Genomic DNA, 57671 nt, shown 5'->3' on the forward strand with positions numbered 1-57671 from the left:
CGCCGTCGGCGACAGGGCGGTCCACTCCGGTCAGGGTGCCGAATCGGGCACGCAGCGACTGCAGTTCGGCGTCCACGTCCTCGTCGCTGACCTCGATCGGGTCCACCGAGACCTTCAGCGCGCCCGGGTCCGGCAGGGTCAGCTTGGGGCGGACGTCGACCTCGGCGGTGAAGGCCAGCTCCTCGCCGTACTCCTTCTTGGTGACCTCGATCTCGGGCTGGCCCAGCGGATGCACCTCGGATTCGGCGACGGCCTGCCCGTACCGCGCGGGCAGCGCCTCGGTGACGACCTGATCGAGCATCGCCTCACGGCCGAAGCGCGCCTCCAGCAACTTCGCCGGCGCCTTGCCCGGCCGGAACCCGGGCAGGCGCACCTGGCGGGCCAGCTCCTTGTAGGCGCGCTGGAAGTCGGGTTCGAGTTCCGAGAAAGGGACCTCCACGTTGATGCGCACCCGGGTGGGGCTCAACTGCTCGACGGTGCTCTTCACGGGTGTGCTCCTCAGTGCTCGTTCTTTGCTCGTTGTTGCGGTCGGTGGGTCGTGCGCACGGCACGGGGGCCGGTCGTGCTGGTCGGGGTGACAGGATTTGAACCTGCGGCCTTCCGCTCCCAAAGCGGATGCGCTACCAAGCTGCGCTACACCCCGCGCTGACCTCGATGATCCTAAGGCCCCTCAACACCGGGTTGGCCGCGGGCTTCGCAGCGACGTGGCAGACCTCACGGAGCGATCACAAAACCGAGTCGATTAGATTTGATCTTCGTCGCCAGCTACAGTCACGCTCGACTAAATACATGCGGGCGTAGCTCAATGGTAGAGCCCTAGTCTTCCAAACTAGCTACGCGGGTTCGATTCCCGTCGCCCGCTCGGGCTAACTATCTGCTCGACGGAAAGGCGCCATGAGCGACCTGAAGACCGACGCGACAATCCACGGATCATGCGCGTCGGACTTTGCCGGAGTTCGGGACGCGTTCGAGCGCAATTTCACGCTGGGTGACGATGTCGGCGCCGCCGTCGCGGTGTGGGTGGACGGGTCCCTGGTGGTCAACCTGTGGGGTGGCTGGGCCGACGGGGCCCGCACCCGGCCGTGGCGGCAGAACACCCTCACCACCGTGTTGTCCGGCACCAAAGGCCTGTCGGCCACCTGCGTGCACCAGCTCGCCGACCGCGGCGAGCTGGATCTGCAGGCCCCGGTCGCCCACTACTGGCCCGAGTTCGCCCAGGCGGGCAAACAAGACATCACGCTGGCGATGGTGATGAGCCACCGCTCCGGGGTGATCGGCCCGCGTACCCGGATGCGCTGGGAGCAGGTTGCCGACTGGGACTACGTCTGCGAGCAGCTGGCCGCCGCCGAGCCGTGGTGGGAGCCGGGCACCGCACAGGGCTACCACATGACGACCTTCGGCTTCATCATGGGCGAGGTGTTCCGCCGGGTGACGGGCCGCACCATCGGCCAATACCTGCGCACCGAGATCGCCGAACCGTTGGGCGCCGACGTGCACATCGGGCTGCCGCTGAACGAGCAGCACCGCTGCGCCGAGCGGGTCAACAAGCCGCACGCCCGTGACCTGCTGGCCGACGCGAAGGCCCCCGGCTACCCGACCAGCCTGGCCGAACACCCCAAGGCGGGGCTGTCCATCTCGATGGGGTTCGCGCCCGACGACGAGCTCGGCTCGCACGACCTGAACCTGTGGCGCGAACTCGAGTTCCCCGGCACCAACGGGCAGGTCTCGGCGCTGGGATTGGCGACGTTCTACAACGCGCTTGCCCAGGAGAAGGTGCTCAGCCGCGAGCACATGGACCTGGTGCGGGTCTGCCAGGGCGGGCTGGACACCGACCTGGTGCTGGGCCCGCGGGTCGCCGATCACGGCTGGGGCCTGGGCTACATGCTCAACCAGCGCTGCGTCAACGGACCCAACCCCCGGATCTTCGGTCACGGCGGGCTGGGCGGCTCGTTCGGGTTCGTCGACCTGGAGCACCGCATCGGCTATGCGTATGTGGCCAATCACTTCGACCCGACCAAGGCGAACGCGGACCCGCGCAGCCTGGTCCTGTCCAACGAGGTCTACTCCGTGCTGGGAGTCATCTAGCGCTGCAACGCGAACGCGCCCTGCCGGATACCGGCAGGGCGCGTTCGTCGCGTGGTTTATCGGATCAGGGGTGCCAGCCGGGGGGCGGCGGGCCGCCCGGACCCCACGGGCCACCCGGGTGAGGCGGCGGTCCACCCGGCCGCCGGGACCCCACGGGCCACCCGGGCCCCGGGCCCGCCGGGGCCCCAGCCTTCGCGGTGCCAGTCATGGCAGTTGTTCCAGTCCCAGTTGTTGCCCCAGCCCGGGTCCCACCACTCACCCGGGCACCATTGCGGGAAGGGGCCGGGGTGGGCCTGCGCCTCGGTTGCGACGCCCAAGCCCGCCAAACCCAGCCCGCCGATTGCGAGAGCCGTTGCGGCCAAACGTGGAAGAGTTTTCACGGAACGCTTTATACCCGAATTGATGCTTTGGCTAAACAATTGCCGTCGGTGCCGTGGGCCGGCCGGTTCACTTCTGGCAGGTCGGGCACCAGAAGACGTTTCTGCCCTCCAGCACCGCGGTGCGGATCGGGTCGCCGGACACCCGGCAGGGCTCGCCGGTGCGCCGGTAGACGTAGGTGCGGGGCCGGTCCGGCCGGTAGGACGGCGCGCCGTGGTCGTGTTCGGGCCGCACCACGATGATCTTGCCGCGGCGCAACCCGACCTTCATCAGGGCGACCAGATCGGTCCAGGCGGCGTCGAACTCGTCCTCGCCGACGTCGCGTCCAGGCCGGAACGGGTCGATCCCGTGCCGGAACAGCAACTCGCTGCGGTACACGTTGCCCACGCCGGCCATCACCGTCTGATCCATCAGGAGTGCACCAATTGTCCTGCGTGACTTGGCAATCCGCTTCCACGCCCAGGACGGATCGGCATCGCCGCGCAACGGGTCGGGGCCCAGCCTGGCCAGAACGTCGCTGACCTGACCCTCGTCGATGACCTCGCAGACCGTCGGGCCGCGCAGGTCGGTGCCGTAGCCAGCGCCGATCATGCGCATCCGTACCTGCCCGATCGCCTCCGGAAACAGCCCGTCGCCGGGACGCTCCCATTCGGTGAAGGCGCCGTAGAGCCCCAGGTGCACGTGCACGATCGGGCCGCCGGCGTAGTGGTGGAACAGGTGTTTGCCCCAGGCGCTGGTGCGCTGCAGCACCCGGCCGTCGACCACCGCGGCCGAATCAGCGAAGCGGCCCTGCGGGCTGGACACCGCGACGGGGGCGCCGGCGTACCGGCGCTGGTGCAGCCGGGCCAGCCGGTGCAGGGTATGCCCTTCGGGCACGCGCAGACCTTTCCGGCGTCAACCCGCGGCGCCGGGCACCGGCGGGGCTTGGTGGGTGCGTTCGTATTCGGCGAGTATGTCGATACGCCGTTGGTGGCGTTCGGCTTTCGACCACGGCGTGGTCAAGAACGCGTCAACGATGGCCAGCGCCTCGGCCACCGTGTGCATGCGACCGCCGATGCCGATCAGTTGGGCGTTGTTGTGCTCGCGGGCCAGCGACGCCGTTTCGACGCTCCAGGCCAGCGCGCAGCGGGCGCCGGGCACCTTGTTGGCGGCGATCTGCTCGCCGTTGCCCGACCCGCCGAGCACGATGCCCAGGCTGTCCGGGTCGGCCACCGTGCGGGTCGCGGCGGCGATGCAGAAGGCGGGGTAATCGTCTTCGGCGTCGTAGCTGAAGGCGCCGCAATCGATCGGCTCGTGCCCGGATTTCGTAAGGTGGTCGATGATCTGCTGCTTGAGCTCGAATCCGGCGTGGTCAGAGCCGAGGTAGACGCGCATGACCGCAATCCTTACACAGCCACCCGCCGAGCCGGCGGCGGCGATCGCCGTGCATCGCCGCCGAACCGGCCCAGGCGATCGCAGCGGGTCGCCGGCCGATCGCTCTAGTCGAATTCGGGCTTCTCGGTGCGGCTGCGCTTGAGCTCGAAGAAGTGCGGGTAGGACGCGAACGTGACGGAGGCGTCCCACAGCTTGCCCGCTTCCTCACCACGCGGAATCTTGGAGAGCACCGGCCCGAAGAACGCCACGTTGTTGACGTGGATGGTCGGCGTGCCGACGTCGTCGCCCACCGCGTCCATCCCGGCGTGGTGGCTCTTGCGCAGCGCCTCGTCGTACTCCTCGCTGGTCGCGGCCTCCGCCAACTCGGCCGGCAGGCCGACGTCGTCGAGCGCCAGTTTGATCACGTCATCCAGATCCTTGTTGCCCTCGTTGTGAATCCGGGTGCCCATCGCGGTGTACAGCGGCGCGAGCACCTCGGCGCCGTGGGCTTGCTCGGCGGCGATCGCCACGCGCACCGGCCCGAAGGCCTTCGACAACCGTTCCCGGTACTCGTCGGGCAGGCCCTCGCGGTTTTCGTTGAGCACCGCCAGGCTCATCACGTGGAAGTTCACCTCGATGTCGCGCACCTTTTCCACCTCGAGGATCCAGCGCGAGGTGATCCACGCCCACGGGCACAGCGGATCGAACCAGAAATCGGCCTTGTTCTTCGCGGCGGCGGTGTCAGGCATGACGGATCCTCTCGTGAAGTGAAAAGTCTGATCTGCACAACCGTAGGCGTCTGCATCCTGTTCCCGGTTTGCCCGACCCGTAAGTTGGACACGTGGCTCTCCCGAATCTCACCCGCGAACAAGCCGTCGAGCGCGCCGCGCTGATCACGGTCGCCGGCTATCAGATCGACCTCGACGTCACCGACGGCTCCGGCGGTCCCGGCGAACGGACCTTCCGCTCCATCACCACCGTGGTATTCGACTCGCTGGCCGGCGCCGACTCGGTCATCGACATCGCCGCCGACACCATCCGCGGCGCCACGCTCAACGGGCGCGATCTGGACGTCTCCGGGTACGACGAGTCGACGGGCATCCCCCTGCGCGGGCTGGCCGACCGCAACGTCGTCGTCATCGACGCGGACTGCCTCTACTCCAACACCGGTGAGGGTCTGCATCGGTTCGTCGACCCGGTCGACAACGAGACCTACCTGTACTCGCAGTTCGAAACCGCCGACGCCAAGCGCATGTTCGCCTGCTTCGACCAGCCCGACATGAAGGCGACCTTCGACGTGCGGGTGACCGCGCCCGCACACTGGAAGGTGGTCTCCAACGGCGCGACGGTGTCGGTGAACGACGGACTGCACACCTTCGCCACCACGCCGCGGATGAGCACCTATCTGGTCGCCTTGATCGCCGGCCCCTACGCCGAGTGGAACGACTCCTACACCGACGAGCACGGCGAGATCCCGCTGGGCATCTTCTGCCGGTCCTCGCTGGCCCAACACATGGACGCCGAGCGGCTGTTCACCCAGACCAAGCAGGGATTCGGCTTCTACCACAAGAACTTCGGCATGCCCTACGCGTTCGGGAAATACGACCAGCTGTTCGTCCCCGAATTCAACGCCGGCGCAATGGAAAACGCGGGCGCGGTGACGTTCCTCGAGGACTACGTGTTTCGCAGCAAGGTCACCCGGGCTTCCTATGAGCGGCGCGCCGAGACCGTGCTGCACGAGATGGCGCACATGTGGTTCGGCGACCTGGTCACCATGACCTGGTGGGACGACCTGTGGCTCAACGAGTCGTTCGCGACCTTCGCTTCGGTGTTATGCCAAAGCGAGGCAACGGAATTCACCGAGGCCTGGACGACATTCGCGACGGTCGAGAAATCGTGGGCATACCGCCAGGACCAGCTGCCGTCGACGCATCCGATCGCCGCCGACATCCCCGACCTCGAAGCGGTCGAGGTGAACTTCGACGGCATCACCTACGCCAAGGGCGCCTCGGTGCTCAAGCAGCTCGTCGCCTACGTCGGGTTGGAACACTTCCTGGCCGGGCTGCGGGATTACTTCCGCGCCCACGCCTTCGGCAACGCCACGTTCGACGATCTGGTCGCCGCGCTGGAGAAGGCGTCGGGACGTGACTTGTCCGACTGGGGTCAGCAGTGGCTGAAAACGACCGGGCTGAACACGCTTCGGCCGGAGTTCGACGTCGACGGCCCGGGCGCCGGGGGCAAGTTCACCCGGTTCGCGGTGACCCAGAGTGGCGCCGCACCGGGGGGCGGCGAGACCCGGGTGCACCGGCTGGCGGTCGGGATCTACGACGATGACGGAAACGGAAAGCTGGTGCGGGTGCACCGCGAGGAACTCGACGTCGAAGGTCCGGTCACGGAAGTCCCTGCGCTGGTTGGTGTTTCCCGGGGACAGCTGGTCCTGGTCAACGACGACGACCTGACGTATTGCTCGTTGCGGCTGGACGCCGAGTCGTTGCGCACCGCGCTGGAGCGCATCGCCGACATCGCCGAGCCGCTGCCACGGTCGCTGGTCTGGTCGGCCGCCTGGGAGATGACGCGCGAGGCCGAGTTGCGGGCCCGCGACTTCGTGGCCCTGGTGGCCGGCGGCGTGCACGCGGAATCCGAGGTCGGGGTGGCGCAGCGGCTGCTGCTGCAGGCGCAGACGGCGCTGACATCGTACGCCGAGCAGGGCTGGGCACGCGAGCACGGCTGGCCGCAGTTCGCCGACCGGCTGCTGGAGTTGGCGCGCGGCGCGCAGCCCGGCTCGGATCACCAGCTCGCCTTCGTCAACACGCTGTGCTCGTCGGTGCTGTCGACCGGCCATATCGAAACGCTGGCGGACCTGCTGGACCGCGACCCCGCCGAGCTGGGGCTGCCTGGCCTCGAGGTCGACACGGACCTGCGCTGGCGGATCGTCACGGCGCTGGCGACCGCGGGCAGCGTGGACGCCGACGGGCCCGCGACGCCGTTCATCGACGCCGAGATCGCGCGCGACCCGACCGCGGCCGGCAAGCGCCACGGCGCCCAGGCCGCGACGGCCCGACCCCAGCTGGCGGTCAAGGAGGCGGCCTGGACGACGGTGGTCGAGGACGACACCCTGGCCAACATCACCGCCCGCTCGATCATCGCGGGCATCGCCCCGCCCGGGCAGGCCGAGTTGCTCAAGCCGTTCACCGCGCGCTATTTCGAGGCGATCGCCGGGGTCTGGGCGCGCCGGTCGAGCGAGGTGGCCCAGACGGTGGTGATCGGCCTCTACCCGCACTGGGACATCAGCGACGACGGCGTCGCCGCGGCGGACAGGTTCCTGTCCGACCCGGAGGTGCCGGCCGCGCTGCGCCGCCTGGTGCTCGAGGGCCAGGCGGGAGTGAAGCGGTCGTTGCGCGCGCGCCGATTCGACGCCGAGGGCTGAGCCCCCGCGACAAGCGAGCCCCGATGGTCAGGCGGGCGAAATCCCCGCGCTCAGCACGCGAATCGCGCTGACCAGTCCGTCGACCAGGTCGCCGCGCTCGAATGCCGAGGACGCGGCCGCCACACCCAGCGGAGCGGCCGACTCGGCGCCGCGGCCGCGAACCTGCGTGCCGTAGACCACCTCGATGACCTTCTGGTCGGGTGAGACGGCCAGCAGCACCGCGTTGTCCGGCGTCGGCACGTCGGCCAGGATCTCGCGGGCCCGCGCGGCGGTGTCGCTGCCCAAATCGCCCAGGTAGATCGCGAAGCGCGTCTTGGACGCCCGGGAGCCGAACTTCAGCGCGTCGTCGATGGCGACCAGGTCCTTGGTCGAGAAGGGGAAATGCACGGACAGCTCGCCGGGCTCGGTGACGCCCGAGATCCGCCCGCTGGTGGTGATGACCGTTCCGGGCGGCAGCTCGGTGGGTTCCTTCGTCGCTACCTCACCACGTGCCACTGGCGCCACCTCCGACTGAGAATTCCGACGTGCCGTGCCCACCGTGGGCGTGCCCCACCTCTTCACCGGTGGCGGCCCACAGGATCGGCGGATGCGTCCACTTCTCGCCCAGCTTGTAGGCCGCGGGGTGCGGCCCCTTGTGCGACCAGATCAGCACCGACAGCACAGCTACCAGCAACAGCGGTATTCCGACGATGAACAGATGGACATGCATAGGACTCACGACGCAAACCGTATCCCACGAAGCGATCGAGCGGCGCGACCGGACACCGGATTGGTGGTCAGGCCGCGCCCTCGCCGAGGTAGCGGGCCCAGGCCGGATCGAGTTCTTTGACCGTCGACAGCAGCCGCCAGTGCTGCCCGGTCGGCGGCAGCGGCGGCCGGCGCAGCGCCCAGCCGAGCTCGCTGAGCAGCTTGTCGCCCTTGCGGTGGTTGCAGGTCGAGCAGCACGCGACGCAGTTCTCCCAGGAGTGGTCGCCGCCGCGGCTGCGGGGCAGCACGTGGTCTACGGTGTCCGCCTTCGCCCCGCAGTAGGCGCAGCAGAACCGGTCGCGGTGCATCAGCGCGGCGCGGGTCATCGGGACGCGCGCCCGGTACGGGACGCGGACGTAGGACCGCAGCTGGATCACCGAGGGCACCACGATCGAGCTGGTCGCCGAGTGGATCACGGGGCCGGCCGGGTCGTGGTGGACCACGTCGGCCTTCCCGCAGATCACCATGACGATCGCGCGGCGCATCGGCAGCGCGGTCAGCGGTTCGTAGGTGGAATTCAGCAGCAGGACCCGCCGGCGACTCCAGATCGACGCGCCCTCGGGGCGTGCGGGCGGATGGATCTCAACACTATGCAGCGACGACGCGGTTGTGGGTCCGGTTAACCCTGCCGCGGCCACCTGACTGCGGTGGCTGCGGCGCTTCTTGCCCTGCGCCATAGATCCTCCGCGAACAGTCCACCATGATTCGCCGCCAATCGCACCCCTATTGCAGGTGAACGCCGTGTCGATCCGATGAACACCGGGCATGGGGTCGGGCCGCCTCCGCTTGGCATCGCCGGGATGCACCACAATGGACGGCGATGGATCAGGTAGCAGAGTCCTTCTACGACGCGGTCGGCGGCGCCGAGACTTTCCACGCGATCGTCGCGCGCTTTTACGCCCAGGTTCCCGAGGACGAGATCCTGCGCGAGCTGTATCCGCTGGACGACCTCGAGGGCGCCGAAGAGCGCCTGCGGATGTTCCTCGAGCAGTACTGGGGCGGCCCGCGCACCTACTCCGACCGGCGCGGACACCCGCGGCTGCGGATGCGTCACGTGCCGTTCCGGATCACTCCCCTGGCGCGTGACGCGTGGCTGCGATGCATGCACACGGCCGTCGCATCCATCGATTCGCAGACGCTCGACGACGAGCACCGTCGCGAGTTGCTCAACTACCTGGAAATGGCTGCCGACTCATTGGTCAACTCGCCCTTCTAGATACCCCGCAACCGAACGGAGCACTATGAGCCCCGCAGCATGGTGGTCGAACGCGGTCTTTTATCAGGTCTATCCACGATCGTTCGCCGACAGCAACGGCGACGGTGTCGGTGACATCGACGGGATCGTGGCGCATCTGGATCACCTGGAGCGGCTGGGCGTGGACGCGATCTGGCTCAGCCCGGTCACCGTCTCGCCGATGGCCGACCACGGCTACGACGTCGCCGATCCGCGCGACATCGACCCGCTGTTCGGCGGAATGCCCGCGATCGACCGGCTGATCGCGGCGGCACACCAGCGGGACATCAAGCTCACCATGGACGTGGTGCCCAACCACACCAGCTCCGCGCACCCGTGGTTTCAGGCCGCGCTGGCCGCCGGCCCGGGCACCGACGCCCGGGAGCGTTACCACTTCCGCGACGGCAAGGGCCCCGGCGGGGCGCTGCCGCCGAACAATTGGACGTCGGTCTTCGGCGGCTCGGCCTGGACGCGGGTGGTCGAGCCCGACGGCAACCCCGGCCAGTACTACCTGCATCTCTTCGACACCGAGCAGCCGGACCTGAACTGGGAGAACCCCGAGGTCTTCGAGGACTTCGCGACCTCGCTGCGGTTTTGGCTGGATCGTGGGGTGGACGGCTTCCGCATCGACGTCGCGCACGGGATGGCCAAGCCGCCCGGCCTGCCCGACGCCAAGGACGACGCCAAGGTGCTGAGCCACAGCGACGACGACCCGCGTTTCAACAACGCCGGCGTGCACGACATCCACCGCAAGATCCGCAAGATCGTCGACGAGTATCCCGGGGCGGTGACCATCGGCGAGGTGTGGGTGATGGACAACCTGCTGTGGGCCGAGTACCTGCGGCCCGACCAATTGCATCTCGGCTTCAATTTCCGGCTGACCAAGATCGACTTCGACGCCGGCCAGATCCGTGACGCCATCGAGAACTCGCTGGCGGCCACCGCGATCTATGACGCCGTCCCGACCTGGACGCTGTCCAACCACGACGTGGACCGCGAGGTCACCCGCTACGGCGGCGGCGAGATCGGACTGCGCAGGGCCCGGGCCATGGCGATGGTCATGCTCGCCCTGCCGGGCACGGTGTTCGTCTACAACGGCGAGGAGCTCGGGCTGCCCGACGTGCTGGACCTGCCCGAGGAGGTGCTGGCTGACCCGACGTGGGAACGGTCGGGGCACACGGAACGGGGCCGGGACAAGTGCCGGGTGCCGATCCCGTGGTCGGGCGAGCAGCCCCCGTTCGGGTTCTCGTCCACGCCGGATACCTGGTTACCGATGCCGAGGGACTGGGCGGCCCTGACCGTCGAGAAGCAGAGCGGCGATCCCGACTCCACCTTGGCGTTCTTCCAGCGGGCGCTCGAATTGCGTAAGCGCCGTGTGGAATTCGATGGCGACAGCATCGAGTGGCTGGATGCGCCCCGCGACGCGGTGCTCTTCCGGCGCCCCGGTGGGCTGACCTGCGCGCTCAACGGCGGCGAGTCGCCGGTGCCGCTGCCGGCGGGCGAGCTGATCCTGGCCAGCGCGCCGCTGCTGGACGGCAAACTGCCACCGGATGCGGCGGCCTGGCTGGCGTAGCGGATCCGGGCCGCGCCGCCCGAGTCTCGTGAGCGTTTCGCGGCGGACTGCTCTATATGTGGTGCATGGCTTCCTACGAGTGGACAGTGATCGGTGCCGGACCGGCGGGCATCGCCGCGGTGGGAAGGCTGCTTGACCACGGAATCGCTGCCGAGCGGATCGCCTGGGTCGATCCGGCCTTCGCCGGCGGCGACATCGGCCAGAAATGGCGGTCGGTGCCGAGCAACACCCATGTCGGGCTGTTCCTCGAATACTTCAACGGTTCCAAGGCCTTTCGCTTCTCCGAAGCACCTCCCATGGCGCTCAGGGAGATCGATCCGCAAGAGACCTGTGCGCTCGGCCTGGTGGCCGAACCCCTGGTGTGGGTCACCGGGCAGCTCCGTGAACGCGTCGACGCCCTTGCCACCACCGCCACCGCGCTGTTCTTGGCGAACAGGCGGTGGCGGATCCAGACCGACCACGGCGACGTCTTCTCCACGAACGTGGTCCTGGCGGTCGGCGCAGATCCCAAAAAGCTTTGCCATCCCGGCCTCGACGAGATCGAAGTCCAGGTCGCCCTGGATCCCGAGAAGCTGGCCGCAGAACCACTCGAAGGCGCGACGGTCGCGGTGTTCGGCTCGTCGCACTCGTCGATGATCGTGCTGCCGAATCTGCTGCGCCACCCCGTCGAACGCATCGTCAATTTCTATCGGAGTCCACTGAAATACGCTGTGTATCTCGATGATTGGATCCTGTTTGACGACACCGGCTTGAAGGGCCGGGCGGCCGCCTGGGCGCGGGAGAACATCGACGGGGTGCTTCCCGACCGCCTGGAGAGGTGCCGGGCGTCGAGCCCGGAGTTCGCCGACAAACTGGCGCAGTGCGACCGCGTCGTCTACACCGTCGGCTTCGAGCGCAGGACGTTGCCCGAGACACCGCAGTGGGGGCAGCTGGACTACAACCGCACCAACGGGATCCTGGCCCCCGGGCTTTTCGGGGTGGGCATCGCGTTCCCCCAATACGCCGAAGACCCATACGGCTACGGGCAGTTTCGGGTGGGCCTGAAGAAGTTCATGGACCATCTGGACGCCGTGCTGCCCCTGTGGCTGCTCTACGGCCCCTGAGCCGCGCGGCCGAACCCGGCCGGGCGATCGCTTTAAACTCAGCCTGATCCGTTTGGCAGATCGTCGGCGGCCGTCCGCGTCAGCCCAGCAGCAGCGCGGGGTCACCCCGGCGGCGATACACCGAACCGAACCGCGCATCCAGGCGCAACCACGTCGGCAGTATCCGGACCCGGATCAATTCGTCGGCGTCGACCGCATCGGGTGACTGCGGCAGAAAACCCATCGCTGTCAGCGCGAACACGCAGCGCATCGGCAGCCCGACCTGCACGTCGGGCGCGCTGACCCGAATGACCTCCTGGTCGAGCAGCGACACCGGCGGGCCGTGAGAACTGCTGTGCTCCTTGGCAAGTTGCGCGCCGCGTTGCGCGAGTTCGAGGATCACCCGGGCCGGGATGTCCTCGAGGTGGGTGAACCCGGATTCTGGCGGCAACGCGCCCCGCCACGCCGAATCCATCGCGAAGCCCGGATCGACGTAACCCGAGGCGTCCATCGCGGACAGGCCGCGCGCCAGCGCGTCGGCGCCCACCGACAGGTCACCGGGCCGCACCTCGCCGACCACCACCCTGCTGGCCAGCACATCGAAACCCGTTGCTACCCAGGCCGTCAGCAGCCCTGGGGAGCGAGTCCGGAATCGGATGATCGCGGCGTCGTCGAGCCGCAACGCGCGATCGACGAACGCGGCCAGATCCGCGCGGTGGGCGTCTCTGGAGTCGGCGCCCAGCCATAGTCCTCGGTCCGCTACCTGATCCACCGCTGCAGATACTCCCGATGCTGTGGCGAGAGGCGCACCAGCCGCTCCTCCTCGATGTGGACGGCCGCCAGTTGCGACTCGGCGATGACGGCGGGCTTCGACTCCGGGTCCGCGGCAACCGAGCGCACCTCGTAGCCCAGCGTGAAGTCGACCGCCCGCAGCCGCTTGGTCCACATGGTGACCTGCAGCGGCGAATCCACCAGCCGCAGCTGCCCTTTGTACGTCACCTTGACCTCGGCGATGAGTAACCCGATGGTCAAGATGTCGACCTCGAAGGCCTCACGCAGGAACTGGACGCGGGCCTCCTCGAGGATCGTGACCATGGTCGCGTGGTTGACGTGCTGGTACATGTCGATGTCCGACCAGCGCACTGGCACGGGGGCGATGAAGCCGACGCTCAACTTGACGATCCTCTTCCACTGGTGCGGGTCATGCGACGGATTTGTCGCGCGGCGACGGACAGCGTAGCGAGATCCTTGTCCCCGCTTTCCTGAATCTCGATCAGTGTGCGGCGGGCCCGCTCCACCCTGGACGCGCTCAGGTGTTCCCACTCGGCGATCTTCTCTTCACCGCTTTCGTCGGGCTCCCCCACGGCGAGCACGTCGAAGCACAGCGACCGCAGCGAAGCATAGATATCGTCACGAATCGCCAAGCGCGCCAGAGAATGCCAGCGATCCCGGCGGGGCAGTTCGGACACCGCCGTCAAGAGCCCGTCGGTGCCGAGCCGGTCCATCAGCGCGAAGTAGGTGTCGGCGACCTCGGCGGCGTCGATGTCGTTGATGTCACCGATGTCGATGATGTCGAGCAGGCTGAAGCGGTAGAGGCCGGCGGCCACCGAATAGGCGAGGTCTTCGGGTGCGCCCTGGGAGGTGAATTCGGCGGCCTCCTTTTCCACGATGGCCTTGTCGTCGCCGCGCAGCCATTCCGACATGCGTGGCGTCAGGGCCTGGACCTTGGCGGCGAACCGGTTGATCTCGGCGCCGACCGCCAGCGGCTGCGGACGATAGTTGAGCAGCCAGCGTCCGGCGCGGTCGATCAGCCGCCGGGTGTCCAGCGTGAGCCGATCCGACAGTGCGACGGGCAGTTTGGCCGCACGGATGCGCCGCCACGTCTCTCCCACCCCGAAGATGGCGTCGGTGGCAACGTAGGTGCGCACCGCGTCGACGGATCCGACGCCGACGTCTTCGACGATGCGGAAGGCGTAGCTGATACCGGCGGTGTCCACCAGGTCGTTGATCAGCATGGTGGTGACGATCTCGCGGCGCAGCTGATGCGTGCGGATCTCCGGAGTGAACCGTTCCCGCAACGGTTTCGGGAAGTACATCGGCAGCCGGGAGGCGAACACATCCTGCTCGGTCAGCTCGGTCTCGAGCATCTCCTCCTTGAGGCCGAGCTTCATGTGCGCCATCAGGGTGCACATCTCCGGCGAGGTAAGCCCGATGCCTGCCTCGGCGCGGCGCGCGATCTCCTTCTCCGAGGGCAGCGCCTCGAGTTCGCGGTGGATGCCGCGCTCGTCCACCAGGTACTGAATCAGCCTGGCGTGCACCGGCAGCAGGCTCGCCGCGTTCGCGCGGCTGGTGCCGATCAGGTCGTTCTGGTCGTCGTTGTCGGTGAGCACCAGCTGCGCGACCTCGTCGGTCATCGACTCCAGCAGCGGTTTGCGCTCCTCCGGTTTGACCTTGCCGGCGGTCACCAGCGAGTCGATCAAGATCTTGATGTTGACCTCGTGGTCCGAGCAGTCCACGCCGGCCGAGTTGTCCATCGCGTCGGTGTTGATCCGCCCGCCCGCCAGATCGAACTCGACGCGCCCCAGCGCGGTCACGCCGAGGTTGCCGCCCTCACCGATCACCTTGGCGCGCACCTGGCTTCCGTTGACCCGGACCGGATCGTTGGCGCGGTCGCCGACGTCGGCGTCGGACTCGGACTCGGCCTTGATGTAGGTGCCGATGCCGCCGTTGAACAGCAGGTCCACCGGCGCCTGCAGGATCGCCTTGATCAGGTTGGGCGGCGTCATCTCGGCGATGTCGCCCTCGATGCCCAGCGCGTCGCGGACCTGGGGGCTGACCGGAATCGCCTTGTGCTCACGGCTGTACACGCCGCCGCCCTCGCTGATCAGCGACGTGTCGTAGTCCTCCCAGCTGGACCGCGGCAGGTCGAACATCCGCCGGCGTTCCTCCCACGAGCGCGCGGCGTCGGGATCGGGATCCAAGAAGATGTGCCGGTGGTCGAAGGCGGCGAGCAGCCGGATGTGCTTGCTCAGCAGCATGCCGTTGCCGAAGACGTCGCCGCTCATGTCGCCGATTCCGACGACGGTGAAGTCCTCGGTCTGGGTGTCGATGTCCATCTCCCGGAAGTGCCGTTTGACGGCCTCCCACGCGCCCTTGGCGGTGATGCCCATGGCCTTGTGGTCGTAGCCGACCGACCCGCCGGAGGCGAACGCGTCGCCCAGCCAGAATCCGTAGGACTTCGCGACGTCGTTGGCGATGTCGGAGAAGGTGGCGGTGCCCTTGTCCGCCGCCACCACCAGGTAGGCGTCGTCGCCGTCGCGCCGGATGACTTCGGTTGGCGGGCTGACCTTTCCGGTTGCATGGTCGACGTTGTCGGTGACGTCGAGCAGGCCGGAGATGAACAGCTGATAGCAGGCGACGCCCTCGGCGCGGCTGGCATCGCGGTCGGCGGCGGCATCGCCGGTGGGCAGCGGCGGCCGCTTGAGGACGAACCCGCCCTTGGCGCCGACCGGCACGATGACGGCGTTCTTCACCGCCTGCGCCTTGACCAGGCCCAGGATCTCGGTGCGGAAGTCGTCGCGACGGTCCGACCAGCGCAGGCCGCCACGGGCCACCGGGCCGAACCGCAGGTGCACGCCCTCGACCCGCGGCGAGTAGACGAAGATCTCGTATTTGGGGCGCGGCAGCGGCAGCTCGTCGACCAGCTGGGCGTCCAGCTTGATCGCCAGCACGTTGCGGGCGCGGGCCGAACCCTCGCTCGTCACAAAGTAATTGGTTCGCAGCGTGGCCTGCACCAGCGACGCGAAGGCACGCAGAATGCGGTCGGTGTCCAGGCTCACCAGCGCGTCGATGTCGGCGGCGACCGCCGCCGCGGCGGCCTGTGCATCGCGGCCCGCCGACGAATCGGGGTCGGGGTCGAACAGCGCCTCGAACAGCGCGACGAGTGATCGCGCGGTCGAGGGATGCTCGTTGAGCACCGACTCGATGTAGGACTGGCTGTAGGGAAAGTTGGCCTGCCGCAGGTACTTTGCGTAGGCACGCAACAGCACGACCTGCTGCCAGCGCAGGCCCGCGCGCATCACCAGCTCGTTGAACCGGTCGATCTCCAGCCGGCCGTGCCAGATCGCGGTGACCGCGTCGGCGAACCGCTCGGCCATCGCGTCGCGCTCGTCCTGCGTCGAGGCCAGCCGGATGGTCGGATGCGGCGAGATCTTGAACTGGTAGATCCACACCGGCAGCCCGTCGGACCGGTTGACGGTGAAGGGGCGCTCCTCGAGCACCACCACGCCCATGCTCTGCAGCATCGGCAGCAGCTGGCTCAGCGAGGCCGTGCGTCCGCCCAGGAACCAGGTCAGCTGGGCCGTGCCGTCGTCGGCCTCGGTGAACACCAGCTTGACCGAATTGTCTTGCAGCTCACCGATGATGGCAATGTGGTCGATCGCGTCGGCCGGCGAGACGGCCTGCTTGTAGACCTCGGGGAACGCGGCCGCGTAGTACTCGGCGTCGGCATGCCCCACGGCGCCCTCCGCGGCGGCGGCGACCAGCCGGTCGCTCCAGGTGCGCGCGGCTTCGCTCAGCAGCGCCTGAATGCGGATGCGGTTGTCTTCGGAGACGTCGACCGGCGCGGCGCCGGGGCCGTCGGACGGCAGCCGGACCATGAAATGCATGAGGGCCCAAGGCGATTCGCTGACCCGGGCGGTGAATTCCAGCCGGGTGCCGCCGAATTCGTGGACCAGGATGTCTTCGATCTGCAGCCGCACCGCCGTGGTGTAGCGGTCGCGGGGCAGGTACACCAGGCAGGAAACGAAGTACTGCAGCCGGTCGGCGCGCAGGAACAGCAACGCGTTGCGCTGCGGTCCCAGATCCACCACCGCTTTGGCCATCGCGAGGAGCCGTTCGGCGCTGAGCGTGAACAACTCCGAGCGGGGAACGGTCTGGATGACGTCGAGCAGCAGCTGGCCCGGGTGGATCGGGTCGCTGTCTGCCATCGCCAGCGCCTCCCGGACCCGGCGCGAAATCGTCGGGATTTCCAGGACATCGGCGTTCATGGCGGCCACCGTGAACAGCCCGACGAACCGGTGCTCGATCACGGCGCCGTCGACGTATTCGCGGACGGCGATGGCGTACGGGTAGGCGCCGTAGCGCAGGTAGCTGCCCACCACCGATTGCGCGAGCACCAGCAACCTGTCGTCGTCGGTCAGCCGCGGGCGCGAGCCGGTGCGGGTGCGCAGCACGCCGAGGCCGGGCGAGCCGTCACCGGACACCTGGCCGTCGTGCACGTGGCAGCGCTGGTAGCCGAGCAGGAGGAAGTTTCCGTTGCCCAGCCAACGCAGCAGCGCGGCGACGTCGTCGCGGTCCGGCGCGGAGAAGTGGTTGTCGGCGTTGGCGTCGACCTGCGCGGCCAGATCGCTCAGCGCGGCGATCAGATCTGCCGCGTCGCTGGCGACCTGTTGCACGTCGGCCAGCACCTTGGGCAGCAGGCGTTCTACCTCGGCGAGTCCCTTGCTGTCGACCGACGGCAGCAGCTGCACGTGGATCCACGCCTCGCCGGCGTATTGCGATGCGCCTTCGGCTTTCGGCTCGACGCGCAGCAGGTCGCCCTCGGGGCTGCGCTGCACTTCGAACACCGGCGTCATGATCGCCGTGTACGGGACGCCGAGCCGGTGCAGCAGCACCGTGACGGAATCCATCAGCATGCCGCCGTGATCGGTGACGACCTGCAGGGCCGGCCCGAACCCGGCGGGGTCTTCGGCCGGGTAGACCGCGACGCGGCTCTGGCCGGCGGGCCGGTGCAGGCCGAGGCGATAGTGCGCGCTCAGCATGGCCGGGGTCACGATCGCCGCCGGCACGGTCAGGTCGATGGGCCTGGTCTCCGCGCCCCCCGACTCGTCGCTGTGCGGACCGCGATAGCTCTCGACGTAGGCCCTCGAGATCCACTCGGGGATGTCCTGCTGCCGGGTGAAGGTCGTCCACGGCTCGAGATCGTGTCTGGCTCCGGGATCGATCGTCATGCCGATAGCTCCCAACTGGCGACGGTTGTCAGTGCGCTCGGTCGCCCCGTTCCGTGGCGGTGCGGGGCGAAGCTGACACTAGTCGCGCGTCAGCTTGCGGTGGGTCACTCTGTGCGGCCGTGCCGCTTCGGCGCCGAGGCGTTCGATCTTGTTCTCCTCGTAGGCACCGAAGTTGCCCTCGAACCAGAACCACTTGGCCTCGTTGTCGTCGTCACCCTCCCAGGCCAGGATGTGCGTGCAGGTGCGGTCCAGGAACCAGCGATCGTGCGAAATCACCACCGCGCAGCCGGGGAATTGTTCGAGCGCGTTCTCCAGCGAACTGAGCGTCTCGACGTCGAGGTCGTTGGTGGGCTCGTCGAGCAGGATCAGGTTGCCGCCCTGCTTGAGCGTCAGCGCGAGGTTGAGCCTGTTGCGCTCGCCACCGGAGAGCACCCCGGCCGGCTTCTGCTGATCCGGTCCCTTGAACCCGAACGCCGACACGTACGCCCGCGACGGCACCTCGGTCTGGCCGACGACGATGTGGTCCAGCCCGTCGGAGACGACTTCCCACACGTTCTTCTTGGGATCGATGCCGGCGCGGGTCTGATCGACATAGCTGAGCTTGACGGTCTCGCCGACCTTGACGATGCCGCTGTCCGGCTCCTCGAGCCCGACGATGGTTTTGAACAGCGTGGTCTTGCCGACCCCGTTGGGACCGATGACGCCGACGATGCCGTTGCGCGGCAGGGTGAACGACAGGTCCTTGATCAGGGTGCGGCCGTCGAAGCCCTTGTCGAGATGCTCGACCTCGACCACCACGTTGCCCAGCCGCGGGCCGACCGGGATCTGGATCTCCTCGAAGTCGAGCTTGCGCGTCTTCTCGGCCTCGGCGGCCATCTCCTCGTAGCGCTGCAGCCGCGCCTTGCCCTTGGCCTGACGCGCCTTGGCCCCGGAGCGCACCCAGGCCAGCTCCTCGGCCAACCGCTTCTGCAGCTTGGCGTCTTTGCGGCCCTGCACCGCGATCCGCTCAGCCTTCTTCTCCAGGTAGGTCGAGTAGTTGCCCTCGTACGGGTAGGCGCGGCCGCGGTCCAGTTCCAGGATCCATTCGGCGACGTTGTCCAGGAAGTACCGGTCGTGGGTGACCGCCAGGATCGCGCCCGCGTAGGAAGCGAGGTGCTGCTCGAGCCACTGCACGCTCTCGGCATCCAGGTGGTTGGTGGGCTCGTCGAGCAGCAGCAGGTCGGGCTTGGACAGCAGCAGCTTGCACAGCGCGACGCGGCGGCGTTCACCGCCGGACAGGTTGGTCACCGGCTCGTCGGGCGGCGGGCAGCGCAGCGCGTCCATGGCCTGCTCCAGCTGCGAATCGAGGTCCCACGCGTCGGCGTGGTCCAGTTCCTCCTGCAGCCGCCCCATTTCCTCCATCAACTCATCGGAGTAGTCGGTGGCCATCAACTCGGCGACCTCGTTGAAACGGTCGAGCTTGACCTTGATGTCACCCAGGCCTTCTTCGACGTTGCCGCGAACGGTCTTCTCCTCGTTCAGCGGGGGCTCCTGCAGCAGGATGCCCACGGACGCGTCGTTGGCCAAGAAGGCATCACCGTTGTTCGGCTTGTCCAGGCCCGCCATGATCCGCAAGACGCTCGACTTGCCGGCGCCGTTGGGGCCGACGACACCGATCTTGGCACCTGGATAGAAGCTCAACGTGACGTCGTCCAGGATCACCTTGTCGCCGTGCGCCTTGCGGACCTTTTTCATCGTGTAGATGAACTCAGCCATGCCGCGGTTATGCCTTTCTGATTTACAGAGTGATCTCGCGGACCATCCTAGGCATCGCCCGGCAGCGACGGCCCCGCCGCTAAGCGGTCAGCGGCAGCGGCCCGTCATCGGCGGACTCCACGTCGTCGGCGTCAGCGTCCTCACCAGCGGCGTCGGACGCGACCGCCGGCGGTGTGGCGGCCTCGGTGGCGGCCGGACCGGTATAGCCCGGCCGCTCGATGCGCACAATCGCACGGGACACATCGGGCCCGACCGAGGTGGCGCGCATCTCCAGCGACGACCGCCGGTTGCCGTCGCGGTCCTCGTACTCGCTGGTGTACACGTGGCCCACCACGATCACCGGCGCGCCCTTGCCGAGCGCGGCACCCACGCCAGTGACCAACTTGCCCCAGCAGTTGACGTTGATGAACAGCGAGTTACCGGGCTCCCAGCCGCCGTCGGCGGTGCGCCGCCGGGAATTGCTGGCGACGCGAAACTTGATGACCTCCTGGGTGCCGACCTGTCGGCGTTCGGGGTTGTTGACGATGTGGCCGACCACGGTGAGCGCGGTTTCGAACATTGCAGTGATCCCTTCTCGATTGCATTGGCTATGGCCGCCAGTAGGCGCGGCGCCACCGACGAACGCCGTGGGAACAACCCGGAAATCGGCCGCCGCTGTTGAAGAAACCGGGACTGTGGATCAGTCGGGATCGGCCGGGGTCCGCCCGGGCCGCTTGGGCGTCTCGCCCTGGGCCAGCTGCGCCAGCATCGCGTTGTAGGCGACCAGCTCGGCGTCGTCGTCGCGGTCGGCGGCCCGGTCCAGCCGCTTGGCCGTGCGGCGATCGCTGCGCGCCCACTGGATCAGCAGCGCGAGCATCACGATCACCAGCGGGAACTCCCCCGCCGACCACGCGATGCCCCCACCCAGGTGCTGGTCGCCGAGCAGGTCGGTGTGCCAGCTGAGGCCGAGGGAGCGGTAATAGTCCGCGCCGAGCACCTTCTTGGTCCCCATCAGGACCACCCCGAAGAAGGCGTGCAGCGGCAGCGACGCGAACACCACGGCCACCTTGGCCAGCGGCGGGATCGGTCGCGGCGTCGGGTCGACCCCGATCACCACCCAATAGAACAGGTAGCCGCTCACCAGAAAGTGGACGTTCATCGCCAGATGGCCGGCGTGGCTGCTCGCGGTGGTGTCGAAGAGGTTCGACAGGTACAGCCCGTAGAACCCGGCGACGAACAGCACGGTGGCCACCACCGGGTTGGTGAGGAATCGGGAGAAGCGGCTGTGCAGCGCGGTCAACAGCCACTCCCGCATGCCCGGCGGATCGTCGCGGCCGGCCGCGGGCAGGGCCCGCAGCGCCAGGGTGACCGGGGCGCCGAGCACCAGCAGGATCGGGATCAGCATCGACAGGCACATGTGGACCACCATGTGCATGCTGAACATCGCCGGCATGTAGCGTCCGACACCCGACGACGTCACGAACAGCAGCACCAGGCAGCCGAGCAGCCAGGAGACGGTCCGACCGGGCGGCCACGTGTCGCCGCGCCGGCGCAGCCGCACCAGCGCCGCCGCGTACAGCGCGGCGAAGACGAGGGCGGCGGTGCCGAAGATCAGGTCGAAGCGCCAGTCGAACAGTATGCGCGCCACGGTCGGCGGCCCGTCGAAGTCGTAGCCGATCTCGGCTTCCGGAATCGACGGCAGCCGCGCCGGCGGTGGCGGCGGCGGGGTGCGGCCCAGCCCGACGGCGATGCCGAAGGTGAGGCCGAAGGTGGCGGCCTCGATCAGCGTCAGCCGCAGCAGCGCGCGACGCGCTGGTGCCGGAGTCGGATCCGCTTGCAGCGCAGCAACACTCACGCGACGCTGGCGCCAGCCAAGCCCACCCAGCAGGCACAGCGCGACGAACTTGGCGGTGACCAGCCGCCCGTAGTCGGTGCTGAACAGGTCGGACGGCTGCATCCGCACCAGGGCGTTGACCACTCCGCTCAACGCCATCGCGACCCAACACCACAGCGCGATCATCGAGAACCGCCGCGCGGCCAGCCCGAGGTGGCCACCACCGCGCAGGGCGTGGGCCAACAGGGCGAGCAGGCCACCTGCCCACAGGCTGGCGGCGACCAGGTGGATCAGCAGGCCGTTGGTGGCCAGGTCGTGCGAACCGCCGGCCGACGAATGACCGGTCAATCCCAGCGGAATCAGCGTCATCACCGAGGCGGCGAACAGCACCGGCGTCCACGACCAGCGCAGCACCGACAGGCTCGCCAGCGTGATCACCGCGGCCACGATCGCGGTCCAGCGCCAGGCCGACGCCGTGGTGATCAGGCCCGCCAACGACCACATCCGCATCGCGGGAATGTCGGCGACGGGATGGCCGGACACGTCGGAGATGGTCAGCGGGACCAGCAGAGCGGCGCACACCGCCCACACCCCCGACGCCACCGTCCCGAGCCGAAGGGCCCGGTAGCCGTCGGCGTCGAGGACGCCGTTGCGCTGCGGCGGCACCAGGAACGCGGCGAACAGGAACGAGCCGACCGCCAGCACGGCGGCGATCTCACCCGCGGCGCGCACGAACGGCAGCCCCAGCGTGGTCACCTGGCCCGGATCGGGCAGGCCCGTCACCGTCAGCGCGCTGGCCAGCGAGAGGGTCCCGATGCCGGCGGCCGTGCAGCCCGCCAGCGCCCCGACGCCGGCCAGCACCGGCCACACCAACGCACGGCGCTCGGCCGAGGCCTTGGTCGGGGCCTTGCCGGCAGGCGGGGCGACGGTCATATGTCCAGGGTATGGCCGGGCGCGGCGGCTACAGAGCCTGGCTCTCCAGAAGGGCCTGACGCGCCTTGGCCTCGCGGGCCACGAACTGATCACGCGCGATCTGGCCGACGTAGTTGAAGTCCTGCAGGATGTCGCGGAGCTCTTGCAGGAAAGCGGCGCGCCTGTCGGCGAGGTCCGGCGCCGGCGCGATCAGGTTTTGATCGTCGACGACCTGTCGCGCGGTGGCGAACAGCAGCGTCGACACCGATTCGCTGCTGCGGATCCGGGTCTGGGCCACATACTGCCGGCCGACCCCCAACGCCAGGTCGGTCAGTTCCTTGTGCCCGATGTCGGCGGGCGCGTCACGCAACACGTCGGCGACGATCTCGTAGGCCTCGAAGAACACCCGCAGCATCGCATCCGCCATCAGCGGACGCTTGGCGAACAACAGCGCGTGGATCTCGTCGCCGCCGGCGGACACGTGGGCTTCCCAATTGTTGTGCCACGCCATCTCTTCGGCGATGTGGTCCCGGAAGGTCGCCGAGTCGGCGAAGTAGAAGTCGAACTTCAGCAGATCGCGCAGCCGCATCGCCTGGGTCCAGAAAGCCTCCATGCGGTCCCCGTCGGCGTGCCGGGCGTGCGCCAGCGCGAGTTCCACGATCGAGGTCTCTAGGAAGGCGTGGATCACCGAGTTGCGGTAGAAGGCCGCGGCGTGCTGCTCGTCGGGCGCGATGCGCCACACCGGTTCCCGGCCGCCGTCGACGCGGGTGATCGGGTGCCCATTGGACAGCGCGTCGACCGCCGCGCGCACCCCGTCGTGGGTGCGCAGCCGCAGCGCGCTGGTGGACATCGGGTTTTGTTTGCGTTCCAGGTAATCCAGCGAGTCCTGCAGGGTGTGGTGCAGCTGGCCGAGCGTCAACGCCGCGCCGCGGGTGGTCAGCAACAGCGCGCACACCAGGCCCGTCGCCGTGACCGGGGTCGACTGCAGGATCCGCCAGGCGACCTCGAACGACATCTTCTGCAGCGCAAGCCTTTTGGCGTCTGGATCGTGCGCCAGCGGGCCGTGCGGGGCGCCCAGGTACTGGCGCATCGACACGGCTTCGGGGAACCGGACGTAGATCTTGCCGTAGTTGCGTTCGCCCTGCGCGCGGATGAAGTTGTACAGCCAGCCCACGCCTTCGGGCGTCTTCTCGCCGCCGCGGGCGTAGGCGGCGTATTCGGCGGTCTCGTGCAGCTGGTCGAAGCTGATCGAGACCGGTTGCAGCAGAATGTCTTCGCTGCGGCCGTCCAGGTAGGCGTCGGCGACGTAGGCCAGCAGGCCCAGCTTGGGCGGCAGCATTTTTCCGGTACGCGAGCGGGTACCCTCGATCGACCAGCTCAGGTTGAACCGCTTTTCGACGATGTAGCCGACGTATTCGCGCAGCACGTACTTGTAGAGCTGGTCGTTGCCGATGTTGCGACGGATGAAGATGACACCGGAACGGCGCAGCAGCGGGCCCATCGCACCGAACGACAGGTTGATGCCGGCGAACACGTGCACCGGCGGTAACCGGTTCTCCTGCATGGCGACCGGCACCACCGCGCCGTCGATGTAGGACCGGTGCGAGAACAACAGCACGGCCGGGTGGGCGTCCAGGCCGGCCCGCATCGCCGCGACCTGATACTCGTCGTAGTCGATCTCAGGATCGAACCCGCGGCTGAGCATCCTGCCCAGCACTCCGACGAGATCGACCGAGGCCCGGCTCCATCCGGTGGCGAGTTCGTCGAGCATCTTTCCGGCCTCGTCGACGGTGGCGCCGGGAATCTTGGCCAGGCCGGCGCGAAACCGATTGGAAGCCAATATCTCCGGCTTCACCAGCCGCGGTGACTTGTATTGCGGTCCGAGGATCCGGTACTCGACGCGCTCCATCGCCAAGATGGCGCGGCGGATCACGAACTGGGCGAAGTCGTTCTTGTCCTCCCCGACGGTGGTATCGCGCCACTGCCGGCGCAGCTCGGAGACGGTGGCGGCTTCACCGGCCACCACCCGGGCGCGCTGGGGGGCCGTCCGCACGATCTGTTCTTGCCGACGGTCGTTGGGGTGATAGGGATCCCGGCCGGGGAGCAGCCCGGCCAGCTTGGCCACCCTGCCGCGATCCGGCTCCGGCAGCCAGAACACCCGCACCGGGACGATCGAACGGTCCTCCCCTGATTCGAGCTGTTCGGCCAGAGCGGTCATGACTTCCGGCGGCGCGTCGAGCGCCGGCAGTTCCACCAGGTCGAAGTTCGCCCCCGGATGGCCGGCGCGCTGTCGCTCCATCCACGCCGTCACCAGTTGCATCTCGACCGGTGAGGCCATCGACGCCAATACCAGCGAGTCTCGTCCGCCGAGGACCGCGCTGCTATCTGCGGCCGGTTCGGTCACTGATGCCCTCGGGGCGGCGATTCGGGCGGCTCGGCGTTGACGGCCGACGCCTCGGCGGCGGGTCGTTGCGCCTCACCGTCTCTGAGGGCGGCCTGGGATTCGTGGGGGTTTGCCTTGGGCGGCTTGGCTTTCGGAACCGCCTTCTTCGCCGCCGCCTTCTTCGCCGGGGCCTTCTTGGCCGCCGCCTTTTTCGCCGGTGCCTTCTTGGCTGGCGCCTTCTTGGCCGCCGCCTTCTTCGCCGGAGCCTTCTTCGCCTTGGCCGCCGCCTTCTTCTCGGCGTAGAGGTCGACCTCGGGCAGTTCGTCGACGGGCCAGTTGGCGAGCGTGTCCAGGTACAGCTGACGCACCTCGGCGATGCGCTCCGGCAGCGTGTCCAGCGTCCAGTCCTGCACCGAAATCGGCGGAAACACCGCGACGTCGACGGTGCCCGGGTTGATGACGGTCGAGTTCCGCGCGGCGACGAGCTCGGCGTTGCGGATCACGATCGGGACGATCGGGATGCCTGCGGCCATCGCGAGACGAAATGGTCCCTTCTTGAAGGGACCGACCTCGGTGGTGTCCAGCCGGGTGCCTTCCGGCGCCATCACGATGGAAAGTCCGTTCTTGGCTCGTTCTTCGACCGTGCGCATCGTCTCGAGCGCCGAGGCCGAATCGTCTCGGTCGATGAAGACACCGTCCAGCGCCTTACCGAGCAGGGCCATGACCGGATTCTTTTGCAGCTCCTTCTTGGCTACGGCAACCCAGTTGTCGTTCACGAGCGCACCAGCGATTACGGGGTCGACCTGGTTGCGGTGGTTGTAGATGAAGACGGCCGGGCGTTGGGCCCTCAGGTTCTCTTTTCCAATAACGTTGAGGTGTACTCCGGTGGTCGCGAGCACCGTTTGGGAAAAGACGGATGTGAAGAAGTTGGCGCCCCGCCGCCGGCTGCCGGTCAACACACCCATCGCCACCGCTCCGGCGCCGACGGGAACAATCGAGCCGAGTCCGGCAAGTGTGCGCACCTGGCGTCGCAGACCGACCGGGCCGCGGCTGTTGAATCTCAGGATCGGCCAACCGCGGCGCTTGGCTACCGCGGCCATTTTGCCTTCCGGGTTGGTCGGCCGCGGATTGCCGACCAGATACATCAGGGCGACGTCCTCGTCACCGTCGGCGTAGAAGTAGCTGTCCTTGAGATCGATGTCGTGCTCGGCCGCAAAGCGTTGTACCGCAGCGGCTTTGCCCGGGCCCCACAGGATCGGCTTCGCGACGCCGCCGGTGAGGATGCCGTCCTCGGTGGTTTCGAACTTGTTGGTGAGCATGTTGGGGATCCCGAGGAAACGCGCGACGGGGTTGACCTGGATGGTCAGCGCCGACGAGCTGAGCACCACGGTGTGCCCGCGGGCCACGTGCGCGCGCACCAGCTCGCGCATCTCCGGGTAGATCCGCGACTCGATCCGCTGGACGAACAGCCGCTCACCGATCTCTTCCAGGTCGTCGAGCAGTCTGCCGGTGAGTGCCGCGGCGGCCTTGCCGATCAGGTCCTCGAACTCGATGCGACCCAGGGTGTGGCTCAGGCCGGCCTGCACCATGCCGAGCAGCTCCCCCACGCCCATGTCGCGGCGCAGCAGCCGCTCCTGGGTCAGGATGATCGCGGTGAACCCGGCGACCAGCGTGCCGTCCAGGTCGAAGAACGCACCGATCTTGGCACCGGCGGGGCTGGCCATGATCTCGGCCACCGAGCCGGGGAGCCGCATGTCCTGCCCCGACGTTTCGCCCTTGTCCCCCTGCTCGTTTGACGCGCTCACGAACCGGCCACCGATCGGGTCGACACGGCCGGCTCGGCGAACGAGGCGGGCACCGCGCGCGGTGGCGGGTCACCGGCGAGCGCCAGGATCTCGTCGAAGCCGTCCAGCAGGCATTGCGCGAACAACGCCTCGTTGCGCACCGAGGCCTTGTCGTAGCGCACGGTGATGGTGCACCAGCCGCCCCGCGAGATCAGCACCACCATCATCGCCACGCCGGGCAGCGGACCGATTCCGTACTGCCGCAAGACTTTTGCACCGGCGAGGTAGGTGTCGCCCGGGAAGACCGGCACGTTGCTGGCCTGCACGTCGGAGCCGATCACCGAGCCGGTGATCCCTTCCAGCACCGCGGTCGGCAACACGCTGAGCACCGGCGCAAAAGAACCGATGATGTTCATCGCGGGCTCGTCGCGGCGCTGCGTCATCTGCGCGCGAATCTTCTTCATCCGAGAGACGGGGTCGGCGGTCCCGATCGGCGCCGCCAGATTGACGCCGGTGAACCGGTTGCCGCCGGCGGTATCCGCGTCGGCCCGCAGGCTGACCGGCACCGCCATCGGCAGCGTGCTGATCGGCACGCCGTACGCCTGGTGGTAGCGGCGCAAGGCGCCGCACAGCCCGGCGAGGTAGGCGTCGTTGATCGACCCGCCGCCGGCCTTGGCCGCCTTGTGCAGGTCGGCGAGCGGGATATCGACCGCCTCGCTGCGGGTAGCCAGGCTGCGGCGCCGCAACAGCGGCGACGGCTCGGCCGCCCGGTTGAGCACCCGCATGCCCGACATGGCGTACCCGACGATCCCGGACACGGTGGCCGTCGGCTCCAGGACCGCCCGCCCCGCGGCCGAGACCGCGCCGGACAGGGCGTTCATGACACCGCCGACCACGGCGAAGGGCAGGTGGTTAATGCCCTGGCGCATCAGATCATTCGACGTCAGGTCCTGCGGCACGGGCAGCGGCAGGGTCGGCTTGGCCGGCGGATCGCGTTCGAGGTCATAGATCTCGGCGAACATCTGGACCCCGCCCACGCCGTCGGTGACGGCGTGGCTGACATGCAGCAGGGTCGCGGCCTGTCCGTCGGGCAGACCCTCGACCAGGGTGGCCGTCCACAGCGGCCGCGAGATGTCCATCGGCGACTGCAGCATGAGGTCCGCGAGATCGAATACCTCACGCAGGGTGCCGGGTTCGGAGACGCGCACGCGGCGGACGTGAAAATCCAGGTTGAAGTCGGGGTCCACCACCCAGCGCGGCGACGCGGTCGGCAGGGTCGGCACGACGACCTTCTGCCGCAGCCGCAACACGCGCCGCGAGGCGCTTTCGAATCGGGCGCGGAACTGTTCCCAGTCCGGTGTGCGGTCCAGAAGCTCCAGCGCCATGATCCCCGACCTGGTGCGGGGGTTCGCCTCTCCCCGGTGCAGTAGGTAGTCGACCGGCCCGAGCTCGTCGGACAACTTAATCGCCTCGACGGACTCAGCCATGGTCATCAGCTCGACGCGCCAACGTTGTCACCGTCGATCAAGCCTCCTGCCCTGGACCCAGCAACCCCAATGGTCTACCCAACGCTAGTCGGGTTACCGCGCTGGTGAAAGGAGCGGCAGGTAGCTGCGCGCGGGCTCAGCTGGCCGAAGTGGCCGACAGCGGCAGCGAATCCAGCAGCGAGCTGACCCGTCGCCCGTAGACCACACCGAGGAAATCGGCGACGGCGTCAGCGGCCAGCCGCGATCGAACGGTCGGTGTGATGTCGAAAGCATGGTGGGCGTTGCCGAGTTCGGCGTGGGCCACCGTGGCCGCGCCGGCCGCGCGCAGCGCGGCGCAGAACGCGCGAGCCTGCCCGCTGGGCACCAATTCGTCCTTCGCGCCGTGCAGCACAAAGAAGGGCGGCGCGTCGCTGTGCACGTAGGAAACCGGCGACGCCGCCATGAAACGCTCGGGCTCGTCGGCGTAGCGGGCCTTCATCACGAACTGTTCGAGGAACGGCAGCATCAGTGGGTGCATGTTCTCGAAGTCGGTGAAGTCGTAGACGCCGTAATAGGGCGCCACCGCTTGGACTGTGGTGTCGGCGTCTTCGAAGCCGGGTTGGAAGGCGGGGTCGTTCGGGGTGAGCGCCGCCAGGGAGGCCAGGTGGCCGCCCGCCGAGCCGCCAGTGATCGCGACGAAGTCGGGGTCACCGCCGTAGTCGGCGATGTTCTCCCGCACCCAGGCGATCGCCCTTTTGACGTCGATCAGGTGCGCGGGGAAGGTGGCGCGCGGGCTCTTGCTGTAATCGATCGAAACGCAGATCCAACCGAGTTGGACCATCCGGCTCATCAGCGTGTAGGCCTGCGGGCGCCTGCCGTTCAGCGTCCACGCGCCGCCCGGCACCTGGATCAGCACCGGCGCCCGGCACCCGGGGGCAAGGTCGTCGCGCCGCCAGATGTCGAGCAGGTGGTCGCGAGCGCTCGGGCCGTAGGAGATGTCGGAGGTCTGCGCGGCGTACCGGCGGTGCGGCCCGGGCGGCCCAACAGCCCGCCACGGGGCGCGCACAGCGCGCCGACGGCGGCGGGGTGACACACCTGCTCACGAAACTCGGGGCCGAAGGCCTCCTGCAGCGCCGTGGTGAGGGTCTTGTCCGCACGCTGGGCGGCCAGCGTCGTGCCGACCCGGCCGACGGACGGGTGCGAGACCCGCGACAGCGCGTGCCCGGTCACGACGTGCGGGGGAAACTCGGTGAAAAGCCAACCGGCCAGGCAGCCCAGCGCGAACGGCCCGCCGCGCAGCACCAGATTGCCGAGCTGATAGACGTCGCGGGCCTCGGCCGCCAGGCGTGCCGCCTGGGCGCCCGCCCACGCACAGGCCGAAGACTGAGTACTGGCCACGCTCATTGCCACGTCACCTCTCGACGTTATGCACACGCCTCGTCGCGGTTAACGGCCGATGGACGGCCGGTTTTGTACGTGTGTCGAGGTTCTCGACGATAACCGATAAACGTGGCGGGGGAAGGGTTTTCAGGCGCGTGGCGGCGCTGAATCGGATGACCCGTGTGCGTTGGATAGACTGACCTGCACATTGCCTCCGTAGCTCAGGTGGATAGAGCAAGGGCCTTCTAATCCCTAGGTCGCACGTTCGAGTCGTGCCGGGGGCACCGGGCTCGTGTGTGACGTCGGCTGATGCTTGACAGCTACTTCGGTTGATCCTTGACACTCCCGAGCTACGGCACTTGAGCGTGGCCGAGCGGTCCATCGGCCGCCTCAAAGCGCTGAACGGCGAGAAGTTTGCTCTGGCGCGTCCCTCGGTTCAGTCGAGCCACCGCCCACCGCGTGATTACCCGAGACGCTCCGTAGGCGGGCTCAGCGGCGCCATATCTCATCGAGATGCGATCCGCCCGATGTAGACAGCGGTGGAGCGCACTGACAGTGTGGCGTTGGTAGGGGACTCTTGCGGGAGGAAACCAGCGACATGCGCAGTGAAACCGCAATGATCTGCGGTGCGAGTATCGCTGGTCTGTTTGCGGCCAGGGTGCTGTCGGATTTCTATGACGCCGTCACTGTGGTCGAGCGTGACAAGTTGCCGGATGGCACATCCCAGCGGCGAGGGGTTTCGCAAGGGCGCCACCTGCACCAGATGCTCGGCAGAGGTGTGCCGTACATCGTCGACTTGTTTCCGGGTCTGTTGGAGGAACTCGAAGCGGCGGGTGCCATCGTCCTTGACAGCCCCGACGACCCTGCCCTGTTCCATCTGGGCGTCGGTGACATCGTCTTTTGCCAGTCGGGGCGGTTCACGCGATCCGATGGCCTGGTCGTGTTCTTGGCCAGCCGGCCCCTGCTGGAAGGGATCATTCGACGGCGAGTGCGGTCGATTAGCAATGTCACGTTCATGGATGGCCACGACGTGGCGGAGACGCTGATCGACCCAGCTGGCCAGGTCACGGGTGCGCGCGTGGTCGAGCGTGGAACCGGCCTTGAACGCGTGCTGACGACTGACCTGGTCATCGACGCGACCGGTCGCTCCGCCCGCACCCCCGCGTTCTTGGAAGCTCATGGTTATCAACGGCCTCCTGAACGCAGGTACACGATCGACCTGAGCTACTCGAGCCAATTCTTCCGCCTGCCAGCTGGGACCCTTGCCGAGCGAGCCGTGTTGGAAATTCCCACCCTCGACAGGCCGGAGGGTTTTGGGTTGTTGCCCTACGAAAACGGGACCGTCATCGTCACGGTCATCGGTTTTGCTGGCAGGAAGACACCAATCGACCTGCCTGGGTTGCTTGACTCAGTCTCAGAGTCCATGCCGAACCACGTCGCCGCGGCATTGCGCGCCGGGGAACCGATTGGCGAGGTGTCCACTCAGCGATACCCCGCCAGCGTTTGGCGGCGTTATCACAAGCTCACCCGGTTTCCACGGGGCTTACTCGTCATTGGCGACGCCGTATGCAGCTTCAATCCCGTGTACGGCCAAGGGATGACCTCAGCGGCGTTACAAGCATCGGCGCTCCAAAGATGCTTAGCCGATGGCACTGACCAGTTAAGCGGTCGATTCTTTCGCGCCTCCGCCAAGAAGTTGTCGCCGATGTGGTGGGCGAATCGGTTCTTCGACTTCACGATTGTCCCGTCAGATGGTTGGCAGTCGAAGCCAAAGAAGTTCATCAGTCTCGCCATGGGCAAGCTTTATGTGGCGGCGGCGACTGACGTAGTAATCACTGAAACGCTATTCAGGCAGATGCAACTCCTCGCGGAGCCCACGGAATTTCTTCGGCCGTCCCTGTTGCGACGGATAGTGGCTGGCAACCGACCAAAGGCAACGAACGAGTGAGCGGGTAGCGGCGCCCCTAGGTCGCACGTTCCGGCCACGCCTAGCGGCAACACTGAGCCGATCGGCGCTTCATGGCCAAGCGCGGTCCTTATTCGACAGTTTGTCAACTAGCATCTGGGGCGTGTACGCACACCGATTGGCGCGTTTGCTGGGTTTCGCGGTGGCGACGGCCTGGACGGCGCTACTGTGCCCGCCGATTTCCGCGTCCGCCGCGCCCTGTCCCGACGTCGAGGTGACGTTCGCCCGCGGCACCGCCGAGCCGCCCGGCGTCGGCGGGGTCGGACAAGCGTTCATCGACTCGCTGCGTTCCCAGATCGGGGGCCGGTCCCTCGGGGTGTATGCGGTCAACTACCCGGCCGGCGAGGATTTCGCCCCGTCGGCGTCGGCCGGCGCCGGCGATGCGCACGCTCACGTTCAGTCGATGGTGGCGAGCTGCCCCAACACCAAGCTGGTGCTCGGCGGCTATTCGCAGGGTGCGATGGTGATCGACCTGATCACCATCGCCCAGGCCTCGATCGCGGGCTTGAATCCTCAGATCCTGACGGCGGACGAGGCTGACCATGTCGCCGCGCTGGCCCTGTTCGGGAATCCGTCGGCCCGGTATCTGGGGGCACCGGTGAGTGTGGTCAGCCCGTGGTACGGCGCGAAGGCCATCGACTTGTGTGCGCCCGGCGACCCGGTGTGCACCCCGGGCGGGCCCCTGGCGCTGCCGTCCCACGACGAGATGTTCTCGGCGGCGGACCTGTCCTACCTGGGATCCGGAATGCCCGGCCAGGCCGCCACTTTCGTGGCCGGCCGGCTCTGAGGCCGCCTAACCGAGTTCCTTCATGAACTCGCGGGCCAACGGCCCGGCGGAGGCCGGGTTCTGGCCGGTGAAGAGATTGCGGTCCTTGAGCGTGTAGGGCTTCCACATCTCGCCGCGGCTGAACTCGACGCCCATCTTCACCAGTTCGTCCTCGGCGGTCCAGCGAGCCTTCTCACGCAGCCCGACCGCATCCTCTTCGTCATTGGTGTAGGCCGTGACCCGGTAACCGGCGAAGGGCGATGCACCGTTTCGCCGGGTCGCCATCAGCGCGACCGGGGCGTGGCAGACGATGGCGAGCGGCTTGCCGGACGCGAGCGCCGCGATCAGCAGCCGGCCGGAGTCGGCGTCCTGCCAGAGATCCTCCATGGGCCCGTGCCCGCCCGGGTAGTAGACGGCGTCGTAGTCCTCGAGGCGGGCGTCGGCCAATTCGATCGGCCGGCGCAACTCCTCGGCCGATCGCAGGATGTCTTCCAGCTCCCGCGCGATCTTCTCGCTACCGGCCATCGACGGCCGCAGGCTCATCACATCCACGTGCGGCACAACACCATTCGGCGTCGCCACCACCACCTCATGGCCGACGCCGGTGAGCTCACGGTAGGGCGCCGCGAACTCCTCGGCCCAGTAGCCCGTCGGGTGCCTGGTGCCGTCCTTCAGGGTCCAGTAGCTCGCGCCCGTCACCACGAACAGCACCTTCGCCATCGCTCTTCTCCTGTTTGGGTCCGCAGGGGGATGCGCTCAAGCGTCGCCCATCGGCTGCCCGCGGTCAAACGCTGCGACCGCGACTGGCCCGGCCTGGTGGTGGTGCTCGTTCGTGCTTGCCCGGCCGGATGTCCCAGGCGCGTTTGTCCTCACCGAAATGCGCGGCGCCACAATGCGTATCGGGGCTAGGACGCCGGGACATATCGCCACACCAACTCACGGTTTCCGGTCGAGGCGGGGCCGCACGACAAGGTGAGGCCGGTCGCGTCGTGTGTGGTCGCCTCCGGAACGGAACAGTGCCGGCCGGCCAACGGTCGATCGAGGGCGGCGACGCCGACACCGATGCCGATCAGCCCCGCCGTCGCCACTGAGACCAGCATCAGCCGGGCGTATCCGATTCGTTGATTGCGGGTCCGCGCGTATGCCCGATACGCCATGGCCCCGGACCGTGTTGTCCTGTACCCCGTTGTCCTCATGAGGTGCTCCTAGCGTCGATGCCGAGTGGGATGCTCTTTCGTGCTGCCACGAGCCTGCGGAGCGCGCCTTGGCGGATCCTCAACGGATCCTTGGGCGGCGACCGCCAGGGCCCACCGCCGACCGGACGGTGCCCGAGTCGCGGATGCGGCGGCCGGGACCGAAGCCGCGTGACGTCACACCAGCGACGCAGGTCACGGCCATGTTTTGAGGAACCGGCGGTAATGCATTCGGGCTGTTTTCATACTTTTTGACGAAGCCGCAAAAGTCGAAGTCACCACCAAAAGTTTGCGGTTTAATCGATCTGGGAACAGCGTGTCAAAACGAGCAGATGGCGCTTACGGGGAGATCATTACTTAGAGCGTCTTCTCTTCGAGGGGTTGGCGAAATATGGCGTCGAATGACTGGCAGCCGGTAGTCCGCGTCGGGGAGCCGAGGTTCATAGCTGGCGTTGGCAATCGAATCAAGGTCGAAGTCAAGACGAGGGGCTGGTTGAGCCGCGACTGGCGGTGTTACTTCGGAACGCAGGTCTCTCAGCAACAACTCGATGCCCGGTACTCCTCCTATCCGTGTTGGGACGAAGTCCAGCGCATCGAGGGGTCCTGCGCAGAGCATGACGCGGAGCGGTACATCGAAATGATCGATGCCGCAATCCATTACGCCAACACCAGGCTGCGCAGCGACGCGCTGCCGGGGGCCGTTCTTCAGGGCGCGCGCATCGGGCGAGCCGGATGCGCGGTGAAGGAGCGCCAGGCCGAACTCGATGAGCTGGCGAGAAAGTTAGCGAAACCCGAGCTGTAGCGGCCCGGGCGGATCTCGGCGGTTCAAGCCAGTGGGCCCGCGACGTCGGCACCCCGCCGGTTTGCCGATGTCATGCCACGCGTTTTGCCAGGTCGACCGGCGTCGTTACCCGCAGACGCCGAAAGCGACAGATAACGTTTTTATAAACACGGCATTACTTGTGGATTCCGACATCCGCCGCACGGCCGCAAAGACTGACGCGGTTGCGCTACCGGCGAGTAACTACGTGAGCCGGCCATGAATGGCGTTGGGCGATCGGGCCCGCCAATCTCGGCGGGGGCGCCGGTCTGCAATGCCCGCCATTTCCCGCTCGTTCTCGCCAGTCACGGCTCGCACCGGCCAACCCGGCTCCGGCGGCTCGAAGTAGTCTTACCTGGCCCGTGACGCTGCCGCCGATGGACCGGTGAGGTCGGGCGGATCCACAGCCGATACGCGAAGCCGGAGGTGCCCGATGGCCCAGTCCGAAGTCATCCATTACCACGTCACCAACCGCGTCGCGCTCATCACCGTCAACGATCCCGATCGCCGCAACGCGATCACGGCCGAGTCGTCCGCGCACCTGCGCCAGGCCGTCGAGCGGGCCGAAGCCGACCCCGACGTGCACGCGGTGGTGGTCACCGGGGCGGGCAAGGCGTTCTGCGCGGGCGCCGATCTCGCTGCCCTCGGCGCTGCCGGCGGCGGAGCGGCCGAGACGGGCCTGCAACAGCTTTATGACGGTTTCATGGCCGTCGGCGGTTGCCGGCTGCCCACCATCGCCGCGGTCAACGGCGCCGCGGTGGGCGCGGGGCTGAATCTGGCCCTGGCGGCCGACGTGCGCATCGCCGGACCGGCCGCCGTTTTCGACGCGCGATTCCAGAAGCTGGGGCTCCACCCCGGCGGCGGTGCGACGTGGATGCTGCAGCGCGCGGTCGGCCCGCAGGTCGCCCGGGCGGCCCTGCTGTTCGGCATGCGCTTCGACGCCGACGCCGCCGTGCGACACGGCTTGGCACTGACCGTGGCCGACGATCCGGTCGCCGCGGCGCTGGAGCTGGCCGCCGGCCCGGCGGCGGCTCCGCGGGAAGTGGTGCTGGCGACCAAGGCCACCATGCGCGCCACCGTCAGCCCGGGATCGCTGGACAACGAGCAGCACGAACTCGCGATGCGCGCCGAACTCGGGCCGCAGTCCTATTCCATCCAATCACCGGAATTCGCAGAGCGTTTGGCCGCTGCGCAACGCCGCTAGAGCCGCGAGAGCTACAGATCCAGTAGCGCGGTTTCGGGTGACTCGATCAGATCCCTGAGCTCGCAGACGAATCGGGCGGCCTGGGCGCCGTCGGCGATGCGATGGTCGAACACACACGTCAACGACATCGTCGGGCGCGCGACGATCTCTGCGCCCCGCACGACGGGCCGCGGCTTGATCGCACCCATGCCCAGGATGGCCGCTTCGGGATGGTTGATCACCGGCACCCCGTCGTCCGCGCCCAGCGCCCCGAAATTCGTCACGGTGAACGTCGAGCCCCGCAATTCCCCGGGCCCCAGGCTGCCCGCACGCGCACCGGAGATCAATTCAGCTGCGCGGCCGGCTAATTCGCGAGTGGTCTTGGTGTGGGCGTCGACGACCACCGGGACGAGCAGCCCGCGTTCGGTGGCCGTGGCGATGCCCAGGTGCACCCGGTGATCGACGCGCACCTGCGGCCCCTGCGGGGAGTCGGCCCAGGTCGAGTTCAGCATCTCGTGGTGACGCAGCGCGATGACAAGCAAACGCAGCACGAGCGCGAACGGCGTGATGGTCTCCTCCGCCGACCGGAACCGGCCGGAGAGCCGGACCAGCTCGGTGCAGTCGACCTCGACACCGACCTTGGCCGCGGGAATCTCCCTGTGCGACAGCGTCATTCTCTCCGCCATCCGGGCCTGCACACCCAGGACCGGCCGAACGTCGGCGCCGTTGCCGTTGCCGCGGGCCGCCGACAACACGTCCTCCCGGGTGATGATGGCACCGGCGCCGTGCTGCACCGAGTTGAGGTCCACCATCAACTCCTTGGCCAACTTGCGCACCGGAGGGGCGGCGAGCGGACGGGTGGTGCGCCGGCTGGTGTCGATGCCGGAGTCGGCGCCATAACCGACCAACGTGGGCGCCTCGGTTTCGACTGACGGCAGGTCACCGTCCAGCGGCGCCGTGTCGATCCGCAGCAACACCGCCCCGACGTCGATCACATCGCCTTCGGCGCCGTTGCGTTCGACGATCCGCCCGGCGTACGGGCTCGGGATCTCCACTTCGGCCTTGGCGGTCTCCACCGTGCACAGCAGCTGATTGAGTTCGACGTCGTCGCCGACCGCCACGTGCCATTGGGTCACCGTGACTTCTTCCAGTCCCTCGCCGAGGTCGGGGACCCGAAACGACTTGACCCGCTCGTCGCTCATGGCTGCGCCAACACCCGTTCGACGCAATCCAGCAGCCGGTCGGGACCGGGCAGCCACCACTTCTCCAGCCGCGCCGGCGGGTACGGGGTGTCAAACCCGCAGGCGCGCAACACCGGCGCCTCCAGCTCGTAGAACAACTCCTCCTGAATTCGGGCGGCCAGACCGGCCCCATACCCCAGGCTGCGCGGCCCCTCGTGCATCACCACGCAACGCCCGGTGCGGTGGATCGACGAGGCGACGGTGTCGAAATCCAGCGGCACCAGCGACCGCAGATCGATGACCTCCAGGCTCCAACCACGTTCCCGCTGCGCGTCTTCCGCGGTATTGACCGCCGTGCCGACCAGGCTGCCGTAGGTCACGACGGTCACGTCGGCGCCGGGGCGGCGCACCATCGCCTGGCCGATCGGCGGTTCGGGCCGGGTGACGTCGACCAGGCCGCGACCCTGATACCGGCGCTTGGGCTCCAAATACATGACCGGATCCGGACAGGTGATCGCGTGGCGCAGCAGCCAATACGCGTCGGCCGGGCTGGACGGCACCACCACTTTCAGGCCGGCGGTGTGGGCCCAGTACGACTCGGTGGAGTCCGAATGATGCTCGGCGGCACCGATTCCCCCGAATGACGGGATGCGGACCGTCACCGGCATGTTGATTTCGCCGCGGGTGCGCGTGCGGTACTTGGCCAGGTGGCTGACCACCTGATCGAATGCCGGATAGGAAAACCCGTCGAACTGGATCTCGGGTACCGGCACGAAGCCGCGCAGCGCCAGCCCCACCGCGATCCCGATGATGGCGGACTCGGCCAGTGGCGTGTCAAAGCAGCGGCTTTCGCCGAACGCCGAGGCCAGTCCCTCGGTAACCCGAAACACCCCGCCCTCGACCGAGACGTCCTCGCCGAACACCAGCACCCGGTCATCGGCGGCCATCGCGTCGTGCAGCGCGCGGTTGAGCGCCTGCACCATGGTCAACGACTGCGCGACGTCCTGCACTGCCGCGGTGAGTGTTTCGTCGTGGCCGGCCGGGCGATCAGCGAGCTGGGTCATGGACGCCTCTCAATCACTTCGGTCGAGTTCGGCCCGCAGCTGCCTGCGCTGCGCCTGTAGTCCCGGCGTGATCTCGGCGTACACCGACGTGAACACCTCGTCGATGTCGAAATCGGGTGCGTCGAACACTGCGTCGCGCAATTCGGCCCGCATCCGCTTCGCGCGGGCGGCGACCCGTTCTTCCAGTCGCTGCGACCACAGGCCCTGCCCTTGCAGGTAATTGCGGTACCGCGCGATCGGTTCCAGCGCGGCCCAGTGGTCGACTTCGTCTTGCGTGCGGTACCGACTCGGATCATCGGATGTGGTGTGCGGGGCCAGGCGGTAGGTGACCGCCTCGATCAATGTCGGGCCGCCGCCGGCGCGGGCGCGTGCGGCGGCCTCGGCGGTCACCGCATAGCAGGCCAACACGTCATTGCCGTCCACCCGGATTCCGGGCATACCGTAGCCGATTGCCTTGTGCGCCAATGACGGAGCGGCGGTCTGCTTGGATATCGGCACCGAGATCGCCCACTGGTTGTTCTGCACGAAAAACACGCAGGGCGTGGTGAACACTGCCGCGAAGTTCAGCGCCTCGTGAACATCCCCCACGCTGGTGGCACCGTCGCCGAGGAACGCCATGGTCACCGAATCCTCGCCCAGGCGTTGGGCGGCCATCGCCGCCCCCACCGCGTGCAGGGTCTGGGTGCCGATCGGAATCGACAGCGGGGCGCAGCACTTCTTGGTGAAGTCCAGGCCGCCATGCCAGGTTCCGCGCCACGCGGCCCCCACGTGCCCTGGCGGGATGCCGCGCACCAAAAATGCTCCGAGTTCCCGGTATTGGGGAAACAACCAGTCCGTCTTGCGCAGGCAGGCCGCGGCACCGACCTGGGCGGCTTCCTGCCCGTGGCAGGAGGCGAACAGCCCTAGCTCGCCTTGCCGCTTGAGGTTGACGAATTCGCCGTCCAGCTCGCGGGTGACCACCATCATCTCGTAGAGCCAGCTCAGCGTCTCCGCGGGAAGCTCACGGCTGTAGCGATCTTCGGGCGTCGGTGAGCCATCGGGCGCGACGAGCTGCACCGGCTCGAGATCGACAGTCATCGGCACCGAAGACACTTGCGCCACACCGCCTCCCTCGCCGGGGTGCCGCGTGGCCCGATGAGCCACAGCGGATCCCGGCACACGGTCAGCCGGGACCTACCGCGAGCGGAGATCAATCGCCAGTTACACGAAAGGCTTCGCTCGCCGCGACACTGACGTACTCCCCATTATGCGCTCAAATGAGAAGAGACCGGGCTGATTGCGACGACGCCGCAGCGTGTCGCGCCTCGCCGCGCGGGCCTGCCCCGGTGTCACTCGGGGACGGTCTCACCCGCCCTGCGCAATGTCATCTGCGCGTGCTTGAGCACCGGCGAGTCGACCATCTGCCCCTCGAACGCGAAGACCCCGCGCTCGGAGCGCGCCGCCGCCAGCACCCGTCGTGCCCAGTCCAGCCGCTCCTCGCTGGGGCGATACGCCGCGCGCACCACCGCGATCTGGCTCGGGTGGATGCACACCGTTCCGGCGAAGCCCAGCGCGACGGCGTCCTCGGCCTCGTCCCGCAGGCCGTCGAGGTCCCGGATGTCCAGGTGCACCGCGTCGAGCGCGACCCTGCCGAAGGTGGACGCCGTGAGCAGGGCCGTCGACCGGACGTGATGGGCGACGTCGCGGTAGCTGCCGTCGGCCTTGCGGCTGGAGCTGCCGCCGAGCGTGGCGACCAGGTCCTCGGCGCCCCACATCAGCGCGACGGTGCCCGGTGCCGCCGCGATCTCGGTGGCGAACACCGCACCGCGCGGCGTCTCCAGCAGCGCGATCACCTCGCGCGGCGCCAGTGCCGTCACCTGGGCGGCGGATTCGGTCTTGGACAGCATCACGGTGGTGTACGCGGTGCCGGCGAGGGCCTCGAGGTCGAGCGGGTATTCGGCGGTGTCGGCCGCGTTGATCCGCACCACGGTGCGCTCGGGGTCCAGCGGCGTCTCCCGCAACGCCTTGCGCGCCGCGGGCTTGTCCGCCTCGGCCACGCCGTCCTCGAGGTCGAGGATCACCACGTCGGCGGCGGCGGCGGCCTTGGCGAAGCGTTCTGGACGGTCGGCCGGGCAGAACAGCCAGCCGGGCCCAGCGGCTTGCAGGTTCACGCGGTCCCCTCCTCGCTCGGGCGCTTTTGCACCAGCGTGGTGCGCACGGCCCGCGCGACGACGTCGCCGTGCTGGTTGCGCCCCGTGTGCTCGAGGGTGACGATGCCCTCGCCGGGCCGGCTCTTCGATTCGCGCTTGCCCGTGCACACGGTCTCCGCGTACAGGGTGTCGCCGTGGAACACCGGCTTGGGGAAGGACACCTCGGAGAAGCCCAGGTTGGCCACGATGGTGCCGAGCGTCAGCTGCGACACCGACAATCCCACCACAGTGGACAGGGTGAACATGGAGTTCACCAGCCGTTCGCCGCGAAAGCCCGGCTGCTCGGCCGCCCACGCCGCGTCGAGGTGCAGCGACTGGGTGTTCATGGTCAGCGTGGTGAACAAGACGTTGTCGGCCTCGGTGACCGTCCGGCCGGGGCGGTGCAGGTAGGTGGTGCCGATCTCGTACTCCTCAAACCACAAGCCGCGCTGGACAACCGACTTGCCGCCTTGGTCGGTCACGAGAGCCCCAGCGATCGCGCGATCAGCATCAACTGCACTTCGGTGGTCCCTTCGCCGATTTCGAGGATCTTGCTGTCGCGGTAGTGCCGCGCCACCGGATATTCGTTCATGAAGCCGTAGCCCCCGTGGATCTGGGTCGCGTCGCGGGCGTTGTCCATCGCCGCCTCCGAGGCGATCATCTTCGCGATAGCCGCCTCCTTCTTGAAGGGTTTGCCCGCCAACATCTTTGCCGCCGCATCGTAGTAGGCGGTGCGCGCCACGTGGGCCCGCGCCTCCATCCGCGCGATCTTGAAGCTGATCGCCTGGTAGGCGCCGATCGGCTGGCCGAACGCCTGGCGTTCCTTGGCGTACTTGACGCTTTCGTCGACGCAGCCCTGCGCCGCTCCGGTCGCCAGCGCGGCGATCGCGATGCGGCCCTCGTCCAGGATCGACAGGAAACCCGAGTAGCCGGTGCCGCGGGCACCCAGCAGGTTCTCCTCCGGGACGCGGGCGTCGTCGAAGCTGAGCGGGTGGGTGTCCGACGCGTTCCAGCCGACCTTGCTGTACACCGGTTCGACGGTGAATCCCGGTGTGCCGCTGGGCACGATGATCGAGGAGATCTCCTTCTTGCCGTTCGCGGCGGTTCCGGTGACGGCGGTGACGGTGACCAGCGAGGTGATGTCGGTGCCGGAGTTGGTGATGAATTGCTTGCTGCCGTTGATCACCCAGTCGCCGTTGTCGAGGCGCGCGGTGGTGCGGGTCCCGCCGGCGTCCGAGCCCGCCCCGGGCTCGGTGAGCCCGAAGCCGGCGAGCGCGCGGCCGGCGGTCAGGTCCGGCAGCCACTTCTGCTTTTGCTCCTCGGTGCCGAACCGGTAGATCGGCATCGCGCCGAGGCTGGCGCCGGCCTCCAGCGTGATGGCCACCGACTGGTCGACCTTGCCGAGTTCCTCGAGCGCCAGCGACAACGCGAAGTAGTCGCCGCCCATGCCGCCGTACTCCTCGGGGAACGGCAGGCCGAACAGGCCCATCTCGCCCATCTTGGCCACGACTTCGTACGGGAAGCTGTGCTCCTCATCGTGTTTGGCCGACACCGGGGCAACCACGGTGCGCGCGAACTCCGCGACCGTGTCGCGAAGGTCCTGATACTCCTTGGGTAACGCCCCCGCGGTAATGGATGTGGTCATGATGCGTCCTTACTCGAATCGGCTGCCGCGCTGGGCTCTTCGGGCACCAGCCGGGCCAGCACCTGATCCACCGTCACCTGGTCGCCGACGGAGACCAGCACCTCCACCTGACCGGAAACCGGTGCGGCAAGCGAATGTTCCATCTTCATCGCCTCGACGACGACCACCACGTCGCCCTCGGAAACGTCGGTGCCCGAAGATGCCTGAACCGCGATCACGCTGCCGGGCATCGGGCTGACGATCTCGGCCCGCTGCGCGCCCGCGGCGCGGTGGATCTTGTTCTCCTCGGCCTCACGCAGGTGCCAGGTTCCACGCTCGTCGGCGATCCAGAGGTGCCGGTCGGCCTCGGCCCAACGGTAGTCCCGTCGCACCCCGTCCAGTGTCACGCTCATCCGCGTCGCCTCGACTTGTGCTGCGGCGGAGAGTGTTTCGCCCTCACCGACCTGCACTGTGGCCGCCTCGGGCGGCCCCCACACCGAGACCGTCTCACTGCGCAGCGGGGTGCGCATGTCGGTGCGAACCGGGGCCGGGCTACCCCCCACGCGCCAGCCCGTCGGCGCCGCCCAGGCGTTGCCCGCGAAGCGGCGAGCCCACAGCGCCAAGGCCGATTGCCGATAGAGGCCCGCCGCCGCCAGCACGTCGTCGGGGGCCGGCAGCGGGGCGTAGTCGGCCAGCCGCTCGTCCAGCAGCGCGGTGTCCAGGTCGCCGGCCTGCACCCGCTCGTCGGCGAGCAGGAACCGGAGGAATTCGATGTTGGTCACCACACCCAGGATCGCGGTTCGGCTCAACGCCCGGTCGAGCTTCGCCAGCGCCTCGGCGCGGTCGCCGCCGTGGGCGATCACCTTGCTCAGCATCGGGTCGTAGTCGCTGCCGACCAGCGTGCCCGCCAGCAGCGAGGAGTCGACCCGCACACCAGCACCGGACGGCTCGGACACCTGCAGCACCCGCCCACCCGTCGGCAGGAAGCCCCGGGCCGGATCCTCGGCATACACCCGGGCCTCGATGGCGTGCCCGCGCAGTTCGATGTCGTCCTGGGCGAATCCCAGCTTCTCCCCGGCGGCCACCCGAAGCTGCCACTCGACCAGGTCCAGCCCGGTGACGGCCTCGGTGACCGGATGCTCGACCTGCAGGCGGGTGTTCATCTCCATGAAGAAGAACTCGTCGGGCCGGTCCGCGGAGACGATGAACTCGACGGTGCCCGCGCCGACGTACTCGACGCTGCGCGCGGTGTTGCAGGCGGCCGCCCCGATGCGCGCCCGCGTCGCCTCGTCGAGCAGCGGCGACGGCGCCTCCTCGATCACCTTCTGGTGACGGCGCTGCAGGCTGCATTCGCGCTCGGCGAGGTGCACGACGTTGCCGTGCGTGTCCGCGAGCACCTGGACCTCGATGTGCCTGGGCCGCAACACGAATCGCTCCAGGAACAGGGTGTCGTCCCCGAACGACGACGCCGCCTCGCGCCGCGCGCCCACCAGCGCCTCGCGCAGCCTGCCCGGTTCCTCCACCAACCGCATGCCCTTGCCGCCACCGCCGGCCGACGGTTTGATCAGCACCGGGTATCCGACCTCGTCCGCGGCCGCGACCAGCTCGTCGTCGCTCAGCCCGGGCCTGGCGACACCGGGCACCACCGGGACGTCGAAGGCGGCCACGGCGTTCTTGGCGGTGATCTTGTCGCCCATCACCTGGATCGCCTGGGCCGGCGGCCCCAGGAACACCACCCCGGCCCGCTCGCAGGCCGCGGCGAAATCGGCGTTCTCGGAGAGGAATCCGTAGCCGGGGTGGATCGCTTGCGATCCGGTGCGCGCGGCCGCCCCGACGACCTTGTCGATGTTCAGGTAGCTCTCGCGCGCCGCCGCGGGGCCCAGCCGCACCGCTTCGTCGGCCTCGAGCACGTGCCGCGCGCTCTCGTCGGGATCGCTGTAGACGGCGACCGAGCGGATGCCCAGCCGGCGCAGGGTCCGGATCACGCGCACCGCGATCTCGCCGCGGTTGGCCACTAGTACGGTCTCGAACACTGCACTCACATCCGAAAGACGCCGTAGGAGACGGGTTCCAGCGGCGCTTGGGCGCACACCGAAAGAGCCAGCCCGACAAAGGTTCTGGTGTCGGCGGGGTCGATGATCCCGTCGTCCCACAGCCGGGCCGTGGAATAGTAGGGGTTGCCCTGACTTTCGTACTGCTCGCGAATGGGCGCCTTGAACGCCTCTTCCTCATCGGCCGACCACGGCTTGCCCGCGCCGGCGAGTTGCTCGCCGCGCACGGTGGCCAGCACCGACGCGGCCTGTTCTCCGCCCATCACCGAGATGCGGGCGTTGGGCCACATCCACAGGAAACGCGGCGAATACGCCCGGCCGCACATCGAATAGTTGCCGGCTCCATAGGATCCACCGATTACCACGGTCAGCTTGGGCACTCGCGCGCAGGCCACGGCGGTGACCATCTTGGCGCCGTGCTTGGCGATGCCGCCGGCCTCGTAGTCACGGCCGACCATGAAGCCGGCGATGTTCTGCAAGAACAGCAGCGGGATCTTGCGCTTGTCGCACAACTCGATGAAATGCGCGCCCTTCAGGGCGGATTCGCTGAAGAGCACGCCGTTGTTGGCCACGATGCCCACGGGGTGGCCGTGAATGTGGGCGAACGCGGTCACCAGCGTCTTGCCGTAGTTGGCCTTGAATTCGCTGACTTCGCCGCCGTCGACCAGTCGCACGATGACCTCGTGCACGTCGTAGGGCACCCGCGGATCCGGGGGAACGACGTCGTAGAGCTCCGTCTGGGCGCACCGGGGCGGGACCGGGGATCGCACCTCCCACGGGCTGGGCCCGCGCGGGCCGAACGTGGCCGCGATCGCGCGCACGATCCGCAGCGCGTGCTCGTCGTCCTCGGCGAGGTGGTCGGTGACGCCGGAGACCCGGGAGTGCAGGTCGCCGCCGCCGAGGTCTTCGGCCGACACGATCTCGCCGGTCGCCGCCTTGACCAGGGGCGGACCCCCCAGGAAGATGGTGCCCTGCTCGCGGACGATGACGGCCTCGTCGCTCATGGCGGGCACGTAGGCGCCGCCGGCCGTGCAGGAACCGAGCACGGCGGCCACTTGCGGAATCTCCTTGGCGCTCATGGTCGCCTGGTTGTAGAAGATGCGCCCGAAGTGCTCGCGGTCGGGGAAGACCTCGTCCTGGCGGGGCAGGAACGCACCCCCCGAGTCCACCAGGTAGATGCACGGGAGCCGATTCTGCAGCGCCACCTCTTGGGCGCGCAGATGCTTTTTGACCGTCATCGGGTAGTAGGTGCCGCCCTTGACCGTCGCGTCGTTGGCCACGATCACGCACTCGCGATCCGACACGCGGCCGATGCCGGTGATGATCCCGGCCCCGGGAGATTCGTCGCCGTACATGCCGTCCGCGGCCAGCGGGGAGAGCTCCAAAAACGGGCTGCCCGGGTCGAGGAGGCGGTCCACCCGTTCGCGGGGCAGCAGTTTGCCGCGGCTGACGTGACGTTCCCGTGCGCGCTCGTTGCCACCCAATGCGGCCGCCGCCAGCTTGGCGTTCAACTCGCCCACCAGCCGGCGGTGCTCATCGGCGAACGACGCCTCGGCCTTGGCGGGTGAGGTCACCACGTTGTCCATCGCCGCAGCAGCCTCCTTGCCGTCGTGCGGGCGCGCTTTGAGTTAATGCTCATTAACTCAAGGGCCGAGAATACCATTGCCGTCGTTAGCGGTCCAGGGAGCACCGCGGCCGGCACAAATCCCGAGTTAATCGTGAATAACTCGTGCTAGGTTGGGGCCAGTTGACCAGACGGAGGTCCGTCATGACAGCGTCCGCCTCCGAGGGCCAGGCCGGTCCCGCTGACGCCCCAAATCGCCGAAGTCAGTTGAAGTCCGACCGTCGGCTACAACTGCTGTCCGCCGCCGAGCGATTGTTCGCCGAGCGCGGGTTCCTCGCGGTGCGGCTGGAAGACATCGGGGCGGCCGCCGGGGTGAGCGGTCCGGCCATCTACCGGCATTTCCCGAACAAGGAGTCGCTGCTGGTCGAGTTGCTGGTGGGCATCAGCACCCGGCTGCTCGCCGGCGCCCGGCAGGTGCAGGCGGGCAGCCGCGACGCGGCCGCGGCCCTCGACGGGCTGATCGACTTCCATCTGGACTTCGTGTTCAACGAGCCCGACCTGATTCGCATCCAGGATCGCGACCTCGCATACCTGCCGGCGGCCGCCGAAAAGCAGGTGCGCAAATCCCAGCGGCAATACGTCGAGGTCTGGGTGGGCGTGCTGCGGGAGCTCAACCCGGAGCTGGCCGAGGCCGATGCCCGGCTGGCCGCGCACGCCGTGTTCGGGCTGCTGAACTCGACGCCGCACAGCATGAAATCCCCGGATACCTCGCGCAGCAAGACCGTCCGCGCGGCGAGGTCACGCGCCGTGATGCGGGCGATGACAGTGGCCGCGCTCGCGGCCGGAAATCAGTGCCCGTGAGCGCTGCGCCGTAAGGTGACTCAGGGGCTTAACACCGAGCCCAGGTACCCTGCAAGCCATGAGGTGGACATGAACGATTCACGTCCCACCGAGCGGTTTCCTACATCGCGGCCGGGGCCACAGCCACCGAGGTACGCGCCGCCGGCCGACCCCGCGTACGCCGACCAGATGCCCTACGCGCAGAGCTACGGCGGGGCGACGCCGCCCTGGGCGCCCACCCCGAACGACGCGAACACCACCAAGCAGCTGCCCGCGTACTGGCAGCAGGACCTGCCCCCGTCGGGCGACCTGCCGCCGGACCTGGCTCCCCCGCCGCCCAGCGGCCCGAAATCGTCACGCTGGTTGTGGCTCGGCGCCGGCGCGGCGGTGCTGCTGGTCGTCGCGCTGGTGATTGCCCTGGTGCTGGCGAACAACGCGATCAAGACCCAGACCGCCGTCCCGCCGCTGCCGGCGATGCCGGAGACGAGCCCGGAAACGACGACGACGTCGCCGCACCGGTCGCCGTCGCTCATCCCGGCCCCGATTCCGCCGACCAGCGGCCCCGAGCTGCCGCCCGAGACGACCGGGCCGGCCGCGATGCAGGACGTCGTCTACACCGTCTCAGGCGAGGGCCGCGCGATCAGCATCATGTACATCGATACCGGCGGCCTCATCCAGACCGAATTCAACGTCGCGCTGCCGTGGAGCAAGGAGGTCAGCCTGTCGAAATCGGCTAACCACCCGGCCAACGTCACCGTCGTCAACATCGGCCACAGCGTCACCTGCACGCTCACCGTCGACGGGGTTCAGGTCAGCAAGCGCGTCGGCGGCGGCCTGACGATCTGCGACGCCCGCGGCTAGCAAGGCGCCACCGCAGCCGGCTAGGACGGCTCGGCCGCGGGTTCGGCCACCGGGCCGCCGCGCACCGGAACCCGGACGGCCAGCATCGCCAGCAGCCCGGCGATCAGCACCAGCGAAATGCCGCCCAGGCCGGCCCGCACGGCGCCGAAGACGTCGACGAACACCGAGAACAGCCACGGCGCCACGAAGGCCACCGCCCGCCCGGTCATGGTGTAGAGGCCGAACGCCACGCCTTCCCGGCCGTGCTTGGCCATGTGCAGCAGCAGGGCCCGCGACGACGACTGCGACGGCCCGATGAACATGCACAGCAGCAGCCCGCACACCCAGAAGGCCACCGGCCCGGACAGCGCCATCAGGGTCAGTCCCAGGACGACGATCGCGGACAGTGACGCCACGATGACGGGCTTCGATCCGACGCGGTGGTCGACGAACCCACCGAGCACCGCGCCCACCGCGGCGACCACGCTGGCCGCCACCCCGAAGATCAGGACGTCGGCCTGCGAGATGCCGTACACGTTGACGCCGAGCACCGCACCGAACGCGAAGATCGCCGCCAGCCCGTCCCGGAAGAGCGCGCTGGCGAACAGGAAGTACACCAGGTTGCGGTCGCGCCGCCATTCCGCGGCGACCTCGGTCCACAGCTTGCGATACCCGCCCAGCATGCTCGTCGGCTGATACCCCTCCGACGACTCGGTCAGCCGGTGCGCGACGAAGAGCAGGGGCAGCGCCAGCACCGCGAACCAGATCGCCGCCACCACCATCGCCTCGCGGACATACAGCCCGTCCCGCAAGGGAACTCGCAGCAGGCCACGTGTCGCGTCGGACCCCTTGCCGGATCCGGAGATGAAGCCGGTGTAGATCACCAGCAGGAGCAGGACGCTCCCGACATATCCCGCCGCCCAGCCGAATCCGGATATCCGCCCGGCCGTCTGCGGGGTCGAGAGCTGACGCAGCATGGCGTTGTACGGGACGCTGGCCAGGTCACCGCAGGCCGCCGTGGCCCGAGCAGCACCAGACCGGCCCAGAGGTAGCCGGGGCGGTCGTGGATGAAGAACATCAGGCAGGTCAGCGTCACCGCCGCGGCGGTCAGCACGCTCAGCGCCACCCGCCTGCGGTGCGGGGACTCCACCCACACGCCGACGGCGGGCGCGAGCACGGCGACGGTCAGCCCGGCAATGGCCGCCGCGCGGCCCAACCAGCTCGCCGGCGTGGTGGCGCCGGATATTCCCACCCCGACGCTGCTTGTCAGGTAGACGGCGAAGACGAAGGTCGCCACGATGGCGTTCAGGCCGGTCGAGCCGCAGTCCCAGAGCGCCCACGCCACCACCCGCGATCGCGCGGGCGTGGCAGAACGCGACTCCGGCTGGCTCATCCCCGGCAACTCTATAGGCGCCCGCGATCGCCTGCGGGCCGCGTTTCGCCCGCTGTCTACGATTGGCGCATGCCGCTACCCGCCCCAAGCCCCGAGGCGCGCGCCGTTGTGACCGGAGCTTCGCAGAACATCGGTGAAGCGCTGGCCACCGAACTCGCCGCACGCGGGCACCACCTGATCGTCACCGCGCGCCGCGAGGACCTGCTCAAGGACCTGGCCGCCCGCCTGACCGGACAGTACGGCGTCATCGTCGACGTGCGCCCCGCCGACCTGGCCGACCCGGGCGAACGCGCGAAGCTGTGCGACGAGCTCGCCGCCCGCCCGATCTCGATCCTGTGCGCCAACGCGGGCACCGCAACCTTCGGTCCGGTCGCCACTCTCGACCCGGCCGGCGAAAAGGCCCAGCTGCAGCTGAATGTCCTTGGAGTGCACGACCTTACGTTGGCGGTGCTGCCGGGAATGGTCGAGCGTCGGTCCGGCGGGATATTGATTTCGGGTTCGGCGGCGGGCAATTCGCCGATCCCCTACAACGCCACCTACGCGGCCACCAAGGCGTTCGCGAACACCTTCAGCGAATCGTTGCGCGGCGAGCTGCGCGGGTCCGGTGTCAACGTGACGCTGCTGGCGCCGGGCCCGGTGCGCACCGACCTGCCCGACGACACCGAGGCCTCGATCGTGGAGCGGCTGGTGCCGGACTTCCTGTGGATCTCGACCGAGCACACCGCGCGGGTGTCGCTGGATGCGTTGGCGCGCAACAAGATGCGCGTCGTCCCGGGCCTGACATCGAAGGCCATGTCGGTCGCCAGTGGCTACGGCCCGCGCGCCATCGTGGCGCCCATCGTCGGCGCGTTCTACAAGAAGCTGGGCGGCGGGTAGGCGCTACTTGCGGCGCCGCCCGGACCCGAAGATGCTTTTGACCGCTTCGCGTATCGCGGTGTTGATGCCGCTTTTCACGGTCGGGTTCTGCAGCACTTCCTCCCACATGGAGGGCCCCTTCGGCCCCTTCGGCTCCGCCGGCTCCGGCATCGGCGGCACCGGCTCGTTCGGCGGGACGGGCGGGTAGCCGGCCTGGGTCTGCGGCGGCTGCGGCGCGGGTTGGGCCTGCGGCGCCGGGGCGGCCTGGGGCTGCGCGGGCTGGGTAGCCGTCTGGCCATACTTCGCCTGCAGCGGACTCTTTTTCGCCGCGGCCTCGATGTCCCCGGTGCCGATCGACGCCATCAGCGAGCGCGGCACCCGCATCCGGGTCCAGGCGACCGGCGTCGGTGCGCCCTTCTCGGACAACACGGTGACCACCGCCTCGCCGATTCCCAGCGACGTCAACGCCGACTCCAGGTCGTACACATCGGTTTTCGGGTAAGTGCGGACGGTCCTGCTGAGCGCCTTCTGGTCGTCGGGCGTGAACGCCCGCAGCGCGTGCTGAACGCGGGCACCCAACTGGGAGAGGATGTCGTTGGGAATGTCGGTGGGCAGCTGGGTACAGAAGAACACCCCGACACCCTTCGACCGGATCAGCTTGACGGTCTGTTCGACCTGTTCGAGGAAGGCCTTGGACGCGTCGGCGAACAGCAGGTGCGCCTCGTCGAAGAAGAACACCAGCTTGGGCCTGTCCACGTCGCCGACCTCGGGAAGTTGCGTGTACAGGTCGGCGAGTAACCACATCAGGAAGGTGGAGAAGATAACGGGGCGCACCGACTGACCGGTGAACTCCAGCAGCGAGATGATGCCCTGGCCCTGGTCGTTGGTGCGCAGCAGGTCGTTCGGGTCGAGCTTGGGTTCGCCGAAGAAGGTGTCGCCGCCCTCGGCGTCGAGGTTCACCAGCGCCCGCAGGATCACGCCCGCCGTCGTCGCCGACACACCGCCCAGGGATTTCAGGGCTTCCTTGCCCTCATCGCTGGTCAGGTAACCGATGGCACTGCGCAGATGGTCCGTGGTGACCAGCGGACGGTTCTGGTCCTTGGCCCAATGGAAGATCAACCCCAACGTCGACTCTTGAGTTGCGTTGAGCCCCAGCACTTTTGACAACAGCACAGGGCCGAAGCTCTCGACGGTCGCACGGATCGGCACACCGATTCCCTTGGTGCCCAACGACAAGAACTCGACCGGAAATCCCGTCGGCGCCCAGTCGTCGCCGGTGTCCTTGGCCCGCGCGGCAGTCTTGTCGTTGCCTTCGCCGGGCCGGGACAGCCCGGACAGGTCGCCCTTCACGTCGGCCATCAGCACCGGCACGCCCGCGGCGCTGAGCTGTTCGGCGATCAGTTGCAGCGTCTTGGTCTTGCCGGTTCCGGTGGCCCCCGCCACCAGGCCATGCCTGTTGATGGTGGCCAACGGGATACGGATCTGCGCCGTCGGATCCGCCGCGCCGTCGATGACGACCGTTCCCAATTCCAATGCCTGGCCGTCGACGGCGTAGCCGTCGGCGATCCGCGTCGCGGCCGTCGCCGCTGAATCGGTGCTCATCGTGCTGCGCCCCTCTTCCGATGATTTCGGCATGCAGTTCGACAACGCTCACCCTACTTCTCCAGCTCATCCGGGGCGAGGTCCGGCGCGGGGACCGGTGGCGACCCGCCGCGCCCGGCTCCGCCGCGCTTGCGATCGCCACTGGTTCAATGGTGGCGACCCGCCGCGCCCGGCTCCGCCGCGCTTGCGATCGCCACTAGTCTGAGCGCTGTGCGAGACGAATTGGTGTGGATCGACTGCGAGATGACCGGGCTTGATCTGGGTTCGGACAAGCTGATTGAGATCGCGGCGCTGGTGACCGACGCCGATTTGAACGTTCTCGGCGAGGGGGTCGACGTGGTGATCCACGCCGACGACGCCGCGCTCGCGGCGATGGGTGACGTGGTCGCCGAGATGCACTCGCGCTCCGGGCTGACCGACGAGGTGCGTGCTTCCACCGTCGATGTGGCGACCGCTGAGGCCATGGTCCTGGACTACATCGGCGAACACGTCAAGCAGCCCAAGACGGCGCCGCTGGCCGGCAACTCGATTGCCACCGACCGCGCCTTCCTCGTGCGCGACATGCCCGCCCTGGATTCTTTCCTGCACTACCGCATGATCGATGTGAGCTCGATCAAAGAGCTGTGCCGGCGCTGGTACCCGCGGATTTACTTCGGTCAGCCCGTCAAGGGGCTGGCCCACCGGGCCCTGGCCGACATCCACGAGTCCATCCGCGAGCTGCAGTTCTACCGGCGAACCGCGTTCATCGCGCCGCCGGGCCCGTCTACCAGCGAAATCGAGGCGGTGGTCGCGGATCTGGACGGCGGAAACGCCGCACCGAAACCAAGCGATTCGGCCCCCGAGCCGCCGACCGGTTAGTATCGACGTCGCTGCGCGTTCACCCCGCCCAGGGATCGAATGGCGGCCATGGTGGCTGTAGTTCAGCTGGTAGAGCACCAGGTTGTGATCCTGGATGTCGCGGGTTCGAGCCCCGTCAGCCACCCCACCGGTCAGGGAGCGTCGCAGCTCCCTGACCTTTTATGGTGCTACCGCCGCCGCGCAGCGCCGACGCACCCGTGAGTGGAAAGTAGTGAACAGACAACGTCCCGTCCCGTCCCGTCACCGGCGCATGCGCCCGGGCGCGGCGGCTGTCGCGGGCTTCGCGCTGTTCCTCGCGGGCTTCGCGCTGTTCCTCGCGGGCTGCGGCGGGTCGAGTCACACCGCGACGACCGTCACGTCGACGCTCCCGGCCGAGACCAAAACGGTGACGAAGACCGTCGCCCCGCCGCCCCCGCCGGGCCCCAAGACCTCGATCGAGAACAACGGCACCTACATCGTCAATAAGGACATCGCCGCGGGCACCTATCGCACCGATGGCGGCAGGAACGCGTGCTACTGGGCCAGGCTGCGCAGTTTCAACACCAACGACGTCATCGACAACAACGTCGGAGACGGCCAGCAGGTGGTCCAGATCTTGCCGACCGACGCCGCGTTCATGACGCGCAGTTGCGGGAAGTGGCAGAAGATCGACTGACCGCCGTCAGGTGTTGGCGTTGCCCGCTTTCCACTGCGCCCACGGGATGTTCCAGTCGCCGAGCCCCTCGATGCCCGGCAGCGTCGGCCCCACCGTGTGCACCACCTCGACGATGTCGCCGCTCTTGCTGTGGTCGTAGAACCACTCGGCGTTGCTCGGGCTCACGTTGAGGCACCCGTGGCTGGTGTTGGTGTGTCCCTGGGCGCCCACCGACCACGGCGCGGAGTGCACGAAGACGCCGCTGTAGGACATCTGGGTGGCCCAGTCGACTTCGGTGCGATATCCGTTGGGCGAGTTGACCGGAACGCCATAGGTCGAGGAATCCATGATGATGTGCTTGAACCGCGCCCCAATGATGTAGACGCCGTTGGCCGTTGGGGTGCTGTCCTTGCCCATCGACGTCGGCATGGTCTTGACCACATCACCGTTGACCCGCACGGTCACCGTCTTCGTGGTGTCGTCGGCCGTCGAGATCACCTCGTCACCGATGGTGAAATGCGTCTTGACGTTGTCCTCGCCGAACATCCCGTCGCCCAGGTCCACCCCGTAGGTGTTGACCGCCACGTCGATGGTGGTACCGGACTTCCAGAAATGCTCGGGGCGCCAGCGCACTTCGCGATTGTTGAGCCAATAGAACGCGCCCTCGACCGGAGGGTTGGTGGTGATGTTGATGGCCTTCTGGGCGGCCGCGCGGTTCGCGATGTTCTCGTCGAACCGGATCGCCACCGGCTCACCGATGCCCACCACGTCGCCGTCGGCCGGGCTGATGTAGGGCATGGTCAGGTGCGCAGGCGAACTGGTCTCGAACGTCATCTGCTTGCTGGCCGCGCCGCCCAGGCCGGTCGCCTTCGCGCTCAGCGTGTAGCGCCTGTTGTAGCCGAGTTGCTCCGTGGTCGACCAGCGCAGCCCGTCGGGACTGAGCTGGCCACTGATCGACCTACCGTTCTCGTTGACCATGGTGACCGACGCGAGCACGCCGCCGGCGACGGTCACCGTGACCGGCGCATCCACGGTCACCCCGACGGCGCCGTCGGTCACCGAGGCGGTGAGCTTGGGGACCAGCAGGTCGGCCAGCGGGGTGCCCTTGTCGAAGATGACCTTCGCCGGTGCGGCCGCGTGGTTGCCATTGCAGGCGGCACCGAACATAGCAATCGGAACCATCGCGGCTGCCAGCCACGATCGGCATCTCCGCAAATGCGCCATCCAGTGACCTTCCGTATGAATCTTCAGTTGGTCACCGCTGACCAGCGAGGTAGCTGCAGGCATTCTAATGGCTTTTGCCGACACGCCCACGCGCTTGCGAGGCGGGGCTGCCGATCGGTGTCACCACCGCAATGAATTCGTCATTCAGGCCGGCGACGGGCCCCACCCGGGGCGGATCAGGCCGGCGAGCCGACCTCGTCGCGCAGCTGTGCCTCGACGCTGTCGCGGGTGCTGACGGCCTCGACGCGCGCGAGTTTGACGATGGCCGCCGTCATCACCAGCGCGGCCGCCACCAGGGCGATCATCCCGGCGCGACCCGTGTTCAGCGTCTCGCCGAGCACCACGACGCCGAGCACCGCGGCGACCACGGGCTGCGACATCTGCAGGGTCGGCATCGAGGCGGTCAGCGGACCCGCCCGAAACGCAGCCTGGCTCCACGCGACGCCCCCCACCGCGACCAGAATGCACGCGTACAGCTCCGGGGTCCGGGTCAGCGCGCCGGCGCCGTCGCCCAGCCGGGCGACCACCTGCTTGGCGAGCACCGCGAAGACGCCCCACAGCGCACCCGACGCGAAGGCGAACAGCGCCGCGGCCACCGCGCCGCCCCGGATCCGGCCGGCGACCACGCAGCCGACCAGCAGCGGCCCGAGAACGGCGGCCACGGCGGCCCAGGTGCGCAGGGAGGCGCCCGCATGACCGGCCTCCGGGTTGCCGACGACCACGACGACGATCACCGCGGCCGTCAACAACGCGGCCCACACCCATTCGCCGCCGGCCACCCTGCGGTGCGAAAACCAGGCGTTGATGGGCAGCGCGAACAGCACCGAGGACATCAGCAGCGCCTGCACCATCAGCACCGAACCCTGACCCAGCGCCGCGGCCTGCAGCGCGATGCTCGCCACCAAAAGCAGTGCGCCCCACCACCACCGCCGATTGCGCAGCAGGCCGGCGAACAATTCAACGGGGCCCACCGATCGGTCAGCGATGCAGTGCGCCGCACGCTGCTGCAGGACGTCGCCGCTCGCCACGCACAGCGCGGAGCTCAACGCCAGCAGTGCGGCGACATTCGCGTGAGCCATCAGGGTTTCTCCATCGATATCCGGCTGAGTAAGCCTATGGGTATGAAAGTTGTTGTGCTACAGCATTTCTCACAACGTCAGCTTCGCCCGGACGCCGCTCGGCTGGGCCACCTTCTGGTGGGCATCCTCGGTGCGTCCGCGGCCCAGCGGCGCCGGCCCACCGCGACCGCCTCGTCCTCCCCCGTCGCGGACCGGTTCCGCAACAGCGCCGACCACCGGGGAGCCCACCATGTCCAGCGGCCAAGCAGGTGAATGAAGGCCGGCACCAAGACCATTCGTACCAGCGTGGCGTCGACGAGCACGCCCAGCGTCAGGCCCAGGCCGAGCATTCGCATGAATGACACGTGCGCCGGAATCAATGCGGCGAACGAAATCGACATCACCACCGCGGCGGTGGTGACCACCCGGCCGATGCCGGCGATGCCCAGCGCCGTGCTCTCGTCGGTGGCCGCACGCGCCTCGGCCGGGGTCGGCGGCGTCTCCCGCACGGCTTGCGAGGCCTGCCAGTACTCGTGGATGCGCGAGACCAGGAACACCTCGTAGTCCATGGCCAACCCAAAAGCGATGCAGAACAACAACACTGGGATGTTGGCGTTGAGTGTGCCGTTGGGCGTGGTTCCCAGCGCGCCCAAGTGGCCGTCCTGGAAGATCCACACCATCGCCCCGAATGCGGCCGTAAGCGACAGCACGTTGCATACCAGCGCCTGCACCGGCAGCACCACGCTGCCGGTGAGCAAGAACAGCAGCGCGAAGGTGATCAGGGCGATCAGCCCGAACACCAGCGGCAGTCGCGTGGTGATCGCGTCGACGCTGTCGCGGTTGATCTGCGCCAGGCCGGTCATCTGCACCGACCGTCCGGCCGGCCCCCCGACCTGATGCAGTCGGTCGAGCTGGGTGTTCGAGGCCTGCGAATACAGCGGGGCCGTGCTGTCCACGGTGAGGAATGCGCTGCCGTTGGCCAGGCCGGTGGGCGCGGCGGGCGGCCCCACCCGGTTCCCGGCCACGAACGTCCCGGTCGGCGCGGTCACCCCCGAGACGTCGGGCACGCGGGACAACTCGGCGGCGTAGCGCTGCAGGTCACCGGGGGTTACGCCGTGGGCGTCGGGGACGACGACGGACACCGAGGTCCCCAGCCCGTTGGCGAAGTCATGGTCCAGCATGTCGGCCACCTGGCGGGCCGACGCCGATCGAGGAAGCACGCGCTCGTCGGGAAAGCCCCACTTCACGCCCAGGAACGGCACCCCCAGCAACAGCAGTAGGGCGACGACGCTCAGCCCGACCGGCATGGCTCGGCGCAGGACGAATTTCGTCGAGCGGTACCAGAACTGCGCCACGAGCGGCTTGTGCGCATGATCGCGGAACGGCCGCTGCCCGTGCAGGATGCGGTGCATCACGCGGCGCGCGTCCATCGTGTCCAACCGGGGCCCCAGCAACACGATTGCGGCCGGGGTGACGACCACGGTCGCCACCGCGACGATCGCCGCGGTGGCCACGATGGTGTAGGCGGACGACTTCAGGAAGTACATCGGGAACAGCGCCATCACCGCCATCGACAACCCGACCGTGGTGGCGGAGAACAACACCGTCCTGCCCGCGGTGGCCATGGTCCGCATCAGCGCCTGGTAGCGGGCCAGCGTCCGCATCAGCTCCTGGTTCCGGACCTCGGTGCGGGCCAGCTCCTCGCGGTAGCGGGTGATGATCAGCAGGTTGTAGTCGATCGCCAGGGCGAGGCCCATCGCGATGCTGAGGTCCAGGGCGTACGTGGACACGTCGGTGGCGAAGCTGATCAGCCGCAACACCGACATGGTGCACACGATGGCCAACGCGCCCAAGACGATCGGCATCGCCGCGGCCACGACGCCGCCGAGCACCCACACCAGCACCGCGAAGCTCAGCGGAACCGCGATGGATTCCATCAACAGCAGGTCGCGCTGGTTCTGGTCGTTGATCTGCGCATACGCCACGGCCATGCCGCCGGCGCGCACGGTGACGCCGTCGCGGTCGTGCACCAGGTCCTTGGTCAGGGTGCTGGCGTATTTCTGCGCGTCGTTCTCGCCGCCCTTGAGGCCGGCCACGATCATCCCGGACTTGTCGTCCTTGCTGATCAGCTGCGCCGCGGCCGCCGCCGGCGACGTCCACGCCGACGACACGTTCAGCACCCACGGCGAACGTTTCAGCTGGTCGGCGATCTCGGTGCCGACTCGCCGGGCCTGCTCACCGCGGGCGCCGGCCGGGGACGTGACCACGATCAGCATCTGCTGGTCGGTCTGGTTGAACTTGTCGCGCAGCGTGCTGGTCGCCCGCGATGACTCCGAGGTGGGGTCCTGGAATCCCCCGCCGGAAAGGCCGCTGACCACCGGCAGCCCGAAGATCGCGGCGCCCAGCAACACCAGCACGGCGATCGCGATGATGCGGCGCGGTGCGGCGATGGCAAGCCGGGTGATTACTTGCAGCATGGCGTATCGCCTACCCGAAACCGCGCCGGTTGACCCGCCCGGTATGGAATTGCTCACACCAGCGCGTTTTGGTGGCGATGTTCGGATCGAGGTTTGACGCTCGGGCACTCGGGTATCGAACCTAACAGCGCACTCTGTTCTCGTATTTGGGGTGCGCAGTGCCGGTTTGCCTGAGCTACAACCAGATTGGATGTGCAATGGACGACACGGACGGCGGCACGAATATCCGGCATCCCACCGAAGACGACTGGCAGGCGGTCTTTGAAAATCAGGCCCGGACATTCGGCGACCCGGTGGGACCCGAAGACCTCGAGGCGTGGAAACGCCGAGTCAGCATCGAGGACATCCTCATTGCCGAGGACGTCTCCGATCCGGAGAATCCGAATCTGGTGGGAACGTCCATCATTTACCGCTCGCGGCTCACCGTGCCGGGCGGCGCCAATCTGCGGGTCGCGTGGCTGACGATGATCGCCGTTGCGTCAACGCATCAGGGCGAGGGACTCTGGGCGCAGCTCAGCGCCAAAGGACTTGGCATATTGCTGGACCGCGGCTATCCGATCGTGTGCGGCGTGCCGACGCAGACCGCGATGTACGACGGTTTCGGCGCGGGCGTGTCGAGCTACAGCCACACCTACGCCATCGACCGCCGTTTCGCCAAGTTGCGCGACAAGCCCGGCCAGATCCGCGCGCGCGAGGTCAACGCCGCCGAGGCGCGACTGCACCTGCCCGAGCTCTACGAACGATGGTGTGCCGCAACCAATGGCGCGATATCCCGGGACGACGCGTGGTGGGCCGACTATCTGGAGGACCGACCGACCCAGCGCGGCAACGGATCTGCGTTGCATTACACCATTCACCCGGACGGCTTCTTGACCTACCGGGTGGTCGGCTCACAGCAGCATGCGTTCCGGCCGCCCCTCGGGACGG

At 68.2% G+C, this 57671-nt stretch carries 46 protein-coding genes, 4 tRNA genes and 2 pseudogenes (2 of these 52 only partly in view); 18 read left to right on the top strand and 34 right to left on the bottom strand.

The features are described from left to right. Both tig and B9D87_RS11270 read right to left on the bottom strand, forming a co-directional pair. Positions 1-487 carry the 5' end (the start) of a trigger factor gene (gene tig, locus B9D87_RS11265; RefSeq protein WP_007774149.1) on the bottom strand. Its footprint begins 917 nt before the window's first position, so only the first 487 of its 1404 coding nucleotides appear in the window; its start codon is at positions 485-487; its stop codon lies off the left edge, out of view. A gap of 79 nt (positions 488-566) precedes the next feature. Continuing rightward, positions 567-643: transfer RNA gene (locus tag B9D87_RS11270), tRNA-Pro, on the bottom strand. Between the two features lie 148 nt (positions 644-791). Here B9D87_RS11270 and B9D87_RS11275 point away from each other — a divergent pair. Beyond that, positions 792-862: transfer RNA gene (locus B9D87_RS11275), tRNA-Gly, on the top strand. A gap of 32 nt (positions 863-894) precedes the next feature. Beyond that, entirely contained in the window at positions 895-2085 is a 1191-nt protein-coding gene (locus B9D87_RS11280; protein WP_007774148.1) for a serine hydrolase domain-containing protein, read from the top strand. Positions 2086-2141: 56 nt separating this feature from the next. Here B9D87_RS11280 and B9D87_RS11285 read toward each other — a convergent pair whose 3' ends face one another. From B9D87_RS11285 to B9D87_RS11300, 4 genes are all read right to left on the bottom strand, one after another. Further along, complete coding sequence (locus tag B9D87_RS11285; RefSeq protein ID WP_254425563.1) at positions 2142-2447, bottom strand: Mtp family mycobacterial-type pilin; 306 nt, start codon at positions 2445-2447, stop codon at positions 2142-2144. Positions 2448-2532: 85 nt separating this feature from the next. Next, positions 2533-3339 (bottom strand): Fpg/Nei family DNA glycosylase, encoded by an 807-nt coding sequence (locus B9D87_RS11290; RefSeq protein WP_007774142.1) that lies wholly within the window; start codon positions 3337-3339, stop codon positions 2533-2535. Between the two features lie 18 nt (positions 3340-3357). Beyond that, positions 3358-3837, bottom strand: coding sequence for a ribose-5-phosphate isomerase (locus B9D87_RS11295; protein ID WP_007774141.1), 480 nt, complete (start codon positions 3835-3837; stop codon positions 3358-3360). A 104-nt stretch (positions 3838-3941) separates the two neighbouring features. Further along, positions 3942-4565 carry a mycothiol-dependent nitroreductase Rv2466c family protein gene (locus tag B9D87_RS11300; protein ID WP_007774140.1) on the bottom strand — a complete coding sequence of 208 codons (624 nt, stop codon included), beginning with the start codon at positions 4563-4565 and terminating at the stop codon, positions 3942-3944. A 92-nt stretch (positions 4566-4657) separates the two neighbouring features. Here B9D87_RS11300 and pepN point away from each other — a divergent pair, with 92 nt between their 5' ends. Next, a complete protein-coding gene (gene pepN / locus B9D87_RS11305) occupies positions 4658-7243 on the top strand; it encodes an aminopeptidase N (RefSeq protein WP_007774133.1) in 2586 nt (861 codons plus the stop codon). 27 nt (positions 7244-7270) lie between these two features. Here pepN and B9D87_RS11310 read toward each other — a convergent pair whose 3' ends face one another. The 3 genes from B9D87_RS11310 to B9D87_RS11320 form a co-directional block, all read right to left on the bottom strand. Beyond that, positions 7271-7738 (bottom strand): DUF5130 domain-containing protein, encoded by a 468-nt coding sequence (locus B9D87_RS11310; protein ID WP_007774132.1) that lies wholly within the window; start codon positions 7736-7738, stop codon positions 7271-7273. Beyond that, positions 7725-7952 carry an aa3-type cytochrome oxidase subunit CtaJ gene (gene ctaJ, locus B9D87_RS11315; protein ID WP_007774131.1) on the bottom strand — a complete coding sequence of 76 codons (228 nt, stop codon included), beginning with the start codon at positions 7950-7952 and terminating at the stop codon, positions 7725-7727. The genes B9D87_RS11310 and ctaJ overlap by 14 nt, the downstream gene beginning before the upstream one ends. A 67-nt stretch (positions 7953-8019) precedes the next feature. Continuing rightward, a complete protein-coding gene (locus tag B9D87_RS11320) occupies positions 8020-8667 on the bottom strand; it encodes an HNH endonuclease (RefSeq protein WP_007774130.1) in 648 nt (215 codons plus the stop codon). A 143-nt stretch (positions 8668-8810) separates the two neighbouring features. Here B9D87_RS11320 and B9D87_RS11325 point away from each other — a divergent pair, with 143 nt between their 5' ends. The 3 genes from B9D87_RS11325 to B9D87_RS11335 all read left to right on the top strand — a co-directional run bounded on the left by B9D87_RS11325 (position 8811) and on the right by B9D87_RS11335 (position 11900). Beyond that, positions 8811-9206 (top strand): globin, encoded by a 396-nt coding sequence (locus tag B9D87_RS11325; protein ID WP_007774129.1) that lies wholly within the window; start codon positions 8811-8813, stop codon positions 9204-9206. 25 nt (positions 9207-9231) lie between these two features. Continuing rightward, entirely contained in the window at positions 9232-10797 is a 1566-nt protein-coding gene (locus tag B9D87_RS11330; RefSeq protein WP_007774127.1) for a glycoside hydrolase family 13 protein, read from the top strand. Between the two features lie 86 nt (positions 10798-10883). Beyond that, positions 10884-11900, top strand: a complete 1017-nt coding sequence (locus B9D87_RS11335; protein WP_007774125.1) for an NAD(P)/FAD-dependent oxidoreductase — start codon at positions 10884-10886, stop codon at positions 11898-11900. 79 nt (positions 11901-11979) lie between these two features. Here the strand turns inward: B9D87_RS11335 and B9D87_RS11340 are convergent, their stop codons facing one another. The 10 genes and pseudogenes from B9D87_RS11340 to lipQ form a co-directional block, all read right to left on the bottom strand. Continuing rightward, positions 11980-12651: a DUF8185 domain-containing protein gene (locus B9D87_RS11340; protein ID WP_007774123.1), complete on the bottom strand. Its 672-nt coding sequence runs from the start codon at positions 12649-12651 to the stop codon at positions 11980-11982. Beyond that, positions 12639-13052 carry an acyl-CoA thioesterase gene (locus tag B9D87_RS11345; protein ID WP_007774118.1) on the bottom strand — a complete coding sequence of 138 codons (414 nt, stop codon included), beginning with the start codon at positions 13050-13052 and terminating at the stop codon, positions 12639-12641. Before B9D87_RS11345 ends, B9D87_RS11340 begins: the two co-directional genes overlap by 13 nt. Continuing rightward, entirely contained in the window at positions 13049-17890 is a 4842-nt protein-coding gene (locus tag B9D87_RS11350; RefSeq protein ID WP_007774116.1) for an NAD-glutamate dehydrogenase, read from the bottom strand. Before B9D87_RS11350 ends, B9D87_RS11345 begins: the two co-directional genes overlap by 4 nt. Before the next feature lie 78 nt (positions 17891-17968). Further along, the gene (gene ettA, locus B9D87_RS11355; RefSeq protein WP_007774115.1) at positions 17969-19645 is read right to left on the bottom strand and encodes an energy-dependent translational throttle protein EttA; all 1677 of its coding nucleotides are present in this window, start codon (positions 19643-19645) and stop codon (positions 17969-17971) included. A 79-nt stretch (positions 19646-19724) separates the two neighbouring features. Further along, entirely contained in the window at positions 19725-20204 is a 480-nt protein-coding gene (locus tag B9D87_RS11360) for a single-stranded DNA-binding protein (protein WP_007774114.1), read from the bottom strand. Positions 20205-20324: 120 nt separating this feature from the next. Continuing rightward, positions 20325-22391: a bifunctional copper resistance protein CopD/cytochrome c oxidase assembly protein gene (locus B9D87_RS11365; protein ID WP_007774113.1), complete on the bottom strand. Its 2067-nt coding sequence runs from the start codon at positions 22389-22391 to the stop codon at positions 20325-20327. Positions 22392-22419: 28 nt separating this feature from the next. After that, positions 22420-24774, bottom strand: a complete 2355-nt coding sequence (locus tag B9D87_RS11370) for a glycerol-3-phosphate 1-O-acyltransferase (RefSeq protein WP_007774112.1) — start codon at positions 24772-24774, stop codon at positions 22420-22422. Then, positions 24771-26558 (bottom strand): HAD-IB family hydrolase/lysophospholipid acyltransferase family protein, encoded by a 1788-nt coding sequence (locus B9D87_RS11375; RefSeq protein ID WP_007774111.1) that lies wholly within the window; start codon positions 26556-26558, stop codon positions 24771-24773. The genes B9D87_RS11370 and B9D87_RS11375 overlap by 4 nt, the downstream gene beginning before the upstream one ends. Next, positions 26555-28024: a WS/DGAT/MGAT family O-acyltransferase gene (locus B9D87_RS11380; RefSeq protein WP_007774110.1), complete on the bottom strand. Its 1470-nt coding sequence runs from the start codon at positions 28022-28024 to the stop codon at positions 26555-26557. Before B9D87_RS11380 ends, B9D87_RS11375 begins: the two co-directional genes overlap by 4 nt. A gap of 136 nt (positions 28025-28160) precedes the next feature. After that, positions 28161-29407, bottom strand: a pseudogene (gene lipQ / locus B9D87_RS11385) (esterase LipQ). Between the two features lie 186 nt (positions 29408-29593). On the opposite strand from lipQ, the gene B9D87_RS11390 reads away from it, so the two are divergent. The 3 genes from B9D87_RS11390 (at position 29594) to B9D87_RS11400 (ending at position 32136) form a co-directional block, all read left to right on the top strand. Further along, positions 29594-29667: transfer RNA gene (locus tag B9D87_RS11390), tRNA-Arg, on the top strand. Between the two features lie 314 nt (positions 29668-29981). Continuing rightward, positions 29982-31331 carry an FAD-dependent oxidoreductase gene (locus B9D87_RS11395; RefSeq protein WP_007774108.1) on the top strand — a complete coding sequence of 450 codons (1350 nt, stop codon included), beginning with the start codon at positions 29982-29984 and terminating at the stop codon, positions 31329-31331. A gap of 121 nt (positions 31332-31452) precedes the next feature. Continuing rightward, positions 31453-32136, top strand: coding sequence for a cutinase family protein (locus tag B9D87_RS11400; RefSeq protein ID WP_007774107.1), 684 nt, complete (start codon positions 31453-31455; stop codon positions 32134-32136). 6 nt (positions 32137-32142) lie between these two features. Here B9D87_RS11400 and B9D87_RS11405 read toward each other — a convergent pair whose 3' ends face one another. Both B9D87_RS11405 and B9D87_RS11410 read right to left on the bottom strand, forming a co-directional pair. Continuing rightward, positions 32143-32835: a type 1 glutamine amidotransferase domain-containing protein gene (locus B9D87_RS11405; RefSeq protein ID WP_007774106.1), complete on the bottom strand. Its 693-nt coding sequence runs from the start codon at positions 32833-32835 to the stop codon at positions 32143-32145. A 185-nt stretch (positions 32836-33020) separates the two neighbouring features. Further along, on the bottom strand, positions 33021-33215 hold the full coding sequence (locus B9D87_RS11410; RefSeq protein ID WP_148664698.1) for a hypothetical protein: 195 nt from the start codon (positions 33213-33215) through the stop codon (positions 33021-33023). Between the two features lie 484 nt (positions 33216-33699). On the opposite strand from B9D87_RS11410, the gene B9D87_RS11415 reads away from it, so the two are divergent. Further along, a complete protein-coding gene (locus tag B9D87_RS11415; protein WP_007774103.1) occupies positions 33700-34110 on the top strand; it encodes a hypothetical protein in 411 nt (136 codons plus the stop codon). Between the two features lie 451 nt (positions 34111-34561). Further along, on the top strand, positions 34562-35332 hold the full coding sequence (locus tag B9D87_RS11420; protein ID WP_007774101.1) for an enoyl-CoA hydratase: 771 nt from the start codon (positions 34562-34564) through the stop codon (positions 35330-35332). An 11-nt stretch (positions 35333-35343) separates the two neighbouring features. Here the strand turns inward: B9D87_RS11420 and B9D87_RS11425 are convergent, their stop codons facing one another. From B9D87_RS11425 to B9D87_RS11460, 8 genes are all read right to left on the bottom strand, one after another. Next, positions 35344-36513, bottom strand: a complete 1170-nt coding sequence (locus tag B9D87_RS11425) for a dihydrolipoamide acetyltransferase family protein (RefSeq protein WP_007774095.1) — start codon at positions 36511-36513, stop codon at positions 35344-35346. Next, the gene (bkdB, locus tag B9D87_RS11430) at positions 36510-37556 is read right to left on the bottom strand and encodes a 3-methyl-2-oxobutanoate dehydrogenase subunit beta (protein ID WP_007774094.1); all 1047 of its coding nucleotides are present in this window, start codon (positions 37554-37556) and stop codon (positions 36510-36512) included. Before bkdB ends, B9D87_RS11425 begins: the two co-directional genes overlap by 4 nt. A gap of 9 nt (positions 37557-37565) precedes the next feature. Then, positions 37566-38633: a pyruvate dehydrogenase (acetyl-transferring) E1 component subunit alpha gene (gene pdhA / locus B9D87_RS11435; RefSeq protein ID WP_085977861.1), complete on the bottom strand. Its 1068-nt coding sequence runs from the start codon at positions 38631-38633 to the stop codon at positions 37566-37568. Positions 38634-38884: 251 nt separating this feature from the next. Next, the gene (locus B9D87_RS11440; protein WP_007774090.1) at positions 38885-39706 is read right to left on the bottom strand and encodes an HpcH/HpaI aldolase/citrate lyase family protein; all 822 of its coding nucleotides are present in this window, start codon (positions 39704-39706) and stop codon (positions 38885-38887) included. Then, a complete protein-coding gene (locus B9D87_RS11445; protein ID WP_415623596.1) occupies positions 39703-40221 on the bottom strand; it encodes a MaoC family dehydratase in 519 nt (172 codons plus the stop codon). The genes B9D87_RS11440 and B9D87_RS11445 overlap by 4 nt, the downstream gene beginning before the upstream one ends. After that, complete coding sequence (locus tag B9D87_RS11450) at positions 40203-41369, bottom strand: acyl-CoA dehydrogenase family protein (protein WP_007774088.1); 1167 nt, start codon at positions 41367-41369, stop codon at positions 40203-40205. The genes B9D87_RS11445 and B9D87_RS11450 overlap by 19 nt, the downstream gene beginning before the upstream one ends. Beyond that, complete coding sequence (locus tag B9D87_RS11455; protein ID WP_007774087.1) at positions 41366-43381, bottom strand: acetyl-CoA carboxylase biotin carboxylase subunit; 2016 nt, start codon at positions 43379-43381, stop codon at positions 41366-41368. The genes B9D87_RS11450 and B9D87_RS11455 overlap by 4 nt, the downstream gene beginning before the upstream one ends. A 5-nt stretch (positions 43382-43386) precedes the next feature. Further along, entirely contained in the window at positions 43387-44973 is a 1587-nt protein-coding gene (locus B9D87_RS11460) for a carboxyl transferase domain-containing protein (protein WP_040631266.1), read from the bottom strand. 194 nt (positions 44974-45167) lie between these two features. Between B9D87_RS11460 and B9D87_RS11465 the strand changes: the two genes are divergently transcribed. Together B9D87_RS11465 and B9D87_RS11470 are read left to right on the top strand one after the other, a co-directional pair. Continuing rightward, a complete protein-coding gene (locus B9D87_RS11465; RefSeq protein ID WP_007774085.1) occupies positions 45168-45824 on the top strand; it encodes an SACE_7040 family transcriptional regulator in 657 nt (218 codons plus the stop codon). Positions 45825-45887: 63 nt separating this feature from the next. After that, positions 45888-46664: an MmpS family transport accessory protein gene (locus B9D87_RS11470; RefSeq protein ID WP_040631215.1), complete on the top strand. Its 777-nt coding sequence runs from the start codon at positions 45888-45890 to the stop codon at positions 46662-46664. Between the two features lie 20 nt (positions 46665-46684). On the opposite strand, the pseudogene B9D87_RS11475 reads toward B9D87_RS11470, so the two are convergent. Next, positions 46685-48036: pseudogene (locus tag B9D87_RS11475) on the bottom strand (MFS transporter). A 69-nt stretch (positions 48037-48105) separates the two neighbouring features. Here B9D87_RS11475 and cmrA point away from each other — a divergent pair. After that, positions 48106-48912: a mycolate reductase gene (cmrA, locus tag B9D87_RS11480; protein ID WP_007774081.1), complete on the top strand. Its 807-nt coding sequence runs from the start codon at positions 48106-48108 to the stop codon at positions 48910-48912. A gap of 3 nt (positions 48913-48915) precedes the next feature. Here the strand turns inward: cmrA and B9D87_RS11485 are convergent, their stop codons facing one another. After that, the gene (locus tag B9D87_RS11485; protein WP_007774080.1) at positions 48916-50493 is read right to left on the bottom strand and encodes a helicase HerA-like domain-containing protein; all 1578 of its coding nucleotides are present in this window, start codon (positions 50491-50493) and stop codon (positions 48916-48918) included. A gap of 210 nt (positions 50494-50703) precedes the next feature. On the opposite strand from B9D87_RS11485, the gene orn reads away from it, so the two are divergent. The 3 genes from orn to B9D87_RS11505 all read left to right on the top strand — a co-directional run bounded on the left by orn (position 50704) and on the right by B9D87_RS11505 (position 52006). Beyond that, complete coding sequence (gene orn / locus B9D87_RS11495; protein WP_007774078.1) at positions 50704-51351, top strand: oligoribonuclease; 648 nt, start codon at positions 50704-50706, stop codon at positions 51349-51351. Positions 51352-51402: 51 nt separating this feature from the next. Then, positions 51403-51478: transfer RNA gene (locus tag B9D87_RS11500), tRNA-His, on the top strand. Positions 51479-51601: 123 nt separating this feature from the next. After that, entirely contained in the window at positions 51602-52006 is a 405-nt protein-coding gene (locus B9D87_RS11505; RefSeq protein ID WP_007774076.1) for an Rv1352/Rv1906c domain-containing protein, read from the top strand. A 6-nt stretch (positions 52007-52012) separates the two neighbouring features. Here the strand turns inward: B9D87_RS11505 and B9D87_RS11510 are convergent, their stop codons facing one another. From B9D87_RS11510 to B9D87_RS11520, 3 genes are all read right to left on the bottom strand, one after another. Next, positions 52013-53209: a L,D-transpeptidase gene (locus B9D87_RS11510; RefSeq protein ID WP_052002557.1), complete on the bottom strand. Its 1197-nt coding sequence runs from the start codon at positions 53207-53209 to the stop codon at positions 52013-52015. Between the two features lie 176 nt (positions 53210-53385). Next, the gene (locus tag B9D87_RS11515; RefSeq protein ID WP_007774071.1) at positions 53386-54288 is read right to left on the bottom strand and encodes a DMT family transporter; all 903 of its coding nucleotides are present in this window, start codon (positions 54286-54288) and stop codon (positions 53386-53388) included. 77 nt (positions 54289-54365) lie between these two features. After that, complete coding sequence (locus B9D87_RS11520) at positions 54366-56744, bottom strand: MMPL family transporter (protein ID WP_007774069.1); 2379 nt, start codon at positions 56742-56744, stop codon at positions 54366-54368. 197 nt (positions 56745-56941) lie between these two features. Between B9D87_RS11520 and B9D87_RS11525 the strand changes: the two genes are divergently transcribed. Beyond that, positions 56942-57671 carry the 5' portion of a GNAT family N-acetyltransferase gene (locus B9D87_RS11525; protein ID WP_007774067.1) on the top strand. The gene runs 509 nt beyond the window's last position, so only the first 730 of its 1239 coding nucleotides appear in the window; the start codon lies at positions 56942-56944; the stop codon falls past the right edge of the window.

The organism is Mycobacterium colombiense CECT 3035 (assembly GCF_002105755.1).
GTDB lineage: Bacteria > Actinomycetota > Actinomycetes > Mycobacteriales > Mycobacteriaceae > Mycobacterium > Mycobacterium colombiense.

What these genes read in the sequence shown, in the direction of transcription:
- B9D87_RS11280 (WP_007774148.1), top strand. Translation starts at nt 895, where the DNA reads ATGAGCGACCTGAAGACCGACGCGACAATCCACGGATCATGCGCGTCG.
- B9D87_RS11295 (WP_007774141.1), bottom strand. Translation starts at nt 3,837, where the DNA reads ATGCGCGTCTACCTCGGCTCTGACCACGCCGGATTCGAGCTCAAGCAG.
- B9D87_RS11300 (WP_007774140.1), bottom strand. Translation starts at nt 4,565, where the DNA reads ATGCCTGACACCGCCGCCGCGAAGAACAAGGCCGATTTCTGGTTCGAT.
- ctaJ (WP_007774131.1), bottom strand. Translation starts at nt 7,952, where the DNA reads ATGCATGTCCATCTGTTCATCGTCGGAATACCGCTGTTGCTGGTAGCT.
- B9D87_RS11320 (WP_007774130.1), bottom strand. Translation starts at nt 8,667, where the DNA reads ATGGCGCAGGGCAAGAAGCGCCGCAGCCACCGCAGTCAGGTGGCCGCG.
- B9D87_RS11325 (WP_007774129.1), top strand. Translation starts at nt 8,811, where the DNA reads ATGGATCAGGTAGCAGAGTCCTTCTACGACGCGGTCGGCGGCGCCGAG.
- B9D87_RS11330 (WP_007774127.1), top strand. Translation starts at nt 9,232, where the DNA reads ATGAGCCCCGCAGCATGGTGGTCGAACGCGGTCTTTTATCAGGTCTAT.
- B9D87_RS11350 (WP_007774116.1), bottom strand. Translation starts at nt 17,890, where the DNA reads ATGACGATCGATCCCGGAGCCAGACACGATCTCGAGCCGTGGACGACC.
- ettA (WP_007774115.1), bottom strand. Translation starts at nt 19,645, where the DNA reads ATGGCTGAGTTCATCTACACGATGAAAAAGGTCCGCAAGGCGCACGGC.
- B9D87_RS11360 (WP_007774114.1), bottom strand. Translation starts at nt 20,204, where the DNA reads ATGTTCGAAACCGCGCTCACCGTGGTCGGCCACATCGTCAACAACCCC.
- B9D87_RS11365 (WP_007774113.1), bottom strand. Translation starts at nt 22,391, where the DNA reads ATGACCGTCGCCCCGCCTGCCGGCAAGGCCCCGACCAAGGCCTCGGCC.
- B9D87_RS11380 (WP_007774110.1), bottom strand. Translation starts at nt 28,024, where the DNA reads ATGGCTGAGTCCGTCGAGGCGATTAAGTTGTCCGACGAGCTCGGGCCG.
- B9D87_RS11395 (WP_007774108.1), top strand. Translation starts at nt 29,982, where the DNA reads ATGCGCAGTGAAACCGCAATGATCTGCGGTGCGAGTATCGCTGGTCTG.
- B9D87_RS11405 (WP_007774106.1), bottom strand. Translation starts at nt 32,835, where the DNA reads ATGGCGAAGGTGCTGTTCGTGGTGACGGGCGCGAGCTACTGGACCCTG.
- B9D87_RS11410 (WP_148664698.1), bottom strand. Translation starts at nt 33,215, where the DNA reads ATGCTGGTCTCAGTGGCGACGGCGGGGCTGATCGGCATCGGTGTCGGC.
- B9D87_RS11415 (WP_007774103.1), top strand. Translation starts at nt 33,700, where the DNA reads ATGGCGTCGAATGACTGGCAGCCGGTAGTCCGCGTCGGGGAGCCGAGG.
- B9D87_RS11420 (WP_007774101.1), top strand. Translation starts at nt 34,562, where the DNA reads ATGGCCCAGTCCGAAGTCATCCATTACCACGTCACCAACCGCGTCGCG.
- B9D87_RS11425 (WP_007774095.1), bottom strand. Translation starts at nt 36,513, where the DNA reads ATGAGCGACGAGCGGGTCAAGTCGTTTCGGGTCCCCGACCTCGGCGAG.
- bkdB (WP_007774094.1), bottom strand. Translation starts at nt 37,556, where the DNA reads ATGACCCAGCTCGCTGATCGCCCGGCCGGCCACGACGAAACACTCACC.
- pdhA (WP_085977861.1), bottom strand. Translation starts at nt 38,633, where the DNA reads ATGACTGTCGATCTCGAGCCGGTGCAGCTCGTCGCGCCCGATGGCTCA.
- B9D87_RS11450 (WP_007774088.1), bottom strand. Translation starts at nt 41,369, where the DNA reads ATGACCACATCCATTACCGCGGGGGCGTTACCCAAGGAGTATCAGGAC.
- B9D87_RS11465 (WP_007774085.1), top strand. Translation starts at nt 45,168, where the DNA reads ATGACAGCGTCCGCCTCCGAGGGCCAGGCCGGTCCCGCTGACGCCCCA.
- cmrA (WP_007774081.1), top strand. Translation starts at nt 48,106, where the DNA reads ATGCCGCTACCCGCCCCAAGCCCCGAGGCGCGCGCCGTTGTGACCGGA.
- B9D87_RS11485 (WP_007774080.1), bottom strand. Translation starts at nt 50,493, where the DNA reads ATGAGCACCGATTCAGCGGCGACGGCCGCGACGCGGATCGCCGACGGC.
- B9D87_RS11505 (WP_007774076.1), top strand. Translation starts at nt 51,602, where the DNA reads ATGCGCCCGGGCGCGGCGGCTGTCGCGGGCTTCGCGCTGTTCCTCGCG.
- B9D87_RS11510 (WP_052002557.1), bottom strand. Translation starts at nt 53,209, where the DNA reads ATGGCGCATTTGCGGAGATGCCGATCGTGGCTGGCAGCCGCGATGGTT.
- B9D87_RS11515 (WP_007774071.1), bottom strand. Translation starts at nt 54,288, where the DNA reads ATGGCTCACGCGAATGTCGCCGCACTGCTGGCGTTGAGCTCCGCGCTG.
- B9D87_RS11520 (WP_007774069.1), bottom strand. Translation starts at nt 56,744, where the DNA reads ATGCTGCAAGTAATCACCCGGCTTGCCATCGCCGCACCGCGCCGCATC.